Here is a 57,671-nt window from a genome sequence, read left to right as displayed (position 1 = left end):
CAGCGACGGCTCGATGGAGCAGGTCTCCTGAACGCGCGCCCAAAGGCGGCGCAGGGCACGGATTTTTGCAATCGACAGGAACTGGTCCTGATCAACGCAGAGCGAGAAGCCGATATGCGGCGCGGCATAGACAAGCGGCTGGCGGGCCTGCTCGAACATGCGCAGATGCGAAACCGCAGATGCCAGCATGATGCCGAGTTCCTGTGCCTCCGATGCGCCGGCATTGTGGAAGACACGACCATCGCCCTCGAGCAGGATTCCCGGCAGGTCCATGGCGAAAAAGCCTGCGAAGGATTGCGGCATGGACGCTTCGAGCGCCTCAATTGACATGCGCAATTTGCCGGTTCCGGCAAAGGTTGCGGCCGGTGAAATGCCGAAGGAGAGGGTCATGCCGGCCGGGTTGATACGGCGTTCGGTGAAGATCTGCGTCAGCCAGTCGACGATGGCGCGACTGCTGGGATTGGCGTCCATGCGCAGGTGCAGACCATGAAGGTCGATGCCGTCGAGCGCCTTGGCGACCGCGTCCGGTGTGGCGGGAAGGCCGAAACCGAACGCGTTGGGCGCTCCCTCGAAGACCAGGGCGAGGCCGGTAGCGCCCTGGGCGATGTCTTCCTTGGCCTGGCTGTTTGCGCGGACGGGATCGGGGTCGTCCATGCGCTGAACGGCCGCCCAGCCTGACTTCTCGCGTCCGCGCGCGAGCGGTTTTGCATCCTGCATGCGCTCGTAAAGCGCGCGCATGGAGATGTTGTCGTCCGTCTGCCAGGAAAGCGCCTCGGGACCGGCTTCCCCTTGCAGGGATTCGACTACCAGATCGCGCCAACGTTCCTGGTCGATCTGTGGAAATTTCACTTTTTTCAGGATCGCGCGATCCATTATGCCTCCCGATTCGCCGCTGGCCGGGCGCTTCCCGCCGTGATGCGCGCATGAAGTGCCCAGGCAACACCCTGTCATTGCCCGATAAGTTTAGGACGCCACGAAAGACGCCGCAATGCACAATAGGCCGAATAGCCGGCTAGCGTTGCAGGAAAGCCGCGCTTTGACGTCAAGCGCATAACGGCGTTGAGACTTTCCGCGAGGCTGACTATACCTGAGACCGGTTTATTGCAGCGGGATTGGTGAGCGAGGCGGTTTCACGATGGCGGATGACAGTATTTTTCTGGGGGCCAGTCGGCATCCGGACGACAGCTACCAGCAGGCCGAACGTCTTCTGCTGAAATACGCCAACCGGCATGGCCTGGTTACCGGGGCCACGGGTACGGGCAAAACGGTGACGCTGCAGATCCTGGCGGAAGGATTTTCGAACGCGGGCGTGCCGGTGTTCTGCGCCGACGTGAAGGGAGACCTTTCCGGCATCGCCATGATGGGCGAGGAGAAGGATTTTCTGACCAAGCGCGCGGATACGATCAAGCTCGATCCTTACGAGTTCCAGGAGTTTCCGGTCATTTTCTGGGATCTCTTCGGCAAGAAGGGGCACCCGATCCGCACGACGATCTCTGAGATGGGGCCGCTGCTTCTGTCCCGTCTGATGAACCTTTCGGAGGCGCAGGAAGGTGTTCTGAACATCGCCTTCCGCGTTGCCGACGAGGAAGGTCTTCTGCTTCTCGACATGAAAGATCTGCAGGCGCTTCTGAGGCATGTGGCCGACCGTGCCGACGAAATCGGCACGCGCTACGGCAATGTGTCCAAGCAATCGGTCGGCGCCATCCAGCGCACGCTTCTGGTGCTGGAGCAGCAGGGAGCGAACTTCTTTTTCGGCGAGCCGGCGCTCAAGATCAGCGATATCATGCGCACGACTCCGGACGGGCGCGGCGCAATCAACGTGCTTGCCGCAGACAAGCTGATGATGAACCCGCGTCTCTATGCGACCTTCCTGCTCTGGCTTTTGTCGGAACTGTTCGAGGAATTGCCTGAAGTGGGCGATCCTGACCGGCCACGCCTGGTTTTCTTCTTCGACGAGGCGCATCTGCTTTTCGACGAGGCGCCGAAAATTCTCGTCGATCGCGTCGAACAGGTGGTGCGGCTGATCCGCTCCAAGGGGGTCGGCGTCTACTTTGTGACGCAGAATCCGCTGGACGTTCCCGAAACCGTGCTGAGTCAGCTCGGCAATCGCTTGCAGCACGCCTTGCGCGCCTATACGCCGCGCGAGCAGAAGGCCGTCAAGACCGCTGCGGACACGTTCCGCCCCAATCCCGATTTCGATTGCTTCGAGGCGATTACGAAGCTCGGGGTCGGCGAGGCTCTGGTGTCCACGCTTGAATCGAAGGGCGTTCCCGCGATGGTGCAGCGGACACTGATCCGGCCGCCGGCCTCGCGATTGGGGCCGATTTCGGATGACGAGCGCGAAAAGCTGCTCAAGCAAAGCCCGGTTTTCGGACAGTATGACGAGAGCGTCGACCGCGAGTCCGCTTTTGAGATTCTGCAGAAGAAGGCGGCGGACAAGGCGAAGGCCGAGGCCGAGGCGCAGAACGCCGAAGAAACCGGAGAAACGGAGGAGCGGTCGCGCTGGTCTCTGCCGGAGTTCGGAGACAGCGGCGGCTCCACCAAGACGCGCAGCAGGACCACGACGCGTCGGCGCACATCCAATCGTCAGTCCGTCGCCGAGGCGGCACTCAAATCGGTGGTGCGCTCCGTGGGGACATCGCTTGGCAGGGCCCTGGTGCGCGGCATTCTCGGCAGTTTGAAGAGGGGACGCTAGCGTCGATACCGTAACGAAAAGATGTCGCAGCACGCCTTTGCATGAGCCGGCTGCGACACGCGGGGGAATGTGTTCAAGGCGTGCGTTCCAATTCCGCTAAAGCGGTCCCCGCGGATTTCAATCGACGGGCGGGCAATCGTGTAAGGCACGTTGACCGTCAAAGGCAGCCGTGAAAGCGTCGGGCGGGACTGTTCCCAGCAAGCCCGAGCCGCCGGCAGCGTTGCGCCACAAGCGGCTCGGGCTTGAAGTTCAGATCGATTACATTTCGTCAGGGGCTGTCGCTGACGGCCCCATTCTTTTGACGGAACCTTCGGAGAGGTTTCGCGTCAAACGGTGCGCAAACCGGAAGTCACGAGGATCGGCGCACCGTCGGGAACGCGGTTGTAAAGATCGATCACGTCCTGATTGAGCATGCGCACGCAGCCGGACGAAACCGACTTGCCGATGGTCCACCATTCAGGCGAACCGTGCACGCGATAGAGCGTGTCCTTGCCGTCCTCGAAGATGTAAAGCGCGCGGGCGCCGAGCGGATTGGAGACGCCGGGCTGCATACCGCCGATCCACTGGTCGTTCGCCTTGTCGTACTCCGCCCGATACTTTTCCAGCTCGGGGCGGCGGTCGATCATCTCCGCCGGCGGGAACCAGCGCGGCCATTGCTGCTTGTACTTGATCTCGGCGCGGCCGGCCCATTCAAAGCCAGCGCGACCAAGGCCGACACCATAACGCAAAGCGCGGCCATTCTCGCGGACGAGATAGAGAAAATGATTGCCGGTGTCGACGACGATGGTGCCGGGACGTTCGCCTGTGGGATCGGCAACTTCCTGACGATAATAACGCGGGTTGATCTTGTCGATCGGCACGGCGGGAATGTCATAACCAGCATCGACCACGGCGGAATACATGGAGTCGTACTGGATCGGACCGGGTTCGCGGACGCGACGCTCGACAACGGCGACGTTGTCGCCTTGGCTGCTCACGCATGCGGAGAGTCCGAGCGACGCGGCACCGGCGGCGCTCAAAGACAGAAAGCGGCGCCGGTTAAGGGATCGTGCGGCAATGGGAGAATTGGACATGGTTTCTTCGTATACTCGCGTTTCGTCAGGACCGATGACACCGAACATCTTGTGACGACGCTCTGGCACACCTTGGGGGAGACCCCCGTTTTCCCTCCCTGGGATCCGAAGAGTTATCGGAATGTGCTTGATAGACCGAGTCACTTTCACTTGAAGTGAAAAATGCCCCTTAGGCAAAAGTTCTCGGTCGAGTGTGTTATAGTTGCATCATCCGTGCATGGTTCACGCATGTGCGGCCCCTAGGCGAGAAGTCCGTCCAGGGAGGGAAGGATCAGGTCGGGCGGGAAGTCTTTGTATTCGTCGGGCTGATCGGTTCGGTTGAGCCAGACCGTGCGGAAACCGAATTGCCGGGCGCCGGCGATGTCCCATCGATTCGAGGATTGGAACGAAACGGTCTCCGGATAGATGCGCCAGGTGTTGGTGACCATCTCATAGACGCTTTGATCGGTCTTGAAGCGGCGCACGGCCTCAACGGAGAACACTTCGTCGAGAACGGCATCCAGAGCGGATGAGCGGATGGCCGATTCAAGCATGGCGGGAGAGCCGTTCGACAGAATCGCCAGGCGCGCGCCCCCCGCTTTGAGTGCCTTCAAGACAGCAGGCACCTCCTCGTAGCAATCGAGCCGCCAATAGGCATCCAGCAGGTCTTGCCGCAAACGGGCATCGACCGAAGGAATCTTGGCAAACGCATAGTCGAGCGCCTGCTCCGTCATGGCCCAAAAGTCCCGATACTGGCCCATGAGCGTCAAGACCCAGGAATACTCAAGTTGCTTTGCGCGCCACAACTCCGAGAAGCGCTGTCCTTCCGGGCCGATTTCGCCGGCATGACGGCGGACAGCCGCATGCACGTCGAACAATGTGCCGTAGGCATCGAAGACGAAGGCTGCGTGGCGCATGAAGACTCCTTTGTACGTTCTCTACTTGACCGCACCGGCCAACGGCGGTCAAGAAACGCCGTCTGGCCTCATCGATAGCCGTGCAGGAACGATTGACGAAACCCGACAAAGCCATTTCGATGAATGGCGCAAGGAATTGAAGAATATGCATCTCCGGCGAGATGCGGGTGCGATGACAGGAAGGAAGATACAGCATGACCGTGGTGAGCGAAGTCCAATCGACGACCTGGACCTATGTTGATGGCGATTGGCACGAGGGGAATGTACCGCTCATCGGTCCGCGCAGTCATGCCATGTGGCTCGGCTCCACCGTCTTCGACGGTGCCCGCTGGTTCGAGAATGTCGCTCCCGACCTCGATCTACATGCCAAGCGTGTGAATGCATCGGCGGCCAATCTCGGGCTCACACCGAAGGTTTCGGATGACGAGATCATGGGCCTTACCCAAGACGGGCTCAAGAAATTCGACGGCAAAACGGCAGTTTATATCCGCCCCATGTATTGGGGTGAGCATGGCGGCTATATGGGCGTGCCGGCAGACCCGGATTCAAGCCGGTTTTGTCTATGCCTCTATGAAGCGCCGATGCTGGAGCCGTCCGGATTTTCCGTAACCGTTTCGCCGTTCCGCCGACCGACCCTGGAGACAGCGCCCACCAATGCGAAAGCGGGGTGCCTCTATCCCAACAATGGCCGCGCGATCATGGAAGCCCGCAGCCGTGGCTACGACAATGCGCTGGTGCTCGACATGCTCGGCAATGTGGCCGAAACCGGCAGCTCCAACATCTTCATGGTAAAGGACGGTGTGGTTTTCACGCCGGCGCCGAACGGCACGTTCCTCTCGGGCATCACGCGCAGCCGTGTGATCACGCTTCTGCGGGAGGCCGGCATCGAGGTGGTGGAGAAAACGCTTTCGGTGAAGGATTTCCTCGATGCGGACGAGGTGTTCTCTTCCGGCAATCACTCCAAGGTCGTGCCGGTCAGCAAGGTCGAGGGGCAGAATTATCAGGCGGGGCCTGTGGCCAAAAAAGCGCGCGACCTTTATTGGGAATGGGCCCATTCCGGGCTGCCTGCCTGACACGCGCGGGAACAATCGGGAGCGATGGGTATTGTCTCACTGAAGGCGCAACCCCATCTGCGTCCTGCTGATTTCAACCACCTGTACGAGGGAGTTTACCACCATGGCTTTTGAACTGCCGGATCTGCCTTACGATTACGAGGCACTGCAGCCCTTCATGTCGAAGGAAACGCTGGAGTACCATCACGACAAGCACCACAAGGCCTATGTCGACAATGGCAACAAGCTTGCGGCGGAAGCTGGCATGGACGGCTTGTCTCTCGAGGACGTGGTCAAGCAGTCTCACGGCAAGAATGCTGGCCTGTTCAACAACGCCGCTCAGCACTACAACCACGTCCATTTCTGGAAATGGATGAAGAAGGATGGCGGCGGAAAGAGCCTGCCGGGCGCACTCGCCAAGGCGGTCGACAGCGACCTGGGCGGTTACGACAAGTTTCGCGCCGATTTCATCAACGCAGGCACCACGCAGTTCGGTTCGGGCTGGGCTTGGCTCGCCGTCAAGAACGGCAAGCTTGAGATCATGAAAACGCCGAACGGCGAGAACCCGCTGATTCACGATGCATCGCCGATCCTGGGCGTCGACGTGTGGGAGCATTCCTATTACATCGACTATCGCAACGCGCGTCCGAAGTATCTCGAGGCGTTCGTCGATAGCCTGATCAATTGGGATTACGTTCTGGAGCTCTACGAACAGGCTTCGTGATTTCCCTTTCGGGTTTCACAATCAGTACAGCTTCGACCTGTACCAAAGGCCCGGCCATGCCGGGCCTTTTCGATTCGTACCTTCACGAAACCGTGAGCGCGCTTTCCGGAATATTTTTGGGCCAAGAGCGTTGGTCGGGGTATTGTTCGAGCAAATCACCGGAGGGATCACATGAGAAGAATCGCACTTGCCATTTCCGCAGTCTGCCTGTCCGTTTCGGGTGTTGCCGCCGCGGACGATCCGGTTGCCGTGCGCAAGGCCATCATGCAGGCGAATGCCGCTTCCGCCGGCCTCGCCGGTGCAATGATGAAGGGGGAACTGGATTACAATCCGGCCATCGCCAAGGCGGCGATCCTGACGTTGAACGCGAGCGCGAAATCCTTCGGCGACTTCTTTCCCGAGGGCTCGGGCGACGGCGATACCACTGCCGCACCGGCCGTGTGGGAAGATGCGGAGGGCTTTCAGGCGGCGCTCGATAAGTACATGACCGATACCGCAGCCGCCGTCGAAGCCTCGGGCAAGGACGGTCCGGCCGATCTGGCAGCATTCCAGGCAGCGATCGGGCCGGTTCTCGGCAATTGCAGAAGCTGCCACGAGAATTTCCGTGTGCAGAACAACTGAGCCAGTACACTTGTAGACCCGTGCACTTGGGATTGTTATGAAGAAGACATTGCTGACCGCTGCTCTCGTTGCTGTCGTGGGCGGTGGGGTGGCATTCTGGTTTCTGAGCGCGCCGACCTCCCTGGAGGCCGGCGTTCCCGATGCGAAGCGGGAGCCGAGCGCGGAGCGCGGTGAACAGGTCTTCTGGGCCGGCGGCTGCGCGTCATGTCACGCGCGACCCGGTGCCGATGGCGATGCGCGGCTGGAACTTGCCGGCGGGGTGGAACTGAAATCCGATTTCGGCACCTTCGTGGCTCCCAACATCTCGCCGCATCCGCAAGACGGTATCGGCGGCTGGAGCGACACGGATTTCGCCAACGCCATGCTGCACGGTGTCTCTCCCTCCGGCGAACACTATTATCCGGCGTTTCCGTATCCTTCCTATGCCCGGATGTCGCGAGCGGATGTGAACGATCTCTTCGCTTTCATCCAGACGCTGCCCGTAGTGGAAGGCGATGCCGGCGCGCACCAGCTTTCGTTTCCCTTTACCGTGCGCCGGGGCATCGGGCTTTGGAAGCTCGCCTTCATGCACGAGACACCTGTCGTTGCGCTGGGGGACGACGCAGCGGAGGCCGAAAGGCGCGGGCAGTATCTCGTGGAGGGCGCCGGCCATTGCGGGGAGTGCCATACGCCGCGAAATTTCGCCGGCGGACAGCTTTACGATCAATGGCTCGCCGGCGCCGTCTCGGCGGAAGGCGAGGGCATCGTGCCCAACGTCACATCCGGCGATGGCGGGATCGATTCCTGGTCTGCCGGCGACATCGCCTACTATCTGGAGAGCGGGTTTACGCCTGAATTCGATTCGGTCGGGGGAGCCATGGTCTCCGTTCAAAAGAACATGGCCCAGCTTTCCAAGGACGATCGCGATGCCATCGCGGCCTATCTGAAGGCGGTGCCGGGAAAATCTAACGGCTATCCATCTTCCCGGTGACCTTCAGCACGAAAGCATAGGTCAGCGCTTTTTCCTCGAGCCGCGAGAAGCGGCCCGAGGCCCCGGCGTGTCCGGCATCGAGATTGGTTTTCAGAAGAACCGGATTGTCGCCGTCCTTGCGCTCCCTAAGGCGCGCCACCCATTTGGCCGGTTCCCAATAGGTGACACGCGGGTCGGTCAGGCCGGCAAGCGCCAGGATGGGCGGATAGACCTTTGCGTCCACATTGTCGTAGGGCGAATAGGCGGCGATGGTGTCGTAATCCTCACGCGAGGCGATTGGGTTGCCCCATTCGGGCCATTCAGGCGGGGTGAGCGGCAGCGTGTCATCGAGCATTGTGTTAAGCACATCGACGAAGGGCACCGCGGCGACGATACCGCCGAAAGCCTCCGGTGCCAGGTTGGCCACGGCACCCATGAGCATGCCGCCGGCAGACCCACCTTCGGCCACAATGCGGTCGTGGCTGGTATAGCCCTCGGCGACAAGGTGGCGCGCGGCTGCGATGAAATCGGTGAAGGTGTTGGCCTTCTTTTCACGCTTCCCGTCTTCGTACCAGGCATAGCCCTTTTCCTTGCCGCCGCGAATGTGGGCAATGGCGTAGACGAAGCCGCGATCGACCAGCGACAGGCAATTGGTGTTGAAGGCGGCCGGCATGGCCATGCCATAGGCTCCGTAGCCGTAGAGAAGGCAGGGGGCGGAACCGTCCAGCGCGATCCCCCTGCGATAGACCAGCGACACGGGCACCAGTTCTCCATCGGGCGCAGGCGCCATGAGACGGCGGGTGACGTAGTCGTCCGGGCTGTGGCCGGAGGGAACCTCCTGTGTCTTGAGCAGGGTGCGCGTACGGGCGCGCATGTCGTAGTCGAACACCTGCTCGGGCGTGGTCATCGAGGAGTAGGAGAAACGGAGCGTGTCGGTTTCGTATTCGTAAGATCCCTGAAGTCCCAGCGAATAAGCCTCTTCATCGAAGGCGATCGTGTGCTCGGATCCGTCGGTGCGGTTGCGGATCACGATGCGCGGCAGGCCGTCCTTGCGCTCGAGGCGAACCAGGTAATCTGCGAAGGCCGTGATGGCTAGGATCAAGCGTCCAGGTTCATGAGGCACCAATTCCTGCCAGTTTGTGCGCGAGGGATCGCCGACAGGCGCGGTTACGATCTTGAAGTCCTTGGCGCCGTCTGCGTTGGTAAGGATGAAGAAGACGTCGCCGCCTTCCTCGAGGTCGTATTGCAGACCGGTTTCGCGTGGTGCGACCAGGCGCGGAGCGGCGTTCGGATCGTTGGCCGGCAGAATGTGGCACTCCGACGTCTCATGATCGTGGGCGGAAATGTAGATCCAGTCCTGCGTGCGGCTGCCGGAGACACCGACGAAGAAGCCGGGATCGACCTCCTCGTAGATCAGGCGATCATCCGAGGGAGTGGCGCCGACGCGGTGATAAAACACCTTGGAGGGACGATGGTTTTCATCGAGGCGCGTGTAGAAATAGCCGCTGCTTGCGGCATCCCAGACGCCGCCACCACCGGTTTCGCCGACCGTGTCGGCGAGATCCTCGCCGGTGGCCAGGTCCCGCACGCTGATGGTGAAGAGTTCGGAGCCTTTGTCGTCATGGCCCCACAGAAGGCGTTTGTGATCGGGTGAGTGATCGACACCGCCGACGCGGAAATAGCTCTTGCCTTCGGCTTCCTTGTCGCCATCCAGCAGCGTTTCTTCCGAGCCCCCGGCCCGCGGCAGGCGGAAAAAGCGTGGATATTCGCCACCGGTGCGAAAGCCCGCGGCATAGGCGAACGGTCCGTCCTTGGCGGGCACCGATGTCTCGTCTTCCTTGATACGGCCGCGCATCTCGGCAACGAGGGTCTTTTGAAGATCTTCCGTATCGGCCATCAGGGCCGCCTGATAAGCGTTCTCGGCTTCGAGGTGGGCGCGGATGTCATCTGCAAGCACGCTCGGGTCGCGCAGAACCTCCTGCCAGTTGTCGGCACGCATCCAGGCATACTCGTCCATACGCTCAATGCCGTGGCGCGTGTCCTTGACCGCGTGGGTGCGGGGCGAGGGGATTGCGGCGTTCGTGGCGAACGGTTTGGAAGTCATGGATCTGCCTTGTGGATGTCTGCAAGGGCGTGCGCGGCACGCTGCGAAGTTTGTCGCCATTCATGTCCCGGGCAAGCGCGGTATGGCAATGACCTTTCGAGATTTTTTGCGCAACAGCGATGACGGTGACCGTGTCCGATACATGATTTTGCATCTTGCGCCATGGGTGGTTTAAGTTGGCAATCTCTTGTGAATGGCGGCATTTCATCGCGCCCTGGGGACCGGTTTACGCCTTGTGATGCTCAGAACGAGTGTTTATGTGACCTTAAGTTTTCTAAAAAGTGTCTTGAAACACTGAGTTAATTGGGGAGAGTTCATGACGGCAGACGGCCAGTGGCTGACATTTCTCACTCTGTTGCTGCCGTTCGCAGCCGCCGCCATCGCGCCAGCCCTGACAAGAGCGCTGCATCACAATGCCGCCTGGGTGCTGGCCATCGCACCCGCTCTCATCTTTTTGCATTTTTCCGGCTTTGTCGGAGCGATCTCCGGCGGCGAGACGCTGGCGGGCGGTTATGCATGGATCCCCAGCCTTTCGGTCGATTTTTCCTGGTTTCTAGACGGTCTTTCCGTCACTTTCGCGTTGCTGATCACGGGCATCGGCACGTTGATCGTGCTTTATGCGGGCGGTTACCTGAAAGGGCACGAGCATCAGGGACGGTTTTTCTCGTTCATACTGATGTTTATGGGGTCCATGCTGGGTCTGGTGGTTGCCGATTCCTTCCTGACGCTTTTCGTTTTCTGGGAATTGACCTCCATCACCTCGTTTCTGCTGATCGGCTTCGATCATTCGCGCGAAGCCTCGCGGCGCGCGGCCTTGCAGGCTTTGGTGGTGACGGGACTTGGCGGGCTTTCTCTTCTGGCCGGCCTCTTGGTGATCTGGGGCGCGACGGATGCCACGTCCATGTCGGCGCTGCTCGCGAGCGAAGGTGCCTTGCGTGACGCACCGCTTTACATGGCAGCGCTGCTTTTGATACTCGGCGGTGCGTTCACGAAGTCGGCGCAGTTTCCGTTCCATTTCTGGCTTCCCAATGCGATGGAAGCGCCCACGCCGGTTTCAGCCTATCTGCACTCGGCCACGATGGTGAAGGCCGGCGTCTATCTTCTGATGCGCCTCAATCCGGTGCTTGGCGACACGGCAGCATGGGAAACGATCCTGCCCATTTTTGGCGGCGCGACGCTGATCGTCGGCACGCTTTTGGCAATGCGCCAGACCGATCTGAAGCTGATGCTGGCCTACACAACCGTGGCGTCGCTCGGTCTGCTGGTCATGCTGACGGGCGTCGGGTCGGAAAAGGCCGTCGAGGCGGCCGTGCTCTATCTGGTGGCACACTCCATGTTCAAGGGCGCGCTCTTCATGGTGGCGGGGCTGGTGGACCACGAATCCGGCACGCGCGACATCACGAAACTGGGCGGTCTGCGCAAAGCGATGCCGGTCACCTTTACGGCTGCCGTCCTGGCTGCGGCATCGATGGGCGGCGTTCCGTTGTTCTTCGGCTTCCTCGCCAAGGAAGAAATCTATGCGGGCCTCGGTTTCGCCACTGGCTGGACCACGCTCTTGACGCTTGTGGCGCTCGTCGGCAACGGCCTGATGTTCGCAATCGGCTTTGCCGTGGCGCTGAAGCCGTTTATCGGCGCAAAGGTCGAAACGCCCAAACATGCACATGAAGGACCGGTCCTGCTCTGGCTCGGGCCGCTCGTTCTGGGCGGGCTGGGGCTGATCGCGGCGCTGCTCTCGGGCGTAAGCCACGAGCTCGTCAGCAGCCCGATGTCGACCGCGGTTCTCGGCGAACCGGTTACGGTGACGATCTCGACCGTACCGCATATCGGCATGCCCCTGGCATTGTCGATGGTGACGGTGGCGCTCGGCGTTCTCGTGTTTGTCATGCTGGGGCAGGGGCGCGCGGCGATGGCCGGCGTGCTCAACGCGATCGGATGGGGGCCGGACAAGGGCTTCGACCAGGTGTTGCGGGGCCTGACACGTTTGTCCTTCCGCGTGACCAATCTCATTCAGAGCGGGCGCCTCGATTATTACATGACCGCGACCTTCATCGCGGTCGCTGCCGCCTTGCTGATTCCGATGGGCCTCTATGACGAATGGCCGGCGGCGCCAACGCTGCCGAGAATGCCTTTCTACGAGTGGACGGTGCTACTCATTGGCCTCATAGGGCTTGGAGCGGTCATCTACGCGCGCGATCGACTGACGGCGATCGTCTCGCTCGGCATTCAGGGATTTGCCGTGGCACTGATCTTCATGCTTCTGGGAGCGCCGGATCTCTCCTTCACCCAATTCATGGTGGAGACGCTTTCAGTGGTCATCCTGGCGCTGGTCATGACGCGCCTGCGGCTTTCGCCGACGGATCATCGCCCGACAGGCGAAAAGATCCTCGACGTGGCCGTTGCCGGAACGTGTGGCGCGGCACTCGGACTGATGCTTCTGCGCGTGACGCAGGTGCCTTTCAACACCGAGCTGAGCGACTTCTTCTCGCAATATTCGCGGGTCATCGCCCATGGCCGCAACATCGTGAACGTCATCCTCGTCGACTTCCGCGGGACAGATACGCTGGGCGAGATCGCCGTGGTGATGATCGCGGGTCTGGCGATTCTGGCGCTGGTGCGCATCCGTAGCGCCAAGCCGTTGACCGAAAACAAAGAGGAGGGTTGAGATGCGCACGCTCATCTTCCGCACCGTCGCGCCCTATCTCACGAGCCTGATGGTCCTGTTCTCAGTGTTCGTGCTGTTGCGTGGGCACAATGAACCGGGCGGCGGGTTCATCGGCGGGCTGATCGCCGCGTCAGCCTTCGCGATCTACGGCGTTGCCTGTGGCGTTTCGCCGGTGCGTCGATCACTCTATTTTCACCCGATGGCGATATCGGGTTTCGGCTTGCTCGTTGCGGCGATTTCCGGCTGGCTTTCCGTCGTCTTCAACGTTCCGTTCATGACGGGTCTGTGGATCAAGGTCAGCGTCCTCGGCGTTCCGGTGGACCTCTCTACGGTGCTGTTCTTCGATATCGGCGTTTACCTTGTCGTTCTCGGCTCGATCACGTCGGTTGCGCTCGCCCTGGAAGAAAGGGAGCATGGATAATGGAAGTCGCTCTCTCCTTCGTGGTCGGCGTGTTCTTCGCCGTTGCCATCTATCTCATGCTTTCGAAGCACATCATCCGCATTCTGCTGGGGGTCTCGATCTTCGGCAATGCGGTGAACCTTTCGATCTTCACGGCTGGCAGGCTGACACGGGAGGTGCCGCCGATCATCCCCGAAGCCCTGCAAACACCCGAAGTGGCAACGGCCAATCCACTGCCACAGGCGCTGGTGCTGACGGCGATCGTGATTTCGTTCTCGTTGTTTGCCTTCCTGCTGGTTCTGGCGTTCCGCGCCTACCAGGAATTGGGAACCGACGACACGGATGGAATGCGCGTCGCCGAACCCGAGGGTGAACCGATGCCCCCGCTTGGATACTGAGACACCGATGGCCGCTGAATCGATAGATATTTCCAACGCAATGGTGACCCAGCCAACGACGCTGGGCGACTGGATGCTGGTGGCGCCTGTCGGCGTGCCGATCCTGTTCGGCGCGATTCTGCTCATGGTTCGTCACGAAACCCGGCTGCATGCGAGTGTCGCGATTGCGGGCCTGCTTTTAACGCTCGGCGCAAATGCCGCGCTCCTTCTGCAGGTGCTGGCGGATGGACCTCAGGTCATGACCATGGGGCGCTGGCTGCCGCCCTTCGGCATATCCTTCACCGCGGACGTACTTGGCGCGTCGCTTTCCTTCGTCGCAATGCTGGTTGCCAGCGTTTGTGCACTCTATGCGATGAAAGACATCGGCACGACCGGCCGGCGCTACGGATTCTATCCGTTCGTGATGCTTTTGATGGCAGGTGTCGGCGGATCGTTTCTCACCGGCGATATCTTCAACCTCTATGTCTGGTTCGAGGTGTTTCTGATTTCGTCTTTCGGTCTCCTGATCCTCGGATCGACCGAACGCCAGCTCGACGGCGCGACCAAATATGCCATCCTGAATCTGGTGGGCACGACGTTGTTCCTGACGGCAACGGCGTATCTTTACGGCACGTTCGGAACGCTCAACATGGCCGATATCGCACGCAAGGCGGAGGCCATGCGCGAGACCGGCCCGCTGATGACGCTGGCTGTGCTTTATCTGCTCGCCTTCGGAATGAAAGCCGCCGCGTTCCCGGTGAATTTCTGGCTGCCGGCGTCCTACCACACGCCACGCATTGTCACGGCAGCACTGTTCGGCGGCGTTCTGACGAAGGTGGGCGTCTATGCGCTGCTGCGTGTCCTGGTGATGCTTTTCCCCGTCGAGCGGGCGGAGCTTTCCGGCGTCATCGCCTGGGTGGCCGCGGGCACAATGGTGCTCGGCATCATGGGAGCAATCGCGCAATCGGATATACGCCGGGTGTTGGGCTTCGTGGTGATCTCGGGCGTCGGCGTGATGCTTGCGGGTCTCGCATTGGGAACCGAAACCGGGCTGACCGGCACCATACTTTATGCCTTCCATTCGGTTCTTGCGATGACGGCTCTTTATCTCCTGGCCGGTGTCATGAAGGGATTGGGCGGAAGCTATTCGCTGCATGAACTCGGCGGACTTTACCGTTCCTATCCCGCTATGGGAGCGTTTGCGCTCGTCCTGATGCTCGCCGCCGCGGGATTGCCGCCCGCGTCCGGACTTTGGCCGAAGGTTCTGCTCGTCAGGGCTTCGCTGGAGGCGGGATGGCCATGGCTCTCCTTCGCGATCCTGCTGACCGGGCTGTTGACCACGATTGCGCTTGGCCGCGTTTATATTCTGGCGATCTGGCGCGACAGACAGGAGGTGGCTCCCGCCGGCGAAGCGGCGATCGGCAGGCCCGGTTTCGGCTATACCTCGCTGGTTCTGCTTTGCGTTCCGATCATCCTGCTCGGCGTCTATCCCGAACCGTTCATTCGCGTCGCGGCGGCGGCGGCGGGGGGGCTGCTGGATTCCTCCAGTTATATCGGTGCGGTTTTCCCCGTGGAGGCCGTTCAATGAGACTGTCCCTGATCAACATCATCCTGGCGCTGATCTGGACCGCGGTGAGCGGTTCGTTTTCACTGCCAAACTTCATCTTCGGTTTTCTCCTCGGGGCTGCCACGCTTTATCTGATCCGAGAGCAGGTCGGATCGCTGGGGTATTTCGCGCGCAGCCTGCGTGTCGTTTCCCTTGCGCTGCTGTTCCTTTACGAGTTGGCGCTTTCGGCCTGGCGGGTCGCGCTTCTCGTTCTGTCTCCGAAAATGGACCTGAAACCGGGCATTTTCGCCTATCCGCTCAAGGTCGACAGGGATTTCGAGATCACGCTTCTGGCAAATCTCATCACGCTGACGCCGGGGACCTTGTCCGTCGACGTTTCGGAGGATCGCCGCTTTCTCTACGTCCACGCCATCGATTGCTCGGATCCGGAGGCGTTGCGGCGCGATATCGCCGAGGGTTTTGAAAGAAAGATCATGGAGGCGTTTCGATGAGCGCCAGCGCTGAGTTTCTCGTTTTCGCCGAATTTATCGCCCTCGCATTGCTGAGCCTGTCGTTTCTGCTCACGGTCGTGCGCGTGGTCGTGGGACCGAGCTTGCCCGACCGGGTTTTGGCTCTCGATATGCTGGTGACGATCGCCATCGGTTTCATCGCCGTCATCGGCATCCGCACGGGGTTCACACTTTATCTCGACATTGCCATCGCTCTCGGACTCGTCGGTTTCCTGGCAACCGTTGCCTTTGCCCGCTTCGTGCTCAGCCGGCGCTACGAGCAGGAATTCGTGAAACGCGACACGCTGGGCATCTATGGGGATAAGGGCGAATGATGGGCGACGTTTACAACATCATCACCGCAGTGCTCATCGTTGTCGGCGCCGCATTCACGCTCGTCGCGGCAATCGGCATTCTGAGATTGCCGGACCTTTACACACGGATGCATGCCGCTTCCAAAGCCGGAACGCTTGGCTCCGGGCTCATGCTCGTGGCTCTGGCGATTTTCGCGCAGGATCAGGCGATTGTAACGCGGGCGCTGGCGGCGGTGGTTTTCTTCCTGCTGACGGCTCCGATATCGGCGCATCTTCTGGCAAAAGCCGCCTATGCCGCCGGCTATAAGCTCTGGGGGCGTTCGGTGCATGACGACATGGCCGAACTTGGCAATACGTTCTCGTCTACAAACGATTCTCAAAGAAACGAAGAAGATTAGAAGAAGTTCTTCTTCTCTATTCTTTTCATGGGCCGTGTTCGCCTCTCCTCCGGGGGAAGGCTCGCCGGCTAATGGGAAGCTTTGATTTTCCTGCGCTGGTATGCGTGTCCAACCATGCTTCATCACTCGATTGTTACGTCGTCGTCCCGAAAATTGATAAGGTTGGCTTAGAATAGCGGTGAGATTAAGATAAATTTGATCTGATTTTTGGAATTGAATTCAGTTTTTTGAGATGGAATAAACATCTCATGCTCAGGTTTTGACAGTATTGATTTAAAATTGTGAGTTGACCGGAAGGACGAAAAAAACGATATGATTGCTGCCTTGTCGGGAATCGCCAAAGAAATGCCTAAAGAATAAAGATTCCTGTAGAGACCTCATCAATGGCGACATGAGGTTCTGATTATAATTTTACGTTGGGGCAAGGTAACAAAATGAACGAAGATTCTTTAAAAAGCGACAACATGCTTATTGAGCTGACCGCGGATGTCGTTGCCGCTTACGTCAGCAACAATCCTGTTCCTGCATCCGAACTCTCCAATTTAATTGCAGACGTTCATGCAGCGCTTGGTCGTGTCAGCGGTACTCCGGAAACTCCACCTGCCGAAAAGCAGAAACCGGCTGTAAATCCGAAACGCTCGGTGCACGAAGACTACATTATCTGTCTGGAAGACGGAAAGAAGTTCAAATCTCTAAAGCGCCATCTGATGACGCATTATGGCATGACGCCGGAGCAATATCGGGAGAAGTGGGGACTCGACGCCAATTATCCGATGGTTGCGCCCAGCTATGCCGTGGCGCGTTCGAAGCTGGCCAAGCAGATGGGCTTAGGTCGCAAGCGCAAGGAGAAATAGGAGCCTGCGGCACTGCCAGCATGGTTCCTATAAACTGCAGGCGGCGCGTGGGGCGCCGCTTTTTTTATGTGCCCCTCGCGGCAAGGCAATAGTGCGGGCCGCCTATTGCCGTCTGTCATGGTTCAGGGACGGCGCGCGATTGTCCTGCGTGGGGTGTGAGGTAAGGCGCTTGAGTGCCTGGCTGAGCGCAATGTGCCGATTGAGGTCATAACTCCAGTGATTGCGGACACCCTTCAGACGTTCTCTCTCGATCAACCGTTTGAGGCGTCTGAGCATGCCGGCGCGCTCTGTTCCTGAACATTGCTCTGCTTTGTGCAGGTCCATGCCGCCGATCAGAAACAGCGCCGCCGTTTGTCGTGCGTCCTCGCGGCGCTGTCGCTTGGTTTCTAGGAATGTCAGGCTTTCCTGCTTCACCGCTGTCATGATCAACCCCTGTCGTTTTGAGCGATCACTATGCGAGCAGTCGGAGTGGCGGGGATAAACTGGCGCTAAAATTCACGCGAATGGATTATTTTTCCAGTTATTTCAAATGTTTGAGGCATATTGGAGAAAATACTTGTTCGCTATTTGTTCCCGTCGATGGCGCTGTGCGGTATAAGAATTTATTCCTCTTTTTGGGAAGGGATAAAGTCTGTGCATTCAAACGCTACCAAATCGCCGGAAGAAAGAGACAGGCAGAAGGTGACGCCGGAAGAACAAGCGTCCGTGGCGCTTCAACGCCGCTTGAGCCCGGTGACCGAAGAGCGGATCGGAGAGATCTGCGAATGCGTGCTCGATATTGTCGCCGCCCTGTTCAATGTAAGCGGCCGCGAGTTGCGCGAGACGCGGCGTTCTTCAACGAGCGTAACCCGTGTGCGGCAGATCGGCATGTATGCGGCGCACGTGGTCCTGGGTCTCAACATGACCGAGGTGGGGCGGGGGTTCGGGCGGGACCGCACGACGGTGCAGTATGCTTGTCACATCATCGAAGACATGCGCGACGATGAAGAGTTCGACCGCATCGTTCTGATGACGGAACGCGTTACCGCGGCCGCGTTCCGCAACATGGAGGTGCGCTGAGATGGCTGTTTTGAAGGACGATGTGCGCCTTGCACGTGAGCGGAAGCGTGCCATGCGGTTTCTGCAGAAGGGACCGGTCTGGCGCCAACCCGGTGCAAAACGGGACAGCGCGCTTCTGGACGGCGGTGAGCGGGGCACGATCTCGGTTTCGATTGCCGTGTTGAACGCGATGCACAAGGAGGACCTTCTTCGTGTCGAGGGAGAGCGGATCGCGCTTACCCCGGCCGGGGTGGCGTTCGCACGGCGGCTCGTTGCAAAGAGCGACCCCTTCCGCGATCAGCATTGGAATGTCGAAACCCGAATTCTCGGGCGGGGTCGCGAGCGGGAAGTCGTTTCGGCAACGCTCAGCGAATCTCCCCTGGCTCAACTGGCGCGCCGGCGAACACGCAATGGCGAATCTTTTCTCACCCAGGTGGAATTCGATGCGGGGGAAAGATTGCGGGCGGACTACACGCGCGGGCAGATCATGCCGCGCTTGAGTGCGAACTGGGTGGCAACCGTTTCTGCTGGAAAACGGGGTGCCGGGGCGGGGGGCGGCGTGGAACTGACGGACGCCGCGTTGGCGGCGCGCCAGCGCGTAGACAGCGCGCTCGACGAGGTCGGACCGGAACTGGCAGGCATTCTTGTGGATGTGTGCTGTTTCCTGAAGGGTTTCGAGCAGGTGGAAACGGAACGCGGCTGGCCTGTCCGGTCGGCCAAGGTGGTGCTGAAGACCGCGCTCGGAGCGCTTGGCCGGCATTACGAGCCTTCGTCCGATAAACGCGGTGACGCGCGAAGGCCTATCCTGCATTGGGGAACGCAGAACTATCGACCGAAAATCGTTTGAAGGTAAGGTGATCTTGCGGTCGGGTGTTTCGCCTGACCGCGGGATCATCAGCCCATGGCGGGGGCGACGGCGGTGGCCTCGCTCTTGATGCGCTGGATCATGGATCGCAGGCCGTTGGCGCGCTGCGGTGTGAGGTGATCGTCGAGGCCAAGCTTGCGCATCACGTCTTCGGCGTCGATGGCGAGGATTTCGCTGGCACGCTTGCCCGAAAAGAGCAGCATCATGATTGCGACCAGACCACGCACGATGTGGGCATCGGAATCGCCCTTGAAGGTGAGGATCGGGTCTTCACCTTTGCCGCGCTCAGTGTGAAGCCAAACCTGGCTGACACAGCCACGCACCCTGTGCGCTTCATCGCGTTCGGTTTCGGGGTAGGGCGACAGGCCGTTGCCGAGGTCGATAATGTAACGGTAACGCTCTTCCCAATCGTCCAGGAATGCGAAATCGTCGTAGATGGTGTCGATTGTGGTGCTCATTGAGCTGGATATAGTGGTTGTCCGGGCTTTCGTCACGGAAAAACCTTGCAGCCGACCTGTAAAGCCGGGGAACTATCGAACGGTCGCAGGCTCCGAAACGCTTCCAGTCGTCAGCGGCGCCTCGGCCGCGTTCGCGCTGGCTTCGGGCACGCCGTCCGCCGGCTCTTCCTCAAGCATCTCATAGGCTATGCGCGCGCTTTCGCGAGCACGGACGCCGATCGTTTGAAGCGCCGCGCGCCCGGTCTCGCAGACCTCCGGCTTGCGTTCGCAGATACCGACCATGTCGCTGACCGCCTCGCGCGCCGCCCCCAGTGCCTGAAGGGCGCCGACTTGCGGCGCATCGCCCTCATCTTCACCGCCGGTTCCGCCAATCGGCAACAACAGCAGTACCAGCGAAAGCCAAAAGATCGAGCGAATAAGAAAACCCATGACGTCCAGTCCCGTTTCCTGCCCCGAAGGGCGTGCCTGGCAAGCATCCTGGCATGATCGCGCCAAGGAGCTCTTGAGATTTTTCCTAAAATTGACGGCAAAATTTTTAAAAGTTCGGAAATATCCGCCTTTGAGGCAAACCCGACTCAAACCTTAAGGCCGTTGGTCACGTTTGGTTCATCATCTAACAAGTTGAGACGATTGTTCTTTCCGGTATGTGTCCATGAATTGAACGATTTTCAGCGTTCTCGCCTGGGTGCGAATTCTGTTCAGCGGGCGTTAACCATGACCGCATTCATCCGCGTTCAGGACGTCGATTTCTCGTGTTTTGCGCTTGCTATCCGCCCTTCGGCGCCTGCGCTTATCCTTTCCTTAAACGCTCGATGCGAGTCTCGTCAGGAACAAGAACCCGCCGAACGGACAAAGCAAGAGCGCGTCGAGTTGAGTTCACGAGTAGCTTCATATCAAGAATGGCCGGCAGCCCTTTCGGCCGCCTGCGAAAGGCTGATCCACCCCAGCGTCGAGCGAGGGGCGGAGCGTTCACGTCAGTTGCGACTGGCGGGTGTGCTTTTCACCGCACCGTTTTTGTTCGCGGGCGCGGTTGCGCTTCTTCTTGCCGGAACCATCGGCTTCGCGCAGACGCTGGCGCTCGCCAGTGCGGGATTTGCCGTTAGCTGGCTGACGGCCGCGGGCCTGCTTGCGGGCGGCCAGCGTGTGTTGATTGAGACGGTTGCGCTTGGCCTGGGCGTGGTCGCTGTCGGCGCTATCGTCGTGATTTCGGGAGGCACAGCTTCGCCCATGACGGTTATGGCCGGGGCCCTTGTGGCGGAAAGTCTTTGGGTCGCTCGCACACGGCGCGCGGCGTTCGCGGGTTGCATTGCCGGCGTTTCGGCCATCTCGCTGGCATTGGCGGCGGGAATTCCGGACATTGGACCGATAACGACAATGCCTCTGGCAGCGCATTGGCTGATACCTCTGATTTATGCCGCAACGCTTGGCCTGCGCTTCGGGGGCTGGCGCACCGAGCGGCACGATGCCGGCACGCCGTTGGAAGCCACTGGCATCGAGGGACGAATGAAGGCTCTGCTGCTGCGCCTCAACGGGGCAGGCGATGTGGTGGATGCGTCCCATCAGGCGGAAAGCGTTTTGAACGTGCGCTCCGACATTCTCCTTGGGAACGGTTTTTTCGAACGCATTCATGTGGGCGACCGCGTTGCCTATCTTTGCGCCGTTTCCCAGATGAACGAAGGCGCCGACGGGCGCGCGATCAGCATTCGCTTGCGCATGCCGGTGGAAAGCGACGAATTCCGGGCTCCCGGTTATCGCCAGTTCGGTATCGAACTTCTGAAGGGGGACGATGCGGGACAAATTATCGCCATCGTGCGCGATGAAGGCGATAAAGCGAAACTGGAATACAGCCTGATACGGGCACGCGACGAGGCTCGGGCGGCTAAGGTCGAAAGCAAGCGCATGCTGGCGGCAGTCAGCCATGAGCTGAGAACGCCGCTCAATGCCATTCTCGGCTTTTCGGACACGCTTCAGACCGAAATCTTCGGGCGTTTTTCCAATGACAGGCAGCGCGAATATGTGCGGCTCATTCACGAGGCCGGCGACCACCTTCTCTCGGTGGTGAATTCCACGTTGGAGATTTCCAAACTGGAAGCGGGCACCTATACGCTTCACCCGGAGGCGTTCAACTTCGCAGAGGCTGTGCATGCAAGCGTGGCCTTTGCCCAAGCGGACGCGACCGCGCGGTCCATCGAGGTCGATATCGCCGTTGCCGACAATGTTGGTGTGGTCTATTGCGACCGGCGTGCCGTTCAGCAGATGTTGATCAACCTCTTGTCGAACGCGGTGAAGTTCTCGCATGCCAATGGTCGGGTCCGTGTGGTGGCCACGCGGTCCGGCAATCGCCTGGACTTCAGTGTCGCCGATGACGGCGTGGGCATTGCTGCCGACGATCTCGAGCGCATCGGCGAACCGTTCGCCCAGGTGCGCAACGAGGAAACGCGGCACGTGGAGGGAACCGGTCTCGGTCTTGCGCTGGTGAAAGGACTCGTGGCTCTGCAAGGCGGTGGTATGACGATCGACAGCGCGCCGGGCGAGGGCACGCGTGTGAGCATTTCGTTGCCGGTTGGCGTCGGCGCGGAAAAGGATCAGGAACACCGGGATGGCAAGCCGGTGATTGACGATGAGTGGAGTGATGAAGAATACCGCAAGACGGCCTGAACCGGACGTCACCTTTGGGACACTGCTGCGCGCCGGGCTCGCCGGGATCGGCATGACCATCGTTCGCAATCCGGTGGCGGTCGGTGGCGCGACGGCCTTTGCCGTCGCGTTTTCCTTCGTTTCGGCAAATGCACTCTGGTATCAACCGCATTTCCACTCGAGCGCGCTGATCTCCACGCGCACGCCCGCTTTCACCGAAACGCCGAGCAGCCCGACGCCGGATGAGCGCCCGGAAAGGGTCGAACAGGTCCCACGTCAGGCACCTCGCCATGTGGCCCCGGATCGGGACACGACGGGTGCGATCCCGGTAGAACGTCCCGACGCCGTGACCGGTGGCGATCCAACCATACGCCAGGTTCAGACGGTGCTACGGGAGCTGGGGCTTTACCGCGGCACGATTGACGGCCTCCAGGGGCCGGCGACGCGGACGGCGATCGGCAATTATCGCCGCATCGTGGATCTGGATCCGACACCGACGGTCGATCAGGCATTGTTGCGCCAGCTTGGCTTGTCGGCCGGGTTGCCCGCTGAGAGTGTGTCATCCGCGTCCCAAGCGCCGACGGATTCTGAAACGCTGTCCGTGCCGCGTGTGGCTCCGACGCCGACACCGCGACCGAGCTACGAGCGGGGCATGGAAACCCGCGCCGCCCCCGAAGAACGGTCCAGGCAGGCCGAGATGCCGGTTCCCTCCGCCGAGGTGCCGAAACCGGCCGTTCAGACCGCTGCACTCGAGATGACCGAAGCCGACCCGACCATCATGCGGGTGCAGGCCGGGGTGAAAGCTTTTGGCAATGACGGAATCGAAGTGGATGGCGTACTCGGACAGGATACGCAGTCTGCAATCCGCGAGTTCCAGAGCCTTTTCGGTCTGCCGGTCAGCGGGCGGCCGGATGAGGCGTTCCTTGCCAAGATGCGCGAAGTCGGCCTGACCAACTGACGTAAAACGGAAATTCCTGGCGGGTTCTGTCCGGTTTCAGCGAGGAGGCGTCGCGCATGCGTCTGACCAGCGATTTCTGGGTTTCGGCCCTGACAAAGCGGCTCTTTGCAGAGGGCGGCTTTGCCAGCGTGTTGCAAAAAGGCGCACGCGAGGCCGGAACCATCTTCATTCTGCTTCGCAACCGCTTTGGCCAGCAGGCACTCTATGGTCCCGCCGCACAGGCGGTGTATGACGAAGCTCGCCCCAACGAACGTCGTTTTACATTGATCGCTGAGGGCGATGACGTGGTTATCGACAAGCGGCTCGAGCGTGAGCGCCGCTTCGACCCGGATTTCTGGCTGGTCGAGATCGAGGTGACGAACCTCGACGAGGCGGAGCGCTATTTCGAGATCGCGGCCGGCTGATCGGCTCGGCCGGGAATGCTGACGCCCGTGCGCCAATCCCGCAGTTTCTGGTGTGCGGAGGCCGGTGCGAGGGAACGGTAGCGCTCCAGGAAGAAGCCGATGGCGCTGCGTTGAACAAAGAGACCGGGAAACACAATGGCGGTCAAAAGAAAAGCGGCTGCATCGTCGAAGGCCAGCGCTTTCAACGCGACGATGAGTTCGCCATAGGTGGGGAATTCCGTGATTTCGCGTGCGGCTTCGACCGGAATGCCCAGAACCGATGACAGCGCCCGTTCGAGCGCACCGGGCTCGCTGGAAAAGGCCGCGGCGCGAAGCGTGGCGGCGGCCTTTTCGGCCCCCGGTAGCGCGGGGTTTTCGACCTGTCGAACATGTGAGGACTGCGAATTGGCTGCGCGCATGATCAAGCGCAAACGGTTGCGTACGTCCGCTTCAACGGGGTTTTCGACGGGGGTGGCGCCAGATGCCGACATATCTGTCTGAGCCGACAACGCCCTGATCAGAGCGGCGATGGCGGGATGCAGTTCCGTCCGACGACCGATAACGCGGGCATGAGCGCTGCCGTGCCGGGCGATCAGGTCGATCAGATCGACATCCGATAGCGCCGGGGAACGTATCAAAAGGGGAGCGGAAACCTCCGCCGGTTCATTCACCAGTTGTTGGAGAAGTCCCTGTGGAGGGGAGTTGCATTCAGACAAAACGGCGGCGGCGTAACGGCGCGTTTCCGCCGGAATAAGGGGGTAGAGGGGGAGCGCAAGATCATCGAGCTGGGCGATCTCGCGTCGTGTTGGACGTGTCAGGGATGCGAATGCGGATATCGCGGCGCGAAACAGCCGCTCGGGTCTTTGCGCTTCCCCGCCAGAAGCCAGTTGCCTGAATACAGCGGACGACACGCAGATCAAAACCTCCAAAACGCGACCGGTTACAAACGCCATCGGCGCAGCTTGCTGCAAGCCGATGTGTGAAGAGAATTACACCAATTCCCTTAGCAAGCTGTTAACCGATTTCTTTAGAATTCCATTCAGACTCTCGAGTGATGAGTAACGAAACGTTAACCATGTGATGCCTTACTGGGCGAAGGAGGCGTTGCGTACCACTCCGTCACAAAAAGGGACGCGATGTCATGGCGACGATATTAAGGTTTGCACCGGCTGCAAAAAGACCTTCATCCGGTCCGGCGAAGCGGCGTTCGACCGAGGCCTCGATCATCATCTTTCCTGGCGTGCGTTATGAAAAACGGCAGGAGAGCGACCTCGACGACGGTGGGGATAATCGTCCCCATGATGTTCGACGGCGTTCGACGAAAGGTTAAGCTCATCCCGAGCCAATCCTCATGACATCGCCCTGACCCAATGTCTCGACATCTTGTCGGTTCAAGGCGAGGCGAAGCGCCGGCGACCAAGCCGCTTCAAAGGGGTTCACACCGCAAGTTTTCGAAGAAGCTGTCCACGACGGCCTGCCAACTGCTGTCCGGAACGAAAACGCGGACCACGACCGTGCCCTCGCCGAGTTCCGTCTGCGCGATCAGCGAGGTCGCCAGCGTCTCAGGCACTCCCTTGCGCAATTCCAGCAACTGAGCGGCGTTGACGATCAACGCGTCCAATCCGCGTTCGGTGGCGCTGCGGTCATTCACATTGAACACGTTGAATCCATCGCGATCGTAGACGGAGAAAGACCAGAAGGGCACCGTATCGCCCGAGGCGATACGGGTCATGCCGTTCTCAAGGTCGAAGCGGCATGCGGCCGCGTCGAAAAAGGGGTTCTGCCGTTCGGCGAGAAGCGGATCGGCGTTGTCCTCGCCGAGGCGCACAAATTCGTTGAGTCCACTTTCGTTGGCCATGGCCGACCAGACATCCCGTTCGGAATAGGTCGGGAGCAGGAACAGAATCGCGATGTGAATGGCCGCCGCGCCGAAAAGGCCGAGCAATATCATATGCAAGAGCCTAAGCATCGCATCCCGTCCGTGTGATGGTGGGCATATCCGTTTCGCCCACGCGTGCGCCAGTGGATATGGGCGTGTCTACCAGAGTGAGAACGAGGCGCATCGGCCCGCTTCCCTCAATGGCCAGCCAATTCTCGGCATGCGGATGCGGGGCTACGAAAACGCTCAGTGGCCGACCATGCCGCCAAAGCAAACTCTGCGAATGAAGGGACGAGGTAAAGCGGGCGGGTGCGGGCAGGATCTGACGGTTCGGGTCGGTGGCATGCAAGGTGAAGAAGCGGGCAGGGGGGAGGTCGCCTTCAAGCCGATAGCTGCACTCACGCAAAAGGGGGCGACCCGCACTGTCGGAGGCCGCGACGAGAACGATGCCTTCCGCCTGACCGAGAGTGAGCAGGCCGAGGCGCGCACTTCTGGCCCGCGAATACGGATCGGCATCGTGTGTGCCTTGCTTCGGAAAGGTAACCCAGGGGCCGATCTCGACGGAACCGACGGTTCGCGTCGATTCAAGTGCGAGCCACGCACTGCCCGCGCCACCGCCGAGCGCGATGAGCAACACGAAAGCAACAAAGAAGACGGTTTTCAGCATGCGTATTCCGGCAAGCCACGGACACTCCCCGATAGCCCAGCTTGAACCGCAGGTTCAAGCATTTTTAGGCCTGCTCCGCGGGGCATTACAGGGCGGACAGGGTTTCGTGAGAGGCGGGTTTGCGCAGACGCGGCGCCGTTTCGAAATCCTCGGCCAGTTCCTTGAGAAAAAGCGAAGTTCGCGCGGTAAGCGCTAGTGGGAGGGCCTCGCTGCTCCGACCGGCAACCGCACCATCCTCGCTGACCGTTTCGTCCTCTTCGGTCTCGATGCGCATCGGCCCCTCGATGCCCGGCAGTGGCTTCAGTTCGGCATTCTGATGGGCATAGGCCATCAGGCGTTGCCAGACCATGGCGGGCAATGAGCCGCCGGTCATGCGACGGGTGGCATGAAAATCATCATTGCCGAGCCAGACCGACGCGACATAATTGCCGGTGTAGCCGACATACCAGCCGTCGCGATAAGACTGGGTGGTGCCGGTCTTGCCCGCGGACCGGGTCATCGGCAGCGCCGCACGGCGGCCGGTTCCCTCTTCGGGGACGAGAATGAGCATCCGGTTCATCGAGGCGGCGGCCTGCTCAGACAGAACCCGGCGCGGCGACGGAGCGTCGCGGCCATGGTCGTAGATCAAATTGCCCGCGTGCGTCATCATCTGGACAACGCCGAAACGTGTGTCGGCGTAGCCGCCATTTGCGAAGACGGAATAGCCGGTCGCCTGATCGAGCGCGGTCATGCCGGATGTGCCCAGAACCATGGTCTTGTGGCCATTGAGCGGCGATTCGATGCCAAACGACTTGATCAGGGAGATGATGGGGGCGACGCCCAAATGGTCTCGCGCCAGCCGCACGGGAACAGTGTTGTAGGATTTGATCAATGCGCGCGTCAGCGTGACGCGGCCGGCATAGCTGCGGCCGTAATTGCGCGGCGACCAGCTGCCCCAGGACACCGGGCCGTCGGAAATAACCGAATCGGGCCCGAAGCCGTTTTCCATCGCCACCGCGTAGACATAGGGCTTGAAGGAGGAGCCTGTCTGGCGTTCGGCCTTGGTGGCGCGGTTGAATTGACTGGTGCCGTAGTCGCGGCCGCCGACAATGGCGCGCACCGCGCCGTCGGTGTCCATCAGCACGATGGCCCCTTCGGAGACATCGTAATCCTTGCCATACTGACGCAAGTGAAATTCGAGCGATTCCTCTGCAGCCTTCTGCAGGTTCGGATCGAGCGTTGTGCGTGCGACGAGCGAATGGGTGGCTCCGGGTGGAACGACGCGCTTCACCTCCTCAAAGGCCCAATCCATGAAATAATCGGGCGTGTCGGTCCCCTCGCGATCCACTGCGGTGGCCGGATGCAGGCGCGCCGAGAGGATTTGTCCTTCGCTCATGAACTCGGCCTGCACCATGTTGGTGAGAACCTCGTTGGCCCGCGCACGCGCGGCCGGCAGGTTTACATGCGGAGCGTAGCGGGCAGGGGCCTTGAACAGACCGGCGATCATCGCCGCCTCGGCAAGGTTCAAATCCTTGACTGTCTTGTCGAAATAGAAATCGGCCGCCGCCGAGATGCCGAATGTGCCGCCGCCGAGATAAGAACGATCGAGATAGTATTGCAGGATTTCCGACTTCGACAGGTTCGTCTCGAGCCAGATCGACAGGAAGGCTTCCTTGATCTTGCGCTCGAGCGTTCTTTCGTTGGACAGAAAGAGATTCTTGGCGAGCTGCTGGGTGAGGGTCGAGCCACCCTGGACAACCGAATTGGCACGGACGTTCTCGGTCAGCGCGCGGGCGAGCCCGAGAAGGTCAATGCCGAAATGATCGAAAAACCGCCGATCCTCGGTGGCCAGAACCGCCTTGATGACGTGGTCGGGAATTTCGTCGACGGGTACGGAATCGCGCTGGATGATTCCGCGCTGGCCGATTTCATTGCCGTAGCGGTCGAGAAATGTGACTGCGTAATCGTCCTGCGCCCGCCAGTCGCCCGCTGTTTCCTCGAATGCGGGGATGGCCAGCGCGAGCATGACCACGGACCCGGCCGCGGTCAGGGTGACACCTTCACTGAAAACTTCCACCGCCGCGCGCCTGACGCCATAAACGCGAAAACGACGGAAGAAGATCGTCACGCTTTCCCATAATTCGGCGAGCTTGAAGCCCGCTTCATAAAGCGTGGAATCGATCCAGGCATCGAACGCCAGAAATCTGGTCGCACGTGGCGCCTTGGTCTGCCGTTTTTCGCGCGGCTTTTTCACCCAAACTCCCGTCCGGCCATTCACGGCCAACCCAATCAGATCCGCTCTACGGAGCTGCCTGCCGAATACGACCCCACATCGCTCACCGGCATATAATCGCTATTCTAGCGGATTGTTCTGTGAGTTTCTTCGCATTTCGGTGTTTTCCGCAAGGGAAAACGAACGGGATGGCTAACGCACAAGCGGCATATAGGGAAATATAGGAAAAAATTCTTGACAGCGTGACGGTCGCTTGATAGGGTTCAGGCATGGTCGCAAAGTTGCGGCGTTTCGAGGCGGGTCCTTTGACGAGGGCGCGCCTTTTCTGTTTCCGGACATGGATGGGATATATGGGCAGGACGGTTTCGACCGATCTGATGGCGGTGCGCGCGCTGCGTGAGGGGGCGCGGGCTTCGTTCGAATTGTTGGCGCTCGCCAGCGGGCGCTCGGAGCGGCTTTTGCGCAAGCGGGCGCAGATCGAGGGGTGGGAAACGCCGGACGATGCACAACCTCATGCGGACGGTGATCGGTCGGGCGTTCTGACGGGACTGATTTTCACCGAACTCGGTTGCCCCGCCGTCGACAAGGGATCGAACCAGCCGAATGTATTCCCGGATGCGAAGTCCTCCGAAAACGCATTGCCGTATTTCTCCAACGGTGGGCGCTCCGACCTGGCACAGCACCGGCTGCTGGAGGCGCATTACGCTTATTGGGAGGATGACGGCGCGCACAATCCGATTTCGCCGATCTATCACGGGCCAATGGTCGACCCGGATATGTTTTCTGTCTGGGCCTGGGACGCGCGGCCGTTTCCAGCATTTCCCAATCGCGGCGATGTTTGGGGTGACAGCGAAAACTGGTCATGCGGGCATTGGCTGAACGGGCGTGCCGGCACCCTGACGGCTGGAGATCTGATCAATGCCATTCTTCGCGATCACGGACTCGATGCCGGGGAGACAGTGCAGGCAGACGGTGCGGTCACCGGTTATGTAATTGCCAGCCCAACGACCGCGCGTGCCGCTCTGGAACCGATAACGGATCTGTTCGGCATCGGCGTGCACGAAAGAACGGGCCGCCTGACATTTCAATCTCTCGGAGCGGCCTTGAGAGATGCGCAGACGGTCGACGATCTGGTGATTGAAGCCAATGGGGCGATCCTCGAGCGGGCACGCGATCCGGATCACACCCTGCCCGCCGAAGTGCATTTGGATTATCGCGACGAGATGCGCGATCATCAATCCTCGACCACGCTCGCGGTTCACCTCGGCGCAAAGGGGCGACGCAAGCAGTTCTTGAGTTTCCCGGGCGTTTTGGCGGCGCCGGAGGCCGAAATCCAGGCAAAGAATTGGTTGCTGCGCCATTGGGCCGCGCGGGAGGAGGCGCGTTTTTCCTTGCCGCCGACCGCCCGTCACGTATGTCCCGGCACGATTCTGCATTTGCCGGGGGCTTCCGGGCGAGCCCGTTATCTCGTCACCGAGATCGAGGACGGCGTCTTCCGGAGCGTAAGAGCGCGCCGTGTGCGTGCCGGTCCGGCACCGCGTGCACGTCCGGATCCCATGCCGCCCACCGAGGGAAACGAGCAGGGTGAAAGCGCTGCGTTTGCTTTGATGTTGGATTTGCCCTGGCAGCCGGGGGCGCAGTCCGCCGAGGAGCAGTTTCGTATTGCCGTGCACGCCGAACCCTGGAGCCGTCATGTGGTTCTCGCTTCGCCCGAAGCGAGCGGCTTCGAAATGCGAAACACGATCGCGCGACGCGCGACCATGGGGTTTTTGCGCGAGAAGCTTCATCCCGGAGTTGTCGGGCGGGTGGACAAAAGCAAGCGCATAACGGTGGAGCTTCTGTCCGGCGCCTTGGAAAGCGTCTCGCCAGTACGGCTCTTCAACGGCGCAAATGCCGCCGCAATCTTCAGCCACGCCCGGAGCTGGGAGGTTGTGCAATTTACCTCCGCTGAAGAGATCGCGCCATCGGTTTGGCGTCTTGCCGGGCTCTTGCGCGGGCAACTTGGCACCGAGGATGCAATGTTTGCCGGCGCACCGGAAGGTGCCGGATTCGTGTTGCTCGATCAGGCGGTACAACCGGCCGGGCTTTACGCAGCGGAGATCGGTTTGGAGCGGAATTGGCGCACCGGTCCCGCAGGCGAGGATTTCGGAAGCGGGCGCTTCTTCGAGATGCAAGCATCCGGTGGATCGAGGGCGTTGTTGCCGCTTTCACCGGTGCATCTAAGAGCGCGCATGGGCCTCACCGGCGCGGTGTTTCTTTCATGGGTGCGGCGTGGGCGGATCGAGGCCGATTCCTGGTTGGGAAGCGAAATACCGCTCGGGGAGGCATCCGAACGCTATCGCGTCGATGTTTCCGGCGATGACGGGTCGGTGGTGCGCAGCGTTGTGTGCGAGGCCGCCGGCTGGACCTACGCAGCGGACCAGAGGGCGATCGATTTCCCAACAATGCCCTCAGAGATTCATTTCACCGTACGACAGATGAGCGAACGAGCGGGGCCGGGAAACCCCGGAACGGTCTCGGTCCCCGTTTGAGCTCAATTTCAGAAGAGAGGAAGAACGATGAACGAAACCAAACCCTGGTATCTTTCCCGCACCATCTGGGCCTCGATGGTGACGATCGCGGCGACCGCGGCGAGCATGATGGGCTATCCGTTGGGAGATATCGACAGTGCCGCTGTTTCGGAAGGTCTTTTGCAGGCCATCACCGCCATATCCGGACTGATCGCCATTTTCGGCAGGGTCAACGCCCGGAGCCGGATCCAATAGATATCCAGGCGAAGGCGCGGCGGCTGAACCGCGCCTTCGCTGACCAAGAGCGCGATAAAATAAAGCAACCGTTCATTTCCTATTCAGCCTCGATAAGGTACATCGGTTTCCATGTTCTGGCATCGCACAAACAAACCCGGCTTTCTCGTCGCCATGGCCCTTCTACCGGCGCTGGTCTGGCCCGGCATTTCGGTGGCCCAATCGGGTGTCGATTGCTATTCCGTCGGTTCGCGTGTCGCGGCTCAAAACGGTGGAACGCTGGTTCAGGCGACGGCGGAGTCACGAGGGGGGCAAACCGTTTGCCGGGTGGTCGTGGTGATCCCTGGCGGCAGCGGTGAACGGCCGAAACGCGCCGAATTCGTGGTGCCGGCAAAGTGATGCGGCGTATTGGCGAACGGCGAAGCGGCGATATGAAACGAAGCAGGTCGAGGGGCTGATGCGCATTCTCGTTGTCGAAGATGACAAGGATCTGAACCGGCAGATATGCGAAGCACTTACAGATGCCGGCTACGTGGTGGACAAGGCATTCGACGGCGAAGAAGGGCACTTCCTGGGTGACACCGAACCCTATGACGCCGTCGTTCTCGATATCGGCCTCCCGCAAATGGATGGCATCAGTGTGGTTGAACGCTGGCGGCAGGACGACCGCAAGATGCCCGTTCTCATCCTGACGGCGCGCGACCGCTGGAGCGACAAGGTGGCGGGGATCGACGCAGGCGCCGACGACTATGTGACCAAGCCGTTTCACATCGAAGAAGTGCTCGCACGGATGCGTGCGCTCATCCGGCGGGCCGCCGGCCACGCTTCCACGGAACTGCGTTGCGGGTCGGTGCGCCTCGACACCAAAGCTTCCAAGGCCGATGTAAACGGCATTCCGCTGAAGTTGACGTCGCATGAGTATCGCTTGCTTGCCTATCTCATGCATCACAAGGATACGGTGGTTTCGCGAACAGAATTGGTCGAACATCTTTACGATCAGGATTTTGACAGAGATTCCAACACGATAGAAGTGTTCGTCGGACGCTTGCGCAAGAAGCTTGGAGATGTGGATCTGATCGAGACGGTCCGCGGCATGGGCTACCGTCTGCGCGAGCCGGAGGCGGGTTAGGCCGGACCCATGGCTGGCCAGAACACGCAGACGTCGCTTAAACGGATCGTCTCCCGCTCGCTTGCGGTGCGTGTTATCGCCTTCTCGTCGTTCTGGGCGATCATCGCACTGGTCGTGATCGCCACCATCATATCCGCCTTGTTTCGTCAGGTGTCGGAACGTGGATTCGACAGCGTCTTGTCAGCGTATCTGAACAATGTGATCGGCTCCGTGGGTATCGCCGAAGACGGCGGGCTCCAGGGAAGCCCCAACTTAGACGATCTGCGCTTTCTTCAACCGCAGTCGGGTTGGTATTGGACGGTCGAGCCGGTGACGAACGATCTGGGACAAGCATTGCGTTCACCATCCATGGCGACCCCAATTCCATCTCCCGATACGGCTGAGGTTCCTTTCAATGCAGGTTTCCAACGCGATTATTCGACCGTTGGCCCCGGCGGCGAGACGATCGAGGTGGTCGAAGCGGAACTGGTGGTCGGTGACCAGGGGCAGGTCGCGCGCTTTCGGGTCATGGGCAATCGAAGCGAACTGGAGGACGAGATCGGACAATTCGTCCGCAGGCTCTATGCCTATTTGGCTGTCTTCGGCCTCGGTATGATAGCCATCAACGTGTTTGCCATCCTCTACGGTCTGCGTCCGCTCCATCGCGTGCAAAAAGCTTTGTCGGACATCCGAGCGGGAACGGCACAACGTCTAAGCGGACCGTTCCCCACTGAAATCGAATCGCTCGCCGACGAGACAAACGCGCTGATCGACAACAACCGGCGTATCGTAGAGCGCTCCCGCAAACAGGTCGGCAATCTGGCGCATTCGTTGAAGACACCGCTGGCGGTGCTCATGAACGAGGGACACGCGGTTGGTGGTGAGCGTGGAAAGCTGATCACCGCACAGGCTACGGCGTTGCAACAACAACTCGATCATTATCTGCAGCGTGCACGAGCAGCCGCTCAGCGGGACAGTCTCGTGTTTCGCACACCTGTCCAAGCTTCGCTCAAACGTATGGCACGGGTCATGAGCAAGCTGAATCCATCGATCGACCTGAGATTAAAACTTTCGGACGATCCATTGATTTTTGCAGGTGAGCAGGAAGATCTGGAAGAGATCAACGGCAATCTCATGGAAAATGCCATGAAATGGGCCACCAGCCGTGTCGCTCTTTCGGCGCAGGAGAGTGGCAGCCTGGGAGAGGGGCGCGGCTTGATCATCGTCATAGAGGATGACGGGCCCGGTATTCCCGAAGAGAAGGCGCGCGACGCCCTAAAACGTGGCCGGCGGCTCGACGAAACCAAACCGGGAACCGGCTTGGGCCTTGCGATCGTCGCGGACCTGGTGGAAGAATATGGGGGCTCTCTGGCCTTGGAGCGGTCGGCCCTAGGCGGACTGAAGGTGGTCGTCTCACTGCCGCGCGCGGAAGCATAAGACCGCTTGTTAACGAAAATCGCCCAAATTAGGCCAAATCGACGCCCTAAAGGGCGCGCAATCGATGAGTGTGTCTCAGGGGACCATTGGGATCAATGAAACTCGCGCCAGTTTTTGCCGTTGCGCTTTGCGCTGTCTTGTCCGGTTGCCTCGGTGCCGGCATGTCGGGTTCGCAGCTCGAGCCAAGCCAGTTCGCTTCAACCCGCTCGGCGACCGACAGTTCCGCCATTCTGGGAATTGAAGGCGGAGGCCTCGTCGGTGGCGATCTCGGCGATGCTTTGTCCCGCCGACAGAAACGGCTCGCGATAGAGGCCGAATACAAGGCTCTGGAAAACACGCCGGCCGGCCAGGATGTGTCATGGCAGGATGCCGGTTCCGGACGATCGGGAACGGTGCGTGCGGCACAGCCTTACCGGGTCGGCTCTCAAGACTGCAGGCAATACACCCACACCGTTCAGGTCAACGGAACTCCTCGCGAATCGCGCGGTACCGCGTGTCGCAACGAGGATGGTAGCTGGATGTTGCTTGGCTAAAGCTGGCCAGGCAGTCCAACGCACAAGGCCGATTGTTGCCAAATGGCCGCAGGTGCGTTGAGTTGGCAGCGGGTTTTCTGACCGCTATTTAGGATCCATGTTGTTCTGGATTCTCGCAGCAATTCTGACCTTCGTAGCCGCCGTTGCGGTGCTGCGACCCTTTGCCGTGCGCGGCGGAGGGGGTGAGGATGCTATCGCCCATGACATCGAAGTCTATCGCGACCAACTCGACGAGGTGGAGCGCGACGCGGAGAGAGGACTTATTGGACGCCAGGAGGCCGAACAGGCACGGGCGGAAATCGGGCGCCGCATTCTCAAAGTTTCGCAAATTGCCGAGGAGCAAGCGGAAAGGCAGACCAACCAGCGCCTTACCCGTCTGACCGCCGCAATTGCGGTGCTCGCCGTGCCGCTGGTGAGCTGGGGATTATATACAATCACCGGGTCACCCGGGATACCGGCGCAGCCATTGCACGCCCGGATCGCCGAACAACCCGCCGATGCGCCCATCGACGAACTGGTATCGCGTGCCGAGGCACACCTGGCCGAAAGTCCTGACGATGTGCGCGGCTGGCAGGTTCTGGCGCCAGTCTATATGCGGTTGGGGCGCTTCGGCGATGCTCGGACGGCGTTGCGCAACATCATGCGTCTCTCCGGCGAAACAGCGGAGATGAAGGCGGCGCTGGGCGAGGCGATCGTTGGTGGAGCGCGAGGTATGGTGACAGCCGAAGCCGAGGACGTGTTCCTGGAGGCGTTGAAGCTCGAACCGGGCGAGCCCAAAGCACGTTTTTTCCTTGCCCTGGCACGGGCTCAGGAAGGCGCTACCGCCGATGCGCAGGCCATATGGCGTGAAATGCTCGGCGACTTGCCGGAGGACTCACCCTGGCACGCCGCAGCGCGGCAGGCGCTGGTGCGTTCCGGCGATGCAGCGGCATCAAGCGAGAGGCTGGGGCCGAGCGAAGAAGACATGGCGGCGGCTTCGGACCTTTCCCAGGCCGACCGGCAGGAGATGATCGAAGGGATGGTCGCAGGCTTGGATGAGAAATTGCGCGAAAACCCGCAAGACCTGGATGGCTGGCGGCGACTTATCCGTTCATACATTGTGCTGCAGCGTCCGGACGCTGCGAATGCGGCGTTGAAGCGTGGCATGGCAGCGTTCGGTCGGGATGCGCCAGAAAGCTTGGAGCTGCAGGGTTTCGCCGAAAGTCTTGGCGTTGCAATCGAATAGGTTTGACGTGACACGGAAACAGAAACGGCTGGCTGTCATCGCAGGCGCGATCGGTTTTCTCGGAGCGGCGACCGGGTTGACGCTTTATGCCCTGGGCGAACAGACCTCGTATTTCTACGTACCAGGCGATCTGGCAGAAAGACCGGTGGGTGTGGGCGAGCGCATCCGGCTCGGCGGGCTCGTTGAACGCGGGTCGATCCAACGTTCGGACGACACGCATGTGCGTTTTGCGGTGACGGATGGAATTGAAACGGTTGCCGTACGCTACAACGGCATTCTACCGGACCTTTTTCGTGAAGAGCAGGGTGTCGTCACCGAGGGAGCTTTCGACCAGAATCGCATCTTTGTCGCGGATACGGTGCTTGCCAAACACGACGAGAACTACATGCCGCGGGAAGTGGCGGACAGTCTTAAGGAAAAGGGCGTCTGGCAGGAAGATTGAAGGCATTCGTGCCGTTTCCCGTCAGACCGATATGTCCCTGAGGCTACGCGAACAAATGCTTGATTGGAGCGCTTGAGATCATGAGCATCGAACTCGGTCATTTCGCCCTGGTTCTGTCCTTCGCGCTGGCGCTCGTTCAGATGACCGTCCCGATCGTCGGCGCAAAGCTCAGAAACGACACGTTGATGCGGGTCGGCGAGCCGGCCGCCCTCACCAATTTCATGCTGGTCGCCTTGTCTTTCACGGCGCTCACCTTCGCGTATGTCCAGTCGGATTTTTCGGTTCTGAACGTTTGGGAGAATTCGCATTCGGCCAAGCCGCTTCTGTACAAGATTACCGGCACCTGGGGCAATCACGAAGGCTCCATGCTTCTATGGGTGTTGATCCTGGTCTTCTTCGGTGCGCTCGTGGCGGTGTTCGGGCGCAACCTGCCATTGTCGCTGCGGGCCAATGTGCTGGGGGTGCAGGGCGCGATAAGCTGCGCATTCATCATTTTCATTCTTGCGACCTCGAATCCGTTCGCCCGTCTCGATCCAGCGCCAATGGAAGGGCGCGATCTGAATCCCATTCTTCAGGACATCGGACTCGCCGTTCATCCGCCGCTTCTCTATCTCGGTTATGTCGGCTTCTCCGTCGCCTTCTCATTTGCCATCGCGGCACTTATCGAGGGGCGGTTGGATGCGGCGTGGGCGCGTTGGGTTCGCCCTTGGACACTGGCCGCGTGGATCTTTCTGACCGGGGGCATCGCTATGGGGTCGTACTGGGCCTATTATGAACTCGGCTGGGGAGGTTTCTGGTTCTGGGACCCGGTGGAGAACGCCTCGTTGCTGCCCTGGCTCGGCGGCACCGCTTTGCTGCACTCGGCGCTGGTGATGGAAAAGCGCTCGGCCTTGAAGATCTGGACGGTGCTGCTCGCGATCCTGACTTTCTCGCTGTCCTTGCTTGGAACGTTCCTTGTACGCTCCGGTGTTCTGACGTCGGTGCACGCCTTCGCCACGGACCCCACGCGCGGCGTGTTCATTCTTGGCATTCTCGTTCTGTTTATCGGCGGATCGCTGGCGCTGTTCGCCTGGCGGGCCGGGACGCTTACAGCCGGCGGTCTCTTCCAACCGATCTCGCGCGAAGGGGCGTTGGTTCTCAACAATCTCATCCTCACGACCGCAACCGCGACCGTGCTGATCGGCACGCTTTATCCGCTGTTGATCGAAGCCGTCACGGGAGACAAGATTTCGGTCGGGGCGCCATTCTTCAATCTTACGTTCGGACCGCTCATCCTCCCCTTGCTTGTGGTCGTTCCGTTCGGTCCGTTGCTGGCGTGGAAACGGGGAGATCTTTGGGCCGTTTCGCAGCGGTTGTTTTTGGCATTCGGCGGTGGCCTGGCGGTTGCACTCCTGGTTTTCATTCTGGTCGACCGCACATCGGTTCTTGCCGCTCTCGGTACCGGACTTGGTGTGTGGCTCGTACTCGGTGCCTTGACGGATCTGGTTATCAAGTCCGGCCTTGGAAAAGTGGCGCCGGCGGTGGCGTTCGGTCGCTTCAAAGGCTTGCCGCGCTCTGTCTTTGGAACGGCTCTTGCACATGCCGGTATCGGGTTGACGACAATCGGCATCATATCGGTTACCACTCTGGAGACCGAACGCATTACCGCGATGCAGCCGGGCGAGACGGTCGAGATCCACGGATACAATCTGCGTTTCGAAAGCCTGCGTCCGTTTACCGGCCCGAACTACACCGAAGACCAGGCAAGGTTCGTTCTCACCCGCGTCACGGGCAAAGCGATGGGTGAAGTGATGTCCGCCAAGCGATTTTATACTGCGCGCCAAATGCCCACCACAGAGGCCGGAATCCGCACCATAGGCCTCAGCCAGCTCTATGTTTCCCTCGGTGATCAGACACCGAATGGAAAGATCGTGGTTCGGATTTGGTGGAAGCCGATGGTGACGCTCATTTGGCTCGGTTCGTTGATCATGATGATCGGTGGCACCGTATCGTTGCTCGATCGCAGGTTGCGGGTCGGCGCTCCGATGCCGCGTGGCAAAGCAGCCGCACAAGGGGCGCGCGCATGAGACGGCGGTGCTTGCCTGTGTCTTTTATGGTTTTTGTGCTGGTGCTTCTGTCGTTTCAGCCGGTATCGGCACTTCAGCCAGACGAAGTGTTGGACGATCCGGTGCTGGAGGCGCGTGCCCGCGAACTCTCGGCCGAATTGCGGTGCATGGTCTGCCAGAACCAGTCGATCGACGACTCCGACGCGGAACTGGCACGCGATCTGCGGGTTCTCGTCCGCGACCGACTGACAGCAGGCGACACCGATGAAGAGGTTATCGAATACGTGGTCGATCGCTATGGCGAGTTCGTTCTTCTGAAGCCACGTTTCAATTATCGCAATGCGCTTTTGTGGGGGGCTCCGTTTATCCTGCTATCGTTCGGCGGTGCGCTGATTTTTGCCAATGCCCGTCACAGAAACACCGGCGGGGGCGTGGCTGGTCTGAACGCCGCCGAACAAGAGCAGCTTGACCGAATCTTGAACGACCGTGAGTGAGTTTTTTTAAAGCGCGCCTATGCGGTGCACCTTTACCGGCTTAGCCTGTATGCGGTTTGTCAGGCTCCAAGCCTGATGCGCTTGCGAAAGGTGAACTCATGGCAGCAAAATCCCAAAAGCTCTCATTTCAAGGGCACTCTGGAGCAAGTCTCGCTGCACGGCTCGACCTCCCGAACGGACCGGTCAGAGCTTACGCGCTGTTTGCCCATTGTTTCACCTGCTCAAAAGATCTGCTTGCCGCACGACGTATTTCAGCCGAACTGGCGCGCGCCGGCATCGCGGTTTTGAGGTTCGATTTCACCGGGCTGGGCTCCAGTGAAGGCGAGTTCGCATCCACCAATTTTTCGACGAATCTCGAAGATTTGCTCAGCGCCGCTGCATTCCTCGAAGAACATTACGACGCACCGTCCGTGCTGATTGGTCATTCTCTGGGTGGCGCGGCTGTGCTGGCAATCGCGGGGCGCCTATCTTCGGTCAGGGCTGTCGCGACGATCGGTGCTCCCTCGGATACGGCACATGTACTGAAGAACCTGGGGGCGTCGTTAGAAGATATTCAGGACGCGGGAGAAGCCGAGGTCTCCCTTGGCGGGCGGCAGTTCCGCGTGCAAAGGCAATTTGTCGAAGATGCGCGCTCGCACAGCCTCCTGGAAGCGGTGTCGAAAATGCGCAAGCCATTGCTTGTTCTCCATGCCCCTTTCGACGAGATTGTGGGAATCGACAACGCTACGCAGCTATTCCTGGCAGCGAAACATCCCAAGAGCTTCATTTCGCTGGACAGGGGGGATCATCTCCTGACGGAGCCGGAAGACGCGTCATTCGCCGCAAGCGCGATGTGCGGCTGGCTGTCGCGCTACATACCGGGCGACGATCCCCAAGGCACGGTTTCCATGGAACATGTTCGCGTGATGGAGACCGGGCAGGGAAAATTTCAAAACGCCGTGCAAGCCGGTCGGCACCGACTGTTCGCCGATGAACCGGAAAGTTTCGGCGGACTGGACACAGGGCCTTCGCCCTACGATTTTCTGTCGATCGCGCTTGGCGCATGCACCACCATGACGTTGCGCTTGTATGCGGATCGCAAAAATCTGGATCTCGGACGCATCAGCGTCGACGTTTCACACGAGAAGATCCACGCCAAGGACTGTGCGGATTGTTCCGATACAACGAAGGCACTAGGACGCATCGACAGATTCGAGCGTGTGATCGATGTGGAAAAAGCTGTTTCGCCGGAAACGCGCAAGAAGCTCGTCGAGATCGCCGGAAAATGCCCGGTTCACCGAACGCTTGAGAGTGTCGTACATGTCCACACCGCGCTTCATGACGACGAGTCTGGCGCAGAATAAGCATAAACCAATCCGAACATTACGAAAATTTCATCGGCTGGAAATGGCGTCGTAATGTAGGGAACGCTATTTCTTTGTCCAGAAGACGCCATTGGGCGCCGAATAGAAATGTTTCCAAGAGGATAGGTTGCTATGCATCAGGACGCGGACACGAAGGCAGCGAAGAACGGTATAATCGGCACGGGACGCGGCCGTCTCATGGCGACAATCGCTTCGATTGCGATTGCCGGAGCGGTTGGAGTTGGCGTCGTGACGAGCGGAACGGCGCCGGTCATGGCCGAGGCGGTGCGTCTCGATCAACCCGTTCAAGCCCCGAGTTTTGCCGATATCGTCGAGAAAGTTTCTCCTGCGGTGGTGAGCGTGCGCGTGAAGGCCGATGTTGAAATGACGTCGAATCGTGGCGGCTCGAGCTTCTTCGATATGCCTGGTTTCGAGGAATTGCCGGACGGCCATCCGCTGAAACGGTTTTTTCGCGAGTTCCGTGGCGAGCGCGACTTCGGCAATGATCGCCGGTATCAGCGTCGTCACCGTCCCCGCCCGGTCTCCCAGGGCTCAGGCTTCTTCATTTCCGAAGACGGTTATCTCGTCACCAACAATCACGTGGTCAATGGCGGCAGCAATTTCACCGTCGTCATGGATGATGGAACCGAAATCGATGCCGAACTGGTCGGCACCGATCCGCGTACCGATCTCGCTGTGCTGAAAGTCGACGAGAAACGTGAGTTTACTTATGTCGACTTCGCCGATGAGGCGAAGGTGCGCGTGGGTGACTGGGTGGTGGCCGTCGGTAACCCGTTCGGTCTCGGCGGTACGGTGACGGCGGGCATCGTCTCTGCGCGTGGTCGCGATATTGGCGCGGGCCCTTATGACGACTTCATTCAAATAGACGCGGCGGTGAACCGCGGCAATTCCGGTGGCCCGGCTTTCAATCTCACGGGCGAGGTCGTGGGCATCAACACGGCGATATTCTCGCCATCGGGGGGCAATGTGGGTATCGCGTTCGCCATCCCCGCCTCCGTCGCCAAAGAGGTGGTCAGGGACCTGATCGAGAATGGCTCTGTCGAGCGAGGCTGGCTCGGTGTTCAGATCCAGCCGGTGTCCAAGGATATCGCCGAATCCGTTGGACTTGACGAGGAAAAAGGCGCGCTGGTTGCCGACGCGCAGGACGGCGAACCGGCAGCCAAAGCGGGCATCCGCTCCGGTGACATCATCGTCGCGGTTGGCGACAAGCCTGTTTCTTCACCGAAGGAGCTCGCTCGTCTGGTCGCTGATTTTGCGCCGGGCAACGAGGTCGATGTGACGCTTTGGCGCGACGGAAAGACGGAGAACGTCAAGGTGACGTTGTCCGAAATGCCGGGCGTCGAAAGCATGGCTGCGGCCAGAGGCGATTCGCAGTCGAGCACGATGGATGCGCAATTCGGTCTGAAGGTTACCCCTGCGGAAGACGGGGATGGCCTCGTCGTGACCGATGTCGAACCGGGTAGCCCGGCGGACGACCGTGGCATTCGCCCCGGCGACATCATTCGCGCCGTCAACTCGCAGACGGTGAAGTCTGGCAAGGATGTCGAGGATGCCGTGTCTGCCGCGGTGAAAGCGGGCCGAAAGGCTGTGCTGGTGCAGATCGAGCGCGAGGACGCCAGCCGCTTTGTGGCCTTGCCGACCAGCGAAGGCTGATCTTTGCTACACCTTAAAGCTCCCCCGCAATCTTTGTTGGGGGAGTTCGCCTTCTAGGAAGACGTGTCATCCGCAAACGGGATATAACGGTCGTATGAAGATACTTGTCATCGAAGACGATCGGGAAGCGGCGGATTATCTCAAGAATGCCTTTGCAGAAGCCGGCCACACTGCGGACATCGCCCGCGATGGCGACAGCGGTTTCTCGATGGCCGAGACCGGCAGCTACGACGTCTTCGTCATCGACCGCATGCTGCCGCGCCGCGACGGACTTTCGATCATCGCCGAGCTGCGCGCAAGCGGCAACGATACGCCCGCGCTGATCCTCTCGGCGCTCGGAGAAGTGGACGACCGCGTGACAGGCTTGCGGGCCGGTGGCGACGATTATCTGACCAAGCCCTACGCCTTTTCCGAACTACTTGCCCGCATAGAAGTGCTGCGCCGGCGTGCCGGCTCCAAGGATGTCGAAACCGTCTATCATGTCGGCGACCTCGAACTTGACCGCCTTTCGCATACGGTGCGCCGTGCCGGCCAAGAGATCATCCTGCAGCCGCGTGAGTTTCGGCTGCTTGAATACATGATGCGACACGCCGGGCAGGTGGTGACGCGCACCATGCTTCTGGAGAACGTCTGGGATTATCATTTCGACCCGCAGACCAATGTTATCGATGTGCATATCTCGCGGCTGCGCGGCAAGATCGAAAAGGGCTTCGAGAAACCCCTGCTTCATACGGTGCGCGGCGCCGGTTATATGCTGAAGGACTGATGGCGCGGCTCCTTTCGATCCTCAACACCACGGCGGCGCGTCTTTCCGCCCTCTATCTCATCCTTTTCGCCGTTTGCGCCACCTTCCTGGTTATTTACATGACGTCGCTTTCAGCCCGCATGCTGGTCGGGCAAACGCGCGAGGCCATCAATGAAGAAGTGCGCGGTCTCGACCGCGCCTATCGGCGTGGCGGCCTGCCTTTTCTCGTGCGGGTAATCGAATCACGCGCCCGCCAACCCGGCGCCAATCTCTATCTTCTTGCGGATGCCAATGGCCGCATTCTCTCGGGTAATGTGGAAAGCCTGCAACCTGGCGTTCTCGATGCTACAGGCTGGACGGAACGCCCGTTCACCTACAGCCGTTTCGGAGAAGGCGAGGCTCGCCTGGAACCAGGGATGCGCGATGCCGAACACAAGGCGGTTGCCGTCGTTTTCCGCCTGCCCAATCGGATTATTGTCATGGTTGGGCGTGACCTTGGGGAACCGGAAAAATTCCGCACTGTGATGCAGCGCGCGCTTGTGGTCACGCTCGCTATTATGTGCGCGGGCGCGCTGCTGATCTGGTACTTCGTCGGCCGGCGCGCGCTCAAGCGTATCGACCGCGTTTCAGAAGCGAGCCGCAGCATAATGGGTGGCGATCTGAACCGTCGGCTGCCTGTCTCGGGAGCGGGCGACGAGTTCGACCGGCTGTCGGACAATCTGAACAAGATGCTGGATCGTATCGCGGCCCTTAATGAAGGACTGCGTCAGGTCTCTGATAACATTGCACACGATCTAAAGACCCCTTTGACACGTTTGCGCAACAGGGCTGAAGCCGCGCTCGCGGGAAAATCCGAAACAGCAGAATATCGCGCCGCGTTGGAACGCACGATTGCCGAATCCGACCAGCTTATTCGGACCTTCAACGCAATCCTGATGATCTCTCGGCTCGAAGCGGGCTATTCGGCAGAGGCCACGTCGACAATCGATTTGAGAGCGATCCTGGCCGATGTGGTGGAGCTTTATGAGCCACTCGCAGAAGAACAGGGTGTGGCGCTGGATGCACAGCTTGACGGGGCGGTCAACTTGCAAGGCAACCGCGAACTCATTGGCCAGGCGCTTTCCAACATTGTCGATAATGCGATCAAATATTCGGCAGGCTTTGGCGAAAAACCGGCAGTGCAAGTGCTGCTGGATACGGGTCCCAATGAGATCCGGTTAACGGTACGAGACAATGGTCCCGGCGTTCCCGAAGCGGACCGGCGCCGCGTAACGGAGCGTTTCGTTCGCCTGGAGGAAAGCCGCACCCAGCCGGGTTCCGGCCTCGGTCTCAGTCTTGCCAAGGCGGTGATGACATTCCATGGTGGCCGTCTCGAACTCGCCGACAACGCGCCCGGACTTGCCGTAACGATGGTCTTTCCCGTCGAGCCGTCAAAACGGAAATCGGAAACGGTTTTCAAGAAGCGCGATGCTTCTGGCTGAAGGAAGCCGGATGGGCGGAATTTCTTGATCGAATAGGGGGCTCGAATGGGGCGTGACGCGGTTGCTGACGGAAGCCTTTGGTTTGGGGCGCCGGCTCTCATTCTGAAGCCGGTCGACCACGACCAGGCCGCCGAAGCGCTGGAAATGGTGCTTGAAGCCGCAGAGGCCGCCGAATGTGAACGCCTGTGCGATCTGCTTCGGCGCAAAACGAATCTTACGCGCTTTCTTGCGGCGGTGTTCGAATTGTCGCCATTCCTGCGCGATAGCGCGCGCCGCAATCCACATGCCTTGGAAGCTCTGTTCGACCTGTCCGCCGGCGAGAGGCTGGAGGTCCTGTTCGAGCGCATCGATGCGAGTGCATTCGAAGACGGACAGAGCGAAAGCGGCGAGATGAAGGGACTGCGCGACCTCAAGGCGGAAGCGCATTTCCTGATCGCCTTGTGTCGGCTCGCCGACGTTGCCGATACCGCGGTGACCACCGAGCGATTGAGCCGATTGGCAGACAAGTGCATCCGTGCCAGCACCAACTTTTTGCTTCTCGATGCCGATCGGGCGGGAAAATTGAAACTGCCGGATCGCAGCCAGCCTGCGAAAGGCAGTGGCTGGATCGTGTTGGGAATGGGAAAGCTCGGCGCCAACGAGCTTAATTTCTCGTCCGACATCGACCTCATCGTTCTGGTGGATACGCAAGCCCCCGCCATCCTTGATGCCTATGAGGCGATCGACCTTTTCGTCCGACTCACACGTCGCCTTGTCAGGATCCTCCAAGACCGGACCGAGCACGGATATGTGTTCCGCACCGATCTGCGGCTGCGCCCGGATCCCGGCTCGACACCGCTTGCCATACCAGTGGAAGCAGCGCTCCATTATTACGAAAGCCGCGGGCAAAACTGGGAGCGGGCGGCCATGATCAAGGCGCGGCCGATTGCCGGTGATCTGGTTGCCGGCGAGAGTTTCCTTAAAGAGCTTCAACCTTACGTCTGGCGGAAATATCTCGACTATGCGGCAATTGCCGACGTCCACTCCATCAAGCGTCAGATCCATGCCCACAAGGGTCATGGAGCGGTCGCGGTTCGGGGACACAACGTTAAACTCGGGCGTGGCGGTATCCGGGAAATCGAGTTCTTCGTCCAGACGCAGCAATTGATCGCTGGGGGGCGGTTTCCGGAGTTGCGGGGGCGGCGCACAGTGACGATGCTGGAGGAGCTTGCACGCTGCGGTTGGATCGACGAGGAAGCACGGGAGGCGCTGACGCGCCAATACTGGTTCCTGCGGGATGTCGAGCACGCTCTGCAGATGGTTGCCGACGAGCAGACCCATACCTTGCCCGAAGAAGACGACGACCTGGAGCGCATTGCCCATTTGCTCGCTTTCGAGAGCGCAGAGGCATTCTCCGAGGCATTTCAGGACAGTCTGCGGTTGGTGGAACAGCACTATGCGGAACTCTTCGAGACCGCTCCGCAACTTTCGCGCGGCGTCGGCAATCTGGTCTTCACCGGCGATGTGGACGATCCCGGCACGCTTGAGACGTTGAGCGAGCTCGGTTTTGAACGGCCGAGCGATATGTGCCGCGTGATCCGCGGCTGGCACTATGGCCGCTACCGTGCGACACAATCAGCCGAGGCACGCGAGCGTCTGACCGAACTGACCCCGGCGCTTCTGGAAGCTTTCGGCAGCACGCGGCGTGCCGATGAGGCCTTGTTGCGTTTTGACGCGTTTCTGGCAGGCCTTCCCGCTGGTATCCAGCTCTTTTCGCTGCTTCAATCCAATCCCGCCTTGCTCAACATGCTGGTGAGCATCATGGGTGCGGCACCACGGCTTGCCGCCATCATTACGAAGCGTCCCCATGTCTTCGACGGACTTCTCGATCCCGCGCTTCTGTCCGAGCTTCCCGACCGCGCTTATCTCGCTGAACGTCTGGAGAGCTTTCTGGCGGGGGCGCAGGTTTATGAAGAGATACTCGACAGGTTGCGCATTTTCGCGGCTGAACAGAAATTCCTGATCGGTATCCGGCTTCTGACCGGGGCAATCGACGCCTCGCGTGCGGGGAAGGCGTTTTCCGACCTCGCCGATCTTACGGTCGCTTCTGCGCTCGACGCGGTGATCGAGAACTTCGCCGGGCGTCATGGCCGGATCGCCGGGGCGCGCGTCGCCATTCTGGGCATGGGCAAGCTCGGCAGCCGCGAGTTGACAGCGGGATCCGATATCGACCTGATCCTGCTTTACGACCACGATGCGGATGCGGAGTATTCGGACGGGCAAAAACCGTTGGCGCCGTCGGAGTATTATGCGCGGCTCACTCAGAGGCTGATTGCCGCCGTCTCGGCCCCGACGGCGGAAGGGGTGCTCTACGAACTCGATCTGCGGCTTCGCCCCTCCGGCAACAAGGGGCCGGTCGCCACCCATATCGATGCTTTTGCACGCTATCAGCGCAAGGAGGCATGGACATGGGAACATATGGCACTCACCCGCGCGCGCGCCTTCGCTGGCGATGGAGCGCTTATGGAGCGCGTCGACAAGCAGGTGCGTGAGATTCTGGCGCTGCCGCGGGATGCGGGCAAGATCAAGCGCGAAGCCGCTGACATGCGTCGTTTGCTCGAAGAGGAGAAACCTGCCCGTGACATATGGGATTTAAAGCTCATCTCCGGCGGTCTAATCGACCTGGAGTTCATCGCTCAGGTGGCCGTCCTCACAGGCAACGTCAAAGGGGAGGAGGCAACGGCCACGGGAGCCGTGCTGGCGTCGCTGACTGACGATTTCTGTTCGCCGCAGGCGCGTCAGGAACTCATGGATGCGCATGAACTCTACACGACATTGACGCAGATCACGCGGCTTTGCCTTGAGGGCGGATTCGATCCGGAAGAAGCACCTCCAGGCTTCGCAGATTTGCTTCTGCGTCAAACCGATCTGCCGGAATTGCCGGTGCTGGCCGCCCATGTGGAGGAGACCGCCGCCAAAGTGCGCAAACGCTTTGCCGAATTGATTGGAATGCTGGACTGATGTCAGGCGGCGACCGCCGGTTTCTTGCGCTCTCCGGCGGGCAGGCGGACAGAAACGATGGTACCCACCCCTTCCGTCGAGCGGATCTTGAGGACGCCGCCATGGAGTTCGGTCAACGAGCGGGAAATGGCAAGCCCCAAACCGGAACCCGTGTGGCTTTTCGAGAACTGATTTTGAACCTGCTCAAAGGGGCGCCCCAGTTTTTTCAGGGCGTCGCGCGGTATCCCGCAACCTGAATCCTCGATGGTCAGTGTTACCGCCGGCCCAACCTTGCGCGCGCGCAGCGAAATGTGTCCGCCTTCGCCAGTAAATTTGACGGCATTGGACAGGAGATTGATGACGATCTGTTTTATCGCGCGACGGTCGGCGAACACCTGCATTGTCTCGGGAATATCCATTTTCATGGCGATGGACTTTTCCGCCGCCTGAAGATCCACAACACGCACCGTTTCGCGGATCAGCGGGCAAAGATCGATTTCCTCGCAATCGACCGAGAATTGTCCGGCCTCGATCTTCGACATGTCGAGAATGTCGTTGATCACGCCCAGAAGGTAGGAGCCACTGGAACAGATGTCGCGTACATATTCCTCGTAACGATCCGAGCCGAGCGGGCCGAACATGCCCGACTCCATCACTTCCGAGAAGCCGATGATGGCGTTGAGCGGTGTGCGCAACTCATGGGACATGTTCGCCAGGAATTCGGATTTCGCCCGGTTGGCGGCCTCGGCACGCTCGGTCTCGCGCATGTATTTGCGGTTCAGCTCGCTCAATTCGCGCGTGCGCTCCTGCTCGGCGCGGCGGGCAAGGCTTAGATCGTGAATGGTCGCCATCAAACGGCGCTCACTGTCGACCAGCTTGCCCTGATGCTGCTTCAACTGAGTAATGTCGGTGCCGACGGAGACCGTGCCGCCATCGCGTGTCTTCAGTTCGGTGACTTGCAGCCAGCGCCCATCGGCAAGTTGCCGCTCGTAGGTTGCGCCATTGCCGCTTCCTGACGGTATGGCCAACCTGCGCTCCGAGCGGAAGGCCGGTGCCAGCGCCTCGATATCGCGCCGCCGCGCGCCGCTCACGATCATGCTTTGATCGACGCCCAGATCCTGCTTGTACTTTGTGTTGCACATGACGAGTCGCTCGGCATAGTCCCAAAGGACGAAGGATTCGCCGATGCTCTCGATGGCCGTGCGCAGCCGCTGGTCGGCGGCTTCCGTCTGCTGCACCAGTGTGCGTTGCTCTGTTACATCCACGGCGATGCCGATCAGATGCAGTTCGGGAGCGTTCGGGTCGACCACCTGTGCGCGAGCGCGAACCCAGACCCATTGTCCATCGGCGCGCTTCATCCGGAAGACACGGTCCACGTGGTCGATCTCTCGTGCCATGATGCGGTTGGCCAGGTCGAAAAGATCGCTGTCCTCGGGGTGGATGATCGCCGCGACTTCGCCGAAGGAAAGCATTTCCTCGCTCGTCTCATAGCCGAGCATCTCGAACATGGAGCGCGACCAAAACATCTTTCCACGCACCATGTCCCAGTCCCAGAGACCGCACTTGCCGCGCACCATCGCCATGTCGATGCGCTGATGGGCTTCCATATAGATTCTGTCGGCGGCCTGCGCGCGGGCGGCCTGGCTGAAATAGGCATAGAGGATCACCATCAGTATGCCGGCCGTCAGCGCGAATAGCGTCACATTCATTGAAACCGAACGGCGCCAATCGGCAAAGAGGCCATCGCGCGAGGTGAGGGCAACGGCCGACCCGTCCTGACTGGCCACATGCACGAGGGATGCAAGCCACGGTTCGCCGGCAATCTCCACATTCATCACCCCGGCGCGCGCGCCGAAGAGAAACAGCGGTTGTCCGCCGGTCAGAAGATCTTCGAGCGATTGGCCGACGAGATCGCGCCCGTTGGGTGACGATGCCAGAACCTCGAAGCGCTCATTGGTGATTGCCAGTATGCGCTGGTCTTGCGAGCCGGCGCGCCGCATCGCATCTTCGATGAGCATGCGCGCCTTATGGCTCGGTTCGATCTCCGAATTGTCAATCGCCACGCTTGCAGCCAGGGAGTCGGATGCGAGCGCCAGCATGGTTCGTGCGTCGCGCTCAATGTCGTCGCGCCAGGTGAACAGTGAGAGAAGGCGCGCCGCGGCAAGCACCAGAAGGAAAATGATGATCAGCACGGGGATGGAACGGCGCAGGTAGGGTTCGATGGCCAAGAGACGCTCGTAAGCCGGAGCGGCGATAATCTTGGCGTTCCCTGCCAGTCCCATACGCGCCGCGCGTCGGGTTTTCGGCCCGGCAGCCATGCCCGCAATCAGGGGCATAGCCCAACCCCCTGCCTTCGCCATCCGACGGGCTCCCTCGTTCCTCGTTAAGTTCTGTGATTCGGCTCCGCCTGCTGCCGAATCATCTATAAGGAATCAAAGGTGATTCGCCTTGTCCAGTGGTCTTGGTAAAAAAGATATTAACGCGCGTCCTCAAGCCAGAGTCCGTTCGAGTATATCGGCCAGGTCACGGGACAATTCCTCGCGCTTCGACATGCCGGCAAGAAGGGCTCGGGCGTTCTCGCGCCGGCCTCCTTCGAGTGACCGCCAGGAACGGAAGGCGGTGGCAAGGCGCGCTGCCACTTGCGGGTTGTGCGTGTCGAGAGCGGCGACCGTTTCAGCGACCAGACGATAGCCCTCGCCGTCGGCGCTATGGAATGCCGTCTGGTTGGCCATTGAGAACGTGCCCACGAGCGCTCGCACCCGGTTGGGATTGGCTAGCGAAAAATGCGGATGACTCATGAGCTTACGAACCAAAGCAATCGTTTCGACCGATGGGATCATCGCTTGAATCTGGAACCATTTGTCGAGCACAAGCGGATTGTCCCGATAGCGTTCCTCGAACGCGGCCAGGGCGGCCCGTCCATCGTCGGTGTTATGGAAATGCTGGGCCAGAACGGCGAGCGCGCCGGCACGCTCGGTCATGTTGTCGGCCTCAAGGAATTGTCGGCAAGCGGCTTCCGGGTTCGCGGCGTCCAGAACCAGAAACTCGATCAAGGTGTTGCGCAGGGCACGGCGCCCGGCGCTGCGTGCGTCCGGCGAGAACGGCGCATTGTCGAGCAGTCCGTCATAGAGTTTGCGGAAGGTATCGCTTCCCGCCCGCGCAACGGTCGTGAGCAGGGCCTTGCGCGCAGCGTGGATCGCATCGGGGTCGATGTCCCGGCCGATTTCGCGCGCGACATCGGCTTCGCTGGGAATGCCGAGGGTCAGTGCGCGGAAAGCCTCTTCAAGCGACGCATCCGCAGCCAAGTCGATCGTTACCGAGACGAGATCGCCGTCAAACGCCGGTGATTTGCCGCCGCGCACCGCTTTGCTTGCGGCAATGAGCGCATCGGTCAAAAGTGTGTTCAGTGCCTGCCAGCGCGAGAACGGATCGCTGTCATTGCGGGCGAGGAAGAGTTGATCTTCGAGCCGGCTTTCAACCGAAAGGGTGACGGGGGCGGAGAAACCCCGATTGATCGAGAGAACAGGCTCTGTCTCCAAACCCTTGAAGAGCAGGGTATGACGGCGTTTACGCAGGTGAATCACGCCACGCTCGACCGCTGCCCCGTCCACGCCGTCGTAGCCGACGTCTCTTCCGTCCGGCCCCACCAGCCCGAATGCGAGCGGGATGTGCATCAGCCGCTTGCGGTTTTCCGATGGTGTGGGCGGCACGGACTGCTCGATCTCTACCGTCAGTGTTTTCGTCTTGGCATCGTAGCGTGACGAGAGAGCCACATTGGGCGTTCCCGCCTGATGATACCAGAGTGAAAACTGGCTGAGATCCCGACCCGATGCATCCTCGAACGCTTTGACGAAATCCTCGATGGTCACGGCCTGTCCGTCATGACGTTCGAAGTAAAGGTCCATACCTGCCCGAAAGGCGTCGTTGCCAAGAACGATACGCAGCATGCGCACCACTTCGGAGCCCTTTTCGTAGACGGTCGCCGTGTAGAAGTTGTTGATCTCGCGATAGCGACGGGGCCGAACCGGATGGGCGAGGGGGCCCTGATCTTCGGGAAATTGATGGGCGCGTAGGCCGCGCACCTCGGCGATGCGCTTGACCGCGCGCGATCGCTGGTCGGCGGAGAATTCGTGATCGCGGAAAACCGTAAGACCTTCCTTCAGGCAGAGCTGGAACCAATCCCGACAAGTGATTCTATTGCCTGTCCAATTATGAAAGTACTCATGCGCGATGATCGCCTCGATATTGGCGAAATCCACATCAGTCGCGGTGTCTTCATCGGCAAGCACATATTTGTCGTTGAAAACGTTGAGCCCCTTGTTCTCCATTGCCCCCATGTTGAAATCCGAAACGGCGACGATGTTGAACACGTCGAGATCGTATTCTCGCCCGAAGCGTTCCTCGTCCCAGCGCATGGAACGTTTGAGCGCGTCCATCGCATAGGCCGCGCGTTTTTCCTTGCCGTGCTCGACATAAACGCCGAGCGCGACCTCACGCCCGGATGCGGTGGTGAAACTGTCCGTGACGACGCCCAGGTCGCCAGCGACAAGCGCGAAGAGATAGGAAGGTTTGGGGAAGGGATCGTGCCAAATCGCGAAATGGCGTCCCCCCGTCAGCGTGCCGCTCTCCACCGGATTGCCGTTGGAAAGGAGAAGCGGTGTGGTCTTGCGGTCTGCCTCGATGCGTACCGTGTAGACCGATAGAATGTCGGGCCGGTCGAGAAAATAGGTGATGCGGCGAAAGCCCTCCGCCTCGCACTGCGTGCAGAAGACGCCATTGGACACGTACAGCCCCATCAGCGTCGTGTTTTCGGAAGGGGCAAGGCGCGTGACGATGGTGAGTTCGAACTGTCGCGAGACGGGCGGACGGGTTATGGTCAGATGTTCGGGCGTTGTCTCGAAATCCCCGGCTCTTGCGTTCGCGCCATCGATCCGCAGCGACTGGAGCGTTAACCCGTCGCCATCCAGTTTCAGAGGCGCGTCGGCCGGTGCCTTGGCAATCCGTTCCACCTTCAAAGTGGCGGTCACCAGCGTTTCGTCGGCGTCGAGATGAAAATCGAGCGCTATCTCTGGAATAAGATAGTTGCTGGGCTGGTAGTCCTCGAGACGAAAAATCTGACCGCTTTCTGTACGCATCATCACTCTTTCTACGACCTGTGGCGGAGGCCGGCAATTTGTGGGCTTGTCTGGTCCAACAAAATCGGATCGCTGCTCTTTACACAATCATTCGGCTCGACAAAACTACGACAGCAAATGTCGCTCGATTGTTTCCAGCAAGCTCACCGAACGTTGGCCAAGCCGTGATTGGCCAGAAGGGATTCCGCATGACTGTGATGACGCCGAAATTCGGAATGGGTGCCTCCGTTCGCCGCAAGGAGGACACCGCATTCATTACAGGTCAGGGGCACTACACGGACGATTTTCTGCCTGAGGGAACCCTGCATCTCTATGTGGTGCGTGCGCCCGTCGCCAAAGCCACCTTCACCGTCGCCTCGGTCGATGAGGCGAAGGCCTCGCCCGGCGTTCGTCTGGTTCTGACTGGGGCCGACCTCGCGCATTTGAAGGATTTGCGTTCCGGCGCCATGCAGAAGCAGCCCGACGGAACCCGCGCCCCCACGCGTGACATTCCGATCCTGTGCCGCGACCGCGTCCAGTATGTCGGCGATGCGGTGGCGCTGGTGGTGGCGGACAGTCGGGCCCAAGCGCAGGACGCTGCAGAGCTGATCGACATCGATTACGACGACGAAGAGGCAATTGCCGCAACCGCCGAGGCGCTGTCGAAGGACGCTCCACTGGTCTGGCCCGAGCTGGGTTCAAACCGGGCGTTCCTCTATCATGTGGGCGACAAGGAAAAGTCCGACGCGGCTTTTGCCAGGGCCGCCCGCGTCACCCGCATCGAATTCGTCAACAACCGTCTCGTCTGCAATTACATGGAGCCGCGCGCGGCGTTGGCCGAATGGAACGAAGACGAGAATCGCTATGTGCTGACAACGGGGTCGCAGGGTGTGCATTCGATGCGCGGGATACTTTGCAAGACCTTTGGCATCGAGCCGGAGAATCTGCGGGTGATCACGCCGGACGTGGGCGGTGGCTTCGGTCCCAAGACCTTTGTCTATCGCGAGTATGCGATGGTGATGGAGGCCGCAAAGCGGCTCGGCCGTCCGGTCAAATGGACCGGCGACCGCACCGAACATTTCATGACCGACGCGCAGGGCCGCGACAATGTCGTCACAGCCAAAATGGCGATGGACGGGGAAGGCCGTTTCCTCGGCCTGCGGGTCGACCTGACAGCCAATATGGGCGCGTATATCTCGCAGTTCGGGCCCTTCATCCCGTTTGTCGGCGTCTCCATGTCGACGGGTGTCTACGACATTCAGGCGCTCGATGTTTCGATCAACGGCGTCTATACCAACACATGCCCGGTGGATGCCTATCGCGGGGCAGGGCGCCCCGAAGCGGCATTTCTTCTCGAAAAGCTTGTGGATGCCTGCGCGCGCGACATCGGAATGGGGCGCGACGAAATCCGCCGCCGCAATTTCATCAAGCCGGAGCAATTTCCCTATCGCACCCAGACCGGCCGTCTTTACGACGTCGGCGAGTTCGAAGGGCATATGAACAAGTGCATGGAGAATGCCGGCTGGAACGCGTTCGAGGAGCGGCTGGAGGGTTCGCGCAGGAGCGGCAAGCTGCGCGGCATCGGCATGGCCACCTATATCGAGGCGTGCGCCTTCGCCGGGTCCGAGCCTGCCCATGTGCGGCTCAATGACGACGGCACCGTCACGCTTCTGATCGGCACCCAGTCCAATGGGCAGGGGCATGCCACGGCCTATGCTCAGTTCGTGGCCGACAAGCTCAATCTCGATATCGATCGGATCACTGTGCGCCAGGGCGATACGGATGAATTGGCGTCAGGCGGTGGTACGGGCGGCTCACGCTCGATTCCACTGGGCGGCGTTTCCGCTTCACGTGCCGGCGAGGACCTCGCCGAGAAAATCCGCAAGCTGGCCGCTGATGAACTAGAAGCGTCCGTCGACGACATCGAGCTTGCCGCCGGAGCCGCTCGCATCGTCGGTACGGATCGCGCTGTCGACTTCGCGGCCATTGCGAAGGCCGCCAAGGCTCCCGAGGACGTCCAGGGGTTCGGCGAGTTCGTCCAGGAGGAGGCGACCTATCCGAACGGCACCCACATATGCGAAGTCGAGATCGATCCGGACACCGGCCGGACCGAAGTGCTCGGTTATTGGATTGTCGATGATTTCGGCGCTACCGTGAACCCGATCCTGCTCGCCGGACAGGTGCATGGCGGCGTCGCCCAGGGACTCGGGCAGGCGCTGACGGAAGACACGGTCTATTCGGAGGACGGTCAGTTGGTCACAGCAAGCTTCATGGATTATGCCATGCCGCGCGCCGACGATCTGCCATTCATCCATTTCGAGACGCGCAACGTGCCCTCGACCACAAATGCCATGGGCATAAAGGGCGCAGGCGAGGCCGGCACCATCGGCGCCACACCAGCGGTTCTCAATGCAGTGACGGACGCTCTCTACCGCGCACACGGTATCGACCACATTGACATGCCGACCACGCCATCGCGCGTATGGTCCGCGATCCGACGAACCAGAGACGCTGCATGATGCCTCCGATGGGCAGTTTTTCCGCTTCCAGAAGAAGCTTTTCAGGACATTAGATCATGCCCGCAGAGACCGAAGTCGGCGCTGAACGCCAGCCTCTGATCGGCATCGCGCTGAAGGTCATTTCGGTCTCCGTGTTCGTGATGATGTCCTCGCTGATCAAATCGGCGGGGATGGTGCCGTCAGGTCAGATCGTCTTCTTTCGCTCTTTCTTCGCGATCTTTCCGATCCTCGCCATGCTCGCCTGGCGCAAGGAATTGGCGACCGCCTTCCGCACCACGCATCCCGTCAGCCACATCATGCGCGGCCTCGTCGGCGTCACTTCCATGGGGCTCGGCTTTTTCGCGCTGACGCGCCTGCCGCTGCCCGACGCTATCACGCTCAACTATGCGCAGCCGCTCATTGTCGTCGTTTTCTCCGCCATCTTTATGGGCGAGGTGGTGCGCATCTATCGCTGGACCGCTGTAGCCGTCGGCTTTCTCGGCGTCATCATCATCGCCTGGCCCAAGCTTTCTCTTCTGACGGGTGATGCAGGTCTCGAGGCCGCCGAGGCGGTGGGCGTCATCGCCGCATTGTGCGCGGCAACGGGGTCGGCCGTTGCCATGCTTCTGGTACGCCGACTGGTGCAAACGGAAAAGACCGCCACCATCGTCCTATGGTTCTCGGTCACGGCCACCGTGCTTTCGCTGTTCACGATCCCGTTCGGTTGGGCCGAGCTATCACGCGAACAGTATCTGGCGCTGGCGGGCGCGGGTATCTGCGGCGGCGTAGCGCAGATCTTGATGACGGAATGTTACCGTCACGCGGAGCTCTCCACCATCGCGCCGTTCGAATATACCTCGATGCTTCTGGCCATCGTCATCGGCTATTTCGCCTTCGGCGACATTCCCACGCTTTACACGCTGGTGGGAGGCGTGATCGTTATCGGAGCAGGGCTCTCCATCATCTGGCGCGAGCGTCAGCTTGGCCTCAGGCGTGTCGCTGCCCGCCGTTTCGTGCCGCCTGCCTCATGAGATACGGTCCTGCAATTGCCGCAGAAAGGCTGCGGTGGTGGCGTCGGTGGGAAAGAAACTCTCGATGGCGAGTTCCGACAAGGTAACGTCGAGTGGCGTGCCGAAGACCGTTGTCGTGGTGATAAAGGAAAGTTCGGCTTCCGCGAGGCGCAGATGCAGCGGTACGGCGATCATGTCCGCCGCACGCGGTTTCGGCTCGGGGCCGCTTCTTCTGAACGGATAGGCAGCCAGTTCGGTCTCCAGAGCCACCAGTTGCGGGTCCGCTGTCTGGTCGATGAGGTGGCTCAGCCTTTCCAGCACATGCGTCCGCCAGAGAGCGAGATTGACGATGTTGGGGGCAAGACCTTCAGGATGCAGGCTGAGCCGGAGCACATTCACCGGCGGTTTCAGAAGTTCCGCGTTCGCTACCCCCTGAAGGAGCGGTGCGATGGCCTGATTGGCGGCGATCATCGTCCAGTGTCGGTCGATGGCGATGGCCGGGTTGGGCGTATGCCCGTCAAGGACCGTCTGAACGGCGTCCATGGCCGGTTTCAGCGCCGGATCACCTAGATCCCGTTCGGAAAAGCTTGGCGCATAGCCCGCGGCAAGCAGGATACGGTTGCGTTGCCGCAAGGGCACCGACATGCTTTCCGAAAGGAGCAAAACCATGTCGCGCGACGGATTGGAGCGACCGCTTTCCACAAAACTCAGATGGCGTTGCGAGATGCCGGCTTCAAGCGCCAGATGAAGCTGGCTCATGCGCCGCCGTTCGCGCCATTCCTTGAGCAGCTCGCCGGGATGGCTCTTAGATGTGATGGTGTTTTCATCTTGCATGGCAAGAACCCTAGAATGACCGCGCGCATATTTCCATTACCTCGGACGTAATCGCCATGCGGCAATCCGTTCGGCAGTCTTTCCCGCATCGCCGCCGATACCCGGTCGGCTGGAATCACATCTGGTAAAGGAGACCGATTATGCCGCTTACCCTGACTCCATCGCTCAAGACAGTGCTCCGGCTCGATGCCGCCATGAGCGGTGCCGCCGCACTTTTGCTGCTCGTCGCAGCCGGTCCTTTGTCGCGCCTTCTTGCTCTGCCCGAGACACTTCTGTTCTGGGCGGGCGTGATTTTGGTGCCCTTCGTCGCCATGCTTTTGGCAGTCGCAACGCGCAAGCATTCACCGCGCTTCCTGCTCCTGGACATCGTTCTCCTCAACAGCGTTTGGACTGCTGCGAGTTTCGCGCTGCTTGCAGGCGGCTGGATCGCCCCGAACCTTCTGGGGGGGCTTTTCGTATGCGTTCAGGCTATCGCGGTTGCGGTCTTCGCGGCCATGCAGTTTGCCGCCCTGCGTTCGGCCACGGTGGCGGCCTAATGAGGCCAATGCCTCCCTTTCGTCAAAGACCGGCGGGCAGATCGGGCCAGAGCGGCCCGAAACGCTCTTCCTGTTTCAGGCTCTCACTGCCGAAATGGTAGCGGAAACCGGCGAAGATCCCTTGCGAGCTGGTGTTGCGGGTCGTTCCGTCCGCTCCATTTACAGTCTCGATCCGATAGCGATAGCCGCCGAACGTGCTGAACGGAAGTGCCTCCGGGCGATAATCGACTGATGCGTCCAGACCGTAGACGATGGGCGCATTGTCGTTATCGAGCGGTCGTTCGTAAGTGCCCCGCAATCCCAGCCGCAATTGGTCGCTCGCGTAATAGCGCGCGCCAAGACCCGCAAATGCGCTTTCGGCGCGATACTCCTCGAGGCTTGCAGTGCGCACTCCGGCGAGTGCGAGGAGGGAGGCTGTGTCTGAGAAAAGCGCCGCCTCGAAACCCGCCGCGAGTTTGGGATCCCGGTACGGATTATCATTCGAGAACGAATTGGCGGCATCCTCCTCTCCCCTTGTTTCGGTCACCGCGGCGAACGCACCGACGGCGTGGCTTTGCGGATTGCGCCAATAAAGATGGGCGCTGGCCTGTGTGTGAAGCGTCCTGCGTTCGTTGAGTTCCGAACGCTCATGTTTCAGACTTCCTTGCAGGTTCCAGTCAGCGCCGAACGTGCGATTGATTCTGCCTGAAAGTTCCACCTTGGAATGGCGCCCGGACTCGCGAGCGTTTTGGCCGTTCCCATCGGATTGCCGGTATTCCATGAGGCCGGTCGTGCGTGGAATTGCTCTTTGGGTTTGTCCTTGCGCGATCCGATACCGTTCCAGCGCGTCTGGGGTTGCCAGATCGGCGGCCGGGGCCTCGATCGGGAAAATGATGATAAATGCAAGAAGAAAGACGCGCCCCCCGGAACTGACGCGAACATACATGCTCGACTCCGGGACATTGTTGAGATGGTCACTGTGCGTCAACAGCGTTAAGGCGAGTTTAATCCGCGCTACCGTTCACCGCGCGTTTCTTGCTCCAGCTTCGCCTTGATTGCCAGAAAATCGCGCCAGGCCAGCCGCTTGTGTGCCGGATTCCGCAAAAGATAGGCAGGGTGCAATGTCGGCATGGTGGGGATTTCGAGATCCGAAGGTGTCTTATGGGTGGCCCAGTTGCC

At 60.2% G+C, this 57,671-nt stretch carries 51 protein-coding genes and 1 pseudogene (1 of these 52 running past the window's edge); 36 read left to right on the top strand and 16 right to left on the bottom strand.

Annotated features, from left to right (window positions below):
• Positions 1-873, bottom strand: partial view of a methylmalonyl-CoA mutase family protein gene (locus QZ638_RS01960; protein WP_295806208.1) — the 5' portion only. It extends 570 nt beyond the left edge of the window; only the first 873 of its 1,443 coding nucleotides appear in the window; the start codon lies at positions 871-873; the stop codon falls past the left edge of the window.
• 262 nt (positions 874-1,135) lie between these two features.
• Between QZ638_RS01960 and QZ638_RS01955 the strand changes: the two genes are divergently transcribed.
• Positions 1,136-2,695 (top strand): helicase HerA-like C-terminal domain-containing protein, encoded by a 1,560-nt coding sequence (locus QZ638_RS01955; protein ID WP_295806206.1) that lies wholly within the window; start codon positions 1,136-1,138, stop codon positions 2,693-2,695.
• A gap of 326 nt (positions 2,696-3,021) precedes the next feature.
• Here the strand turns inward: QZ638_RS01955 and QZ638_RS01950 are convergent, their stop codons facing one another.
• Together QZ638_RS01950 and QZ638_RS01945 are read right to left on the bottom strand one after the other, a co-directional pair.
• A complete protein-coding gene (locus QZ638_RS01950) occupies positions 3,022-3,768 on the bottom strand; it encodes a L,D-transpeptidase (protein WP_295806205.1) in 747 nt (248 codons plus the stop codon).
• 239 nt (positions 3,769-4,007) lie between these two features.
• On the bottom strand, positions 4,008-4,664 hold the full coding sequence (locus QZ638_RS01945; protein ID WP_295806203.1) for a haloacid dehalogenase type II: 657 nt from the start codon (positions 4,662-4,664) through the stop codon (positions 4,008-4,010).
• Positions 4,665-4,858: 194 nt separating this feature from the next.
• Between QZ638_RS01945 and QZ638_RS01940 the strand changes: the two genes are divergently transcribed.
• From QZ638_RS01940 to QZ638_RS01925, 4 genes are all read left to right on the top strand, one after another.
• Positions 4,859-5,737 (top strand): branched-chain amino acid aminotransferase, encoded by an 879-nt coding sequence (locus QZ638_RS01940; protein ID WP_295806201.1) that lies wholly within the window; start codon positions 4,859-4,861, stop codon positions 5,735-5,737.
• Positions 5,738-5,840: 103 nt separating this feature from the next.
• Positions 5,841-6,440, top strand: coding sequence for a superoxide dismutase (locus QZ638_RS01935; protein ID WP_295806198.1), 600 nt, complete (start codon positions 5,841-5,843; stop codon positions 6,438-6,440).
• A 171-nt stretch (positions 6,441-6,611) separates the two neighbouring features.
• The gene (locus QZ638_RS01930; protein ID WP_295806196.1) at positions 6,612-7,061 is read left to right on the top strand and encodes a cytochrome c; all 450 of its coding nucleotides are present in this window, start codon (positions 6,612-6,614) and stop codon (positions 7,059-7,061) included.
• Between the two features lie 37 nt (positions 7,062-7,098).
• Entirely contained in the window at positions 7,099-8,031 is a 933-nt protein-coding gene (locus QZ638_RS01925) for a cytochrome c (protein WP_295806195.1), read from the top strand.
• Here the strand turns inward: QZ638_RS01925 and QZ638_RS01920 are convergent.
• Entirely contained in the window at positions 8,006-10,114 is a 2,109-nt protein-coding gene (locus tag QZ638_RS01920) for a S9 family peptidase (protein ID WP_295806193.1), read from the bottom strand. The two genes, QZ638_RS01925 and QZ638_RS01920, sit on opposite strands and share 26 nt — an antisense overlap.
• A gap of 316 nt (positions 10,115-10,430) precedes the next feature.
• On the opposite strand from QZ638_RS01920, the gene QZ638_RS01915 reads away from it, so the two are divergent.
• From QZ638_RS01915 to QZ638_RS01880, 8 genes are all read left to right on the top strand, one after another.
• Positions 10,431-12,776, top strand: a complete 2,346-nt coding sequence (locus tag QZ638_RS01915) for a putative monovalent cation/H+ antiporter subunit A (protein ID WP_295806191.1) — start codon at positions 10,431-10,433, stop codon at positions 12,774-12,776.
• A gap of 1 nt (position 12,777) precedes the next feature.
• Positions 12,778-13,197 carry a Na+/H+ antiporter subunit B gene (locus tag QZ638_RS01910; protein ID WP_295806189.1) on the top strand — a complete coding sequence of 140 codons (420 nt, stop codon included), beginning with the start codon at positions 12,778-12,780 and terminating at the stop codon, positions 13,195-13,197.
• Positions 13,197-13,574, top strand: a complete 378-nt coding sequence (locus QZ638_RS01905) for a Na+/H+ antiporter subunit C (protein WP_295806188.1) — start codon at positions 13,197-13,199, stop codon at positions 13,572-13,574. Before QZ638_RS01910 ends, QZ638_RS01905 begins: the two co-directional genes overlap by 1 nt.
• A 7-nt stretch (positions 13,575-13,581) precedes the next feature.
• Complete coding sequence (locus QZ638_RS01900; protein ID WP_295806186.1) at positions 13,582-15,141, top strand: Na+/H+ antiporter subunit D; 1,560 nt, start codon at positions 13,582-13,584, stop codon at positions 15,139-15,141.
• Complete coding sequence (locus tag QZ638_RS01895; protein ID WP_295806183.1) at positions 15,138-15,611, top strand: Na+/H+ antiporter subunit E; 474 nt, start codon at positions 15,138-15,140, stop codon at positions 15,609-15,611. The genes QZ638_RS01900 and QZ638_RS01895 overlap by 4 nt, the downstream gene beginning before the upstream one ends.
• Entirely contained in the window at positions 15,608-15,943 is a 336-nt protein-coding gene (locus QZ638_RS01890; protein WP_295806180.1) for a cation:proton antiporter, read from the top strand. The genes QZ638_RS01895 and QZ638_RS01890 overlap by 4 nt, the downstream gene beginning before the upstream one ends.
• The gene (mnhG, locus tag QZ638_RS01885) at positions 15,940-16,320 is read left to right on the top strand and encodes a monovalent cation/H(+) antiporter subunit G (RefSeq protein WP_295806178.1); all 381 of its coding nucleotides are present in this window, start codon (positions 15,940-15,942) and stop codon (positions 16,318-16,320) included. Before QZ638_RS01890 ends, mnhG begins: the two co-directional genes overlap by 4 nt.
• 434 nt (positions 16,321-16,754) lie before the next feature.
• Complete coding sequence (locus QZ638_RS01880) at positions 16,755-17,174, top strand: MucR family transcriptional regulator (RefSeq protein ID WP_295806177.1); 420 nt, start codon at positions 16,755-16,757, stop codon at positions 17,172-17,174.
• Between the two features lie 102 nt (positions 17,175-17,276).
• Here QZ638_RS01880 and QZ638_RS01875 read toward each other — a convergent pair whose 3' ends face one another.
• The gene (locus tag QZ638_RS01875) at positions 17,277-17,597 is read right to left on the bottom strand and encodes a cytoplasmic protein (RefSeq protein ID WP_295806175.1); all 321 of its coding nucleotides are present in this window, start codon (positions 17,595-17,597) and stop codon (positions 17,277-17,279) included.
• Positions 17,598-17,807: 210 nt separating this feature from the next.
• On the opposite strand from QZ638_RS01875, the gene QZ638_RS01870 reads away from it, so the two are divergent.
• Entirely contained in the window at positions 17,808-18,233 is a 426-nt protein-coding gene (locus tag QZ638_RS01870) for a helix-turn-helix domain-containing protein (protein ID WP_295806173.1), read from the top strand.
• A gap of 1 nt (position 18,234) precedes the next feature.
• Positions 18,235-19,059 carry a DUF6456 domain-containing protein gene (locus QZ638_RS01865; protein ID WP_295806171.1) on the top strand — a complete coding sequence of 275 codons (825 nt, stop codon included), beginning with the start codon at positions 18,235-18,237 and terminating at the stop codon, positions 19,057-19,059.
• Between the two features lie 47 nt (positions 19,060-19,106).
• Here QZ638_RS01865 and QZ638_RS01860 read toward each other — a convergent pair whose 3' ends face one another.
• Both QZ638_RS01860 and QZ638_RS01855 read right to left on the bottom strand, forming a co-directional pair.
• The gene (locus tag QZ638_RS01860) at positions 19,107-19,535 is read right to left on the bottom strand and encodes a SufE family protein (protein WP_295806169.1); all 429 of its coding nucleotides are present in this window, start codon (positions 19,533-19,535) and stop codon (positions 19,107-19,109) included.
• Positions 19,536-19,607: 72 nt separating this feature from the next.
• Positions 19,608-19,964, bottom strand: a complete 357-nt coding sequence (locus QZ638_RS01855; protein ID WP_295806168.1) for a DUF5330 domain-containing protein — start codon at positions 19,962-19,964, stop codon at positions 19,608-19,610.
• A gap of 441 nt (positions 19,965-20,405) precedes the next feature.
• Here QZ638_RS01855 and QZ638_RS01850 point away from each other — a divergent pair, with 441 nt between their 5' ends.
• Genes QZ638_RS01850 through QZ638_RS01840 form a run of 3 tightly spaced genes read left to right on the top strand, consistent with a single transcriptional unit; the run spans position 20,406 to position 23,534 of the window.
• The gene (locus QZ638_RS01850) at positions 20,406-22,193 is read left to right on the top strand and encodes a PAS domain-containing sensor histidine kinase (protein WP_295806166.1); all 1,788 of its coding nucleotides are present in this window, start codon (positions 20,406-20,408) and stop codon (positions 22,191-22,193) included.
• Complete coding sequence (locus QZ638_RS01845) at positions 22,168-23,130, top strand: peptidoglycan-binding protein (RefSeq protein ID WP_295806164.1); 963 nt, start codon at positions 22,168-22,170, stop codon at positions 23,128-23,130. Before QZ638_RS01850 ends, QZ638_RS01845 begins: the two co-directional genes overlap by 26 nt.
• Positions 23,131-23,186: 56 nt before the next feature.
• Positions 23,187-23,534, top strand: a complete 348-nt coding sequence (locus QZ638_RS01840; protein WP_295806163.1) for a DUF1491 family protein — start codon at positions 23,187-23,189, stop codon at positions 23,532-23,534.
• Here the strand turns inward: QZ638_RS01840 and QZ638_RS01835 are convergent.
• The 4 genes from QZ638_RS01835 to QZ638_RS01820 form a co-directional block, all read right to left on the bottom strand.
• Complete coding sequence (locus QZ638_RS01835; protein WP_295806161.1) at positions 23,510-24,151, bottom strand: hypothetical protein; 642 nt, start codon at positions 24,149-24,151, stop codon at positions 23,510-23,512. The genes QZ638_RS01840 and QZ638_RS01835 overlap by 25 nt on opposite strands.
• A gap of 788 nt (positions 24,152-24,939) precedes the next feature.
• A complete protein-coding gene (locus tag QZ638_RS01830) occupies positions 24,940-25,482 on the bottom strand; it encodes a DUF1254 domain-containing protein (RefSeq protein WP_295806159.1) in 543 nt (180 codons plus the stop codon).
• A complete protein-coding gene (locus QZ638_RS01825) occupies positions 25,475-26,059 on the bottom strand; it encodes a DUF1214 domain-containing protein (protein ID WP_295806157.1) in 585 nt (194 codons plus the stop codon). Before QZ638_RS01825 ends, QZ638_RS01830 begins: the two co-directional genes overlap by 8 nt.
• Positions 26,060-26,144: 85 nt before the next feature.
• Positions 26,145-28,292, bottom strand: a complete 2,148-nt coding sequence (locus tag QZ638_RS01820; protein ID WP_295806154.1) for a transglycosylase domain-containing protein — start codon at positions 28,290-28,292, stop codon at positions 26,145-26,147.
• Between the two features lie 329 nt (positions 28,293-28,621).
• On the opposite strand from QZ638_RS01820, the gene QZ638_RS01815 reads away from it, so the two are divergent.
• The 15 genes from QZ638_RS01815 to QZ638_RS01745 all read left to right on the top strand — a co-directional run bounded on the left by QZ638_RS01815 (position 28,622) and on the right by QZ638_RS01745 (position 46,542).
• Positions 28,622-30,802: a glycoside hydrolase TIM-barrel-like domain-containing protein gene (locus QZ638_RS01815; RefSeq protein WP_295806152.1), complete on the top strand. Its 2,181-nt coding sequence runs from the start codon at positions 28,622-28,624 to the stop codon at positions 30,800-30,802.
• Between the two features lie 27 nt (positions 30,803-30,829).
• Positions 30,830-31,036: a hypothetical protein gene (locus tag QZ638_RS01810; protein WP_295806150.1), complete on the top strand. Its 207-nt coding sequence runs from the start codon at positions 30,830-30,832 to the stop codon at positions 31,034-31,036.
• A 111-nt stretch (positions 31,037-31,147) separates the two neighbouring features.
• Positions 31,148-31,414 carry a hypothetical protein gene (locus QZ638_RS01805; protein ID WP_295806149.1) on the top strand — a complete coding sequence of 89 codons (267 nt, stop codon included), beginning with the start codon at positions 31,148-31,150 and terminating at the stop codon, positions 31,412-31,414.
• A gap of 58 nt (positions 31,415-31,472) precedes the next feature.
• Positions 31,473-32,144 (top strand): response regulator transcription factor, encoded by a 672-nt coding sequence (locus QZ638_RS01800; protein ID WP_295806147.1) that lies wholly within the window; start codon positions 31,473-31,475, stop codon positions 32,142-32,144.
• 9 nt (positions 32,145-32,153) lie between these two features.
• A complete protein-coding gene (locus tag QZ638_RS01795) occupies positions 32,154-33,560 on the top strand; it encodes an ATP-binding protein (protein ID WP_295806145.1) in 1,407 nt (468 codons plus the stop codon).
• Between the two features lie 95 nt (positions 33,561-33,655).
• Entirely contained in the window at positions 33,656-34,093 is a 438-nt protein-coding gene (locus QZ638_RS01790) for an RT0821/Lpp0805 family surface protein (protein WP_295806144.1), read from the top strand.
• 97 nt (positions 34,094-34,190) lie between these two features.
• On the top strand, positions 34,191-35,318 hold the full coding sequence (ccmI, locus tag QZ638_RS01785; protein ID WP_295806142.1) for a c-type cytochrome biogenesis protein CcmI: 1,128 nt from the start codon (positions 34,191-34,193) through the stop codon (positions 35,316-35,318).
• Between the two features lie 7 nt (positions 35,319-35,325).
• Positions 35,326-35,760, top strand: a complete 435-nt coding sequence (gene ccmE / locus QZ638_RS01780) for a cytochrome c maturation protein CcmE (protein WP_295806140.1) — start codon at positions 35,326-35,328, stop codon at positions 35,758-35,760.
• Positions 35,761-35,840: 80 nt separating this feature from the next.
• A complete protein-coding gene (locus QZ638_RS01775; protein WP_295806139.1) occupies positions 35,841-37,826 on the top strand; it encodes a heme lyase CcmF/NrfE family subunit in 1,986 nt (661 codons plus the stop codon).
• A gap of 26 nt (positions 37,827-37,852) precedes the next feature.
• Positions 37,853-38,299 carry a cytochrome c-type biogenesis protein gene (locus tag QZ638_RS01770; protein ID WP_295806220.1) on the top strand — a complete coding sequence of 149 codons (447 nt, stop codon included), beginning with the start codon at positions 37,853-37,855 and terminating at the stop codon, positions 38,297-38,299.
• Positions 38,300-38,397: 98 nt separating this feature from the next.
• The gene (locus QZ638_RS01765) at positions 38,398-39,642 is read left to right on the top strand and encodes a bifunctional alpha/beta hydrolase/OsmC family protein (RefSeq protein WP_295806137.1); all 1,245 of its coding nucleotides are present in this window, start codon (positions 38,398-38,400) and stop codon (positions 39,640-39,642) included.
• A 132-nt stretch (positions 39,643-39,774) separates the two neighbouring features.
• Positions 39,775-41,316, top strand: a complete 1,542-nt coding sequence (locus QZ638_RS01760) for a Do family serine endopeptidase (RefSeq protein WP_295806135.1) — start codon at positions 39,775-39,777, stop codon at positions 41,314-41,316.
• Positions 41,317-41,410: 94 nt separating this feature from the next.
• Entirely contained in the window at positions 41,411-42,082 is a 672-nt protein-coding gene (locus tag QZ638_RS01755) for a response regulator transcription factor (RefSeq protein ID WP_295806134.1), read from the top strand.
• Positions 42,082-43,542, top strand: coding sequence for a HAMP domain-containing sensor histidine kinase (locus QZ638_RS01750; protein ID WP_295806132.1), 1,461 nt, complete (start codon positions 42,082-42,084; stop codon positions 43,540-43,542). The genes QZ638_RS01755 and QZ638_RS01750 overlap by 1 nt, the downstream gene beginning before the upstream one ends.
• 45 nt (positions 43,543-43,587) lie before the next feature.
• On the top strand, positions 43,588-46,542 hold the full coding sequence (locus QZ638_RS01745; protein WP_295806129.1) for a bifunctional [glutamine synthetase] adenylyltransferase/[glutamine synthetase]-adenylyl-L-tyrosine phosphorylase: 2,955 nt from the start codon (positions 43,588-43,590) through the stop codon (positions 46,540-46,542).
• A 2-nt stretch (positions 46,543-46,544) separates the two neighbouring features.
• Here QZ638_RS01745 and QZ638_RS01740 read toward each other — a convergent pair whose 3' ends face one another.
• Together QZ638_RS01740 and pepN are read right to left on the bottom strand one after the other, a co-directional pair.
• Complete coding sequence (locus tag QZ638_RS01740; protein WP_295806127.1) at positions 46,545-48,881, bottom strand: ATP-binding protein; 2,337 nt, start codon at positions 48,879-48,881, stop codon at positions 46,545-46,547.
• A 129-nt stretch (positions 48,882-49,010) separates the two neighbouring features.
• Complete coding sequence (pepN, locus tag QZ638_RS01735; RefSeq protein ID WP_295806218.1) at positions 49,011-51,656, bottom strand: aminopeptidase N; 2,646 nt, start codon at positions 51,654-51,656, stop codon at positions 49,011-49,013.
• Positions 51,657-51,844: 188 nt separating this feature from the next.
• Between pepN and QZ638_RS01730 the strand changes: the two genes are divergently transcribed.
• Together QZ638_RS01730 and QZ638_RS01725 are read left to right on the top strand one after the other, a co-directional pair.
• On the top strand, positions 51,845-54,154 hold the full coding sequence (locus QZ638_RS01730) for a xanthine dehydrogenase family protein molybdopterin-binding subunit (RefSeq protein WP_295806125.1): 2,310 nt from the start codon (positions 51,845-51,847) through the stop codon (positions 54,152-54,154).
• Between the two features lie 56 nt (positions 54,155-54,210).
• Positions 54,211-55,164 carry a DMT family transporter gene (locus tag QZ638_RS01725; protein ID WP_295806123.1) on the top strand — a complete coding sequence of 318 codons (954 nt, stop codon included), beginning with the start codon at positions 54,211-54,213 and terminating at the stop codon, positions 55,162-55,164.
• On the opposite strand, the gene QZ638_RS01720 is transcribed toward QZ638_RS01725, so the two are convergent.
• Entirely contained in the window at positions 55,159-55,977 is an 819-nt protein-coding gene (locus QZ638_RS01720) for a helix-turn-helix transcriptional regulator (protein WP_295806122.1), read from the bottom strand. The genes QZ638_RS01725 and QZ638_RS01720 overlap by 6 nt on opposite strands.
• Positions 55,978-56,117: 140 nt before the next feature.
• Between QZ638_RS01720 and QZ638_RS01715 the strand changes: the two genes are divergently transcribed.
• Complete coding sequence (locus tag QZ638_RS01715) at positions 56,118-56,513, top strand: hypothetical protein (protein WP_295806121.1); 396 nt, start codon at positions 56,118-56,120, stop codon at positions 56,511-56,513.
• Between the two features lie 22 nt (positions 56,514-56,535).
• Here the strand turns inward: QZ638_RS01715 and QZ638_RS01710 are convergent, their stop codons facing one another.
• Together QZ638_RS01710 and QZ638_RS01705 are read right to left on the bottom strand one after the other, a co-directional pair.
• Entirely contained in the window at positions 56,536-57,438 is a 903-nt protein-coding gene (locus QZ638_RS01710; protein WP_295806119.1) for a hypothetical protein, read from the bottom strand.
• Positions 57,439-57,506: 68 nt separating this feature from the next.
• Positions 57,507-57,671, bottom strand: a pseudogene (locus QZ638_RS01705) (uracil-DNA glycosylase); the annotation flags it as partial.

The organism is uncultured Nitratireductor sp. (genome assembly GCF_913053745.1).
Lineage (GTDB): Bacteria > Pseudomonadota > Alphaproteobacteria > Rhizobiales > Rhizobiaceae > Nitratireductor.
This window is presented reverse-complemented; position numbering and strand designations above follow the sequence as displayed.

Coding starts and splice junctions, on each gene's coding strand:
- QZ638_RS01955 (WP_295806206.1), top strand. CDS start 1,136: ATGGCGGATGACAGTATTTTTCTGGGGGCCAGTCGGCATCCGGACGAC.
- QZ638_RS01950 (WP_295806205.1), bottom strand. CDS start 3,768: ATGTCCAATTCTCCCATTGCCGCACGATCCCTTAACCGGCGCCGCTTT.
- QZ638_RS01945 (WP_295806203.1), bottom strand. CDS start 4,664: ATGCGCCACGCAGCCTTCGTCTTCGATGCCTACGGCACATTGTTCGAC.
- QZ638_RS01940 (WP_295806201.1), top strand. CDS start 4,859: ATGACCGTGGTGAGCGAAGTCCAATCGACGACCTGGACCTATGTTGAT.
- QZ638_RS01935 (WP_295806198.1), top strand. CDS start 5,841: ATGGCTTTTGAACTGCCGGATCTGCCTTACGATTACGAGGCACTGCAG.
- QZ638_RS01930 (WP_295806196.1), top strand. CDS start 6,612: ATGAGAAGAATCGCACTTGCCATTTCCGCAGTCTGCCTGTCCGTTTCG.
- QZ638_RS01925 (WP_295806195.1), top strand. CDS start 7,099: ATGAAGAAGACATTGCTGACCGCTGCTCTCGTTGCTGTCGTGGGCGGT.
- QZ638_RS01920 (WP_295806193.1), bottom strand. CDS start 10,114: ATGACTTCCAAACCGTTCGCCACGAACGCCGCAATCCCCTCGCCCCGC.
- QZ638_RS01915 (WP_295806191.1), top strand. CDS start 10,431: ATGACGGCAGACGGCCAGTGGCTGACATTTCTCACTCTGTTGCTGCCG.
- QZ638_RS01910 (WP_295806189.1), top strand. CDS start 12,778: ATGCGCACGCTCATCTTCCGCACCGTCGCGCCCTATCTCACGAGCCTG.
- QZ638_RS01905 (WP_295806188.1), top strand. CDS start 13,197: ATGGAAGTCGCTCTCTCCTTCGTGGTCGGCGTGTTCTTCGCCGTTGCC.
- QZ638_RS01900 (WP_295806186.1), top strand. CDS start 13,582: ATGGCCGCTGAATCGATAGATATTTCCAACGCAATGGTGACCCAGCCA.
- QZ638_RS01895 (WP_295806183.1), top strand. CDS start 15,138: ATGAGACTGTCCCTGATCAACATCATCCTGGCGCTGATCTGGACCGCG.
- QZ638_RS01890 (WP_295806180.1), top strand. CDS start 15,608: ATGAGCGCCAGCGCTGAGTTTCTCGTTTTCGCCGAATTTATCGCCCTC.
- mnhG (WP_295806178.1), top strand. CDS start 15,940: ATGATGGGCGACGTTTACAACATCATCACCGCAGTGCTCATCGTTGTC.
- QZ638_RS01880 (WP_295806177.1), top strand. CDS start 16,755: ATGAACGAAGATTCTTTAAAAAGCGACAACATGCTTATTGAGCTGACC.
- QZ638_RS01875 (WP_295806175.1), bottom strand. CDS start 17,597: ATGACAGCGGTGAAGCAGGAAAGCCTGACATTCCTAGAAACCAAGCGA.
- QZ638_RS01865 (WP_295806171.1), top strand. CDS start 18,235: ATGGCTGTTTTGAAGGACGATGTGCGCCTTGCACGTGAGCGGAAGCGT.
- QZ638_RS01860 (WP_295806169.1), bottom strand. CDS start 19,535: ATGAGCACCACAATCGACACCATCTACGACGATTTCGCATTCCTGGAC.
- QZ638_RS01855 (WP_295806168.1), bottom strand. CDS start 19,964: ATGGGTTTTCTTATTCGCTCGATCTTTTGGCTTTCGCTGGTACTGCTG.
- QZ638_RS01845 (WP_295806164.1), top strand. CDS start 22,168: ATGAAGAATACCGCAAGACGGCCTGAACCGGACGTCACCTTTGGGACA.
- QZ638_RS01840 (WP_295806163.1), top strand. CDS start 23,187: ATGCGTCTGACCAGCGATTTCTGGGTTTCGGCCCTGACAAAGCGGCTC.
- QZ638_RS01830 (WP_295806159.1), bottom strand. CDS start 25,482: ATGCTTAGGCTCTTGCATATGATATTGCTCGGCCTTTTCGGCGCGGCG.
- QZ638_RS01825 (WP_295806157.1), bottom strand. CDS start 26,059: ATGCTGAAAACCGTCTTCTTTGTTGCTTTCGTGTTGCTCATCGCGCTC.
- QZ638_RS01815 (WP_295806152.1), top strand. CDS start 28,622: ATGGGCAGGACGGTTTCGACCGATCTGATGGCGGTGCGCGCGCTGCGT.
- QZ638_RS01810 (WP_295806150.1), top strand. CDS start 30,830: ATGAACGAAACCAAACCCTGGTATCTTTCCCGCACCATCTGGGCCTCG.
- QZ638_RS01805 (WP_295806149.1), top strand. CDS start 31,148: ATGTTCTGGCATCGCACAAACAAACCCGGCTTTCTCGTCGCCATGGCC.
- QZ638_RS01800 (WP_295806147.1), top strand. CDS start 31,473: ATGCGCATTCTCGTTGTCGAAGATGACAAGGATCTGAACCGGCAGATA.
- QZ638_RS01795 (WP_295806145.1), top strand. CDS start 32,154: ATGGCTGGCCAGAACACGCAGACGTCGCTTAAACGGATCGTCTCCCGC.
- QZ638_RS01790 (WP_295806144.1), top strand. CDS start 33,656: ATGAAACTCGCGCCAGTTTTTGCCGTTGCGCTTTGCGCTGTCTTGTCC.
- ccmI (WP_295806142.1), top strand. CDS start 34,191: ATGTTGTTCTGGATTCTCGCAGCAATTCTGACCTTCGTAGCCGCCGTT.
- QZ638_RS01775 (WP_295806139.1), top strand. CDS start 35,841: ATGAGCATCGAACTCGGTCATTTCGCCCTGGTTCTGTCCTTCGCGCTG.
- QZ638_RS01770 (WP_295806220.1), top strand. CDS start 37,853: ATGGTTTTTGTGCTGGTGCTTCTGTCGTTTCAGCCGGTATCGGCACTT.
- QZ638_RS01765 (WP_295806137.1), top strand. CDS start 38,398: ATGGCAGCAAAATCCCAAAAGCTCTCATTTCAAGGGCACTCTGGAGCA.
- QZ638_RS01760 (WP_295806135.1), top strand. CDS start 39,775: ATGCATCAGGACGCGGACACGAAGGCAGCGAAGAACGGTATAATCGGC.
- QZ638_RS01755 (WP_295806134.1), top strand. CDS start 41,411: ATGAAGATACTTGTCATCGAAGACGATCGGGAAGCGGCGGATTATCTC.
- QZ638_RS01750 (WP_295806132.1), top strand. CDS start 42,082: ATGGCGCGGCTCCTTTCGATCCTCAACACCACGGCGGCGCGTCTTTCC.
- QZ638_RS01745 (WP_295806129.1), top strand. CDS start 43,588: ATGGGGCGTGACGCGGTTGCTGACGGAAGCCTTTGGTTTGGGGCGCCG.
- QZ638_RS01740 (WP_295806127.1), bottom strand. CDS start 48,881: ATGGCGAAGGCAGGGGGTTGGGCTATGCCCCTGATTGCGGGCATGGCT.
- pepN (WP_295806218.1), bottom strand. CDS start 51,656: ATGCGTACAGAAAGCGGTCAGATTTTTCGTCTCGAGGACTACCAGCCC.
- QZ638_RS01730 (WP_295806125.1), top strand. CDS start 51,845: ATGACTGTGATGACGCCGAAATTCGGAATGGGTGCCTCCGTTCGCCGC.
- QZ638_RS01725 (WP_295806123.1), top strand. CDS start 54,211: ATGCCCGCAGAGACCGAAGTCGGCGCTGAACGCCAGCCTCTGATCGGC.
- QZ638_RS01720 (WP_295806122.1), bottom strand. CDS start 55,977: ATGCAAGATGAAAACACCATCACATCTAAGAGCCATCCCGGCGAGCTG.
- QZ638_RS01715 (WP_295806121.1), top strand. CDS start 56,118: ATGCCGCTTACCCTGACTCCATCGCTCAAGACAGTGCTCCGGCTCGAT.
- QZ638_RS01710 (WP_295806119.1), bottom strand. CDS start 57,438: ATGTATGTTCGCGTCAGTTCCGGGGGGCGCGTCTTTCTTCTTGCATTT.